The 55,333-nt window shown below is 72.3% G+C and carries 55 protein-coding genes and 1 tRNA gene (1 of these 56 cut by a window edge); 23 read left to right on the top strand and 33 right to left on the bottom strand.

Translation table 11 applies throughout. From position 1 onward, the window contains the following. Positions 1-437, bottom strand: the 5' portion of a protein-coding gene (locus TR42_RS12580; RefSeq protein ID WP_042216419.1) for a TetR/AcrR family transcriptional regulator. The gene continues 154 nt to the left of window position 1, outside the view; only the first 437 of its 591 coding nucleotides appear in the window; it begins with the start codon at positions 435-437; its stop codon lies beyond the left edge, outside the window. Positions 438-497: 60 nt separating this feature from the next. Between TR42_RS12580 and TR42_RS12575 the strand changes: the two genes are divergently transcribed. Then, positions 498-926, top strand: coding sequence for a cupin domain-containing protein (locus tag TR42_RS12575; RefSeq protein WP_042216417.1), 429 nt, complete (start codon positions 498-500; stop codon positions 924-926). A gap of 334 nt (positions 927-1,260) precedes the next feature. On the opposite strand, the gene TR42_RS12570 is transcribed toward TR42_RS12575, so the two are convergent. Next, positions 1,261-2,691: a DHA2 family efflux MFS transporter permease subunit gene (locus tag TR42_RS12570; RefSeq protein ID WP_042216413.1), complete on the bottom strand. Its 1,431-nt coding sequence runs from the start codon at positions 2,689-2,691 to the stop codon at positions 1,261-1,263. Between the two features lie 90 nt (positions 2,692-2,781). Between TR42_RS12570 and TR42_RS12565 the strand changes: the two genes are divergently transcribed. Continuing rightward, positions 2,782-3,396: a TetR/AcrR family transcriptional regulator gene (locus TR42_RS12565; RefSeq protein WP_042216411.1), complete on the top strand. Its 615-nt coding sequence runs from the start codon at positions 2,782-2,784 to the stop codon at positions 3,394-3,396. Here TR42_RS12565 and TR42_RS12560 read toward each other — a convergent pair. Together TR42_RS12560 and TR42_RS12555 are read right to left on the bottom strand one after the other, a co-directional pair. Further along, entirely contained in the window at positions 3,382-4,800 is a 1,419-nt protein-coding gene (locus TR42_RS12560) for a sensor histidine kinase (protein WP_052406093.1), read from the bottom strand. The two genes, TR42_RS12565 and TR42_RS12560, sit on opposite strands and share 15 nt — an antisense overlap. Next, positions 4,797-5,480, bottom strand: a complete 684-nt coding sequence (locus tag TR42_RS12555) for a response regulator transcription factor (protein WP_042216409.1) — start codon at positions 5,478-5,480, stop codon at positions 4,797-4,799. The genes TR42_RS12560 and TR42_RS12555 overlap by 4 nt, the downstream gene beginning before the upstream one ends. 179 nt (positions 5,481-5,659) lie before the next feature. On the opposite strand from TR42_RS12555, the gene TR42_RS12550 reads away from it, so the two are divergent. From TR42_RS12550 to TR42_RS12540, 3 genes are read left to right on the top strand one after another with little or no spacing between them, the layout of a single operon-like run. After that, positions 5,660-6,268: a DUF4956 domain-containing protein gene (locus TR42_RS12550; protein ID WP_042216407.1), complete on the top strand. Its 609-nt coding sequence runs from the start codon at positions 5,660-5,662 to the stop codon at positions 6,266-6,268. Further along, positions 6,265-7,029 (top strand): polyphosphate polymerase domain-containing protein, encoded by a 765-nt coding sequence (locus TR42_RS12545; RefSeq protein WP_042216406.1) that lies wholly within the window; start codon positions 6,265-6,267, stop codon positions 7,027-7,029. Before TR42_RS12550 ends, TR42_RS12545 begins: the two co-directional genes overlap by 4 nt. Before the next feature lie 14 nt (positions 7,030-7,043). After that, entirely contained in the window at positions 7,044-8,870 is a 1,827-nt protein-coding gene (locus tag TR42_RS12540; protein WP_042216404.1) for a carbohydrate-binding domain-containing protein, read from the top strand. A gap of 432 nt (positions 8,871-9,302) precedes the next feature. Here the strand turns inward: TR42_RS12540 and TR42_RS14895 are convergent, their stop codons facing one another. Then, the gene (locus tag TR42_RS14895) at positions 9,303-10,181 is read right to left on the bottom strand and encodes a LysR family transcriptional regulator (protein ID WP_161786648.1); all 879 of its coding nucleotides are present in this window, start codon (positions 10,179-10,181) and stop codon (positions 9,303-9,305) included. A 78-nt stretch (positions 10,182-10,259) separates the two neighbouring features. Between TR42_RS14895 and TR42_RS14890 the strand changes: the two genes are divergently transcribed. Together TR42_RS14890 and TR42_RS12525 are read left to right on the top strand one after the other, a co-directional pair. Further along, a complete protein-coding gene (locus TR42_RS14890) occupies positions 10,260-11,291 on the top strand; it encodes an aminotransferase class V-fold PLP-dependent enzyme (RefSeq protein WP_042216401.1) in 1,032 nt (343 codons plus the stop codon). Between the two features lie 88 nt (positions 11,292-11,379). Beyond that, positions 11,380-13,152 (top strand): glycoside hydrolase family 6 protein, encoded by a 1,773-nt coding sequence (locus TR42_RS12525; RefSeq protein ID WP_052406092.1) that lies wholly within the window; start codon positions 11,380-11,382, stop codon positions 13,150-13,152. Between the two features lie 36 nt (positions 13,153-13,188). Here TR42_RS12525 and TR42_RS12520 read toward each other — a convergent pair whose 3' ends face one another. Continuing rightward, the gene (locus tag TR42_RS12520) at positions 13,189-13,863 is read right to left on the bottom strand and encodes a TetR/AcrR family transcriptional regulator (RefSeq protein WP_042216399.1); all 675 of its coding nucleotides are present in this window, start codon (positions 13,861-13,863) and stop codon (positions 13,189-13,191) included. Between the two features lie 76 nt (positions 13,864-13,939). On the opposite strand from TR42_RS12520, the gene TR42_RS12515 reads away from it, so the two are divergent. Then, positions 13,940-14,401, top strand: a complete 462-nt coding sequence (locus TR42_RS12515) for a DUF6326 family protein (protein ID WP_052406089.1) — start codon at positions 13,940-13,942, stop codon at positions 14,399-14,401. Between the two features lie 81 nt (positions 14,402-14,482). On the opposite strand, the gene proC is transcribed toward TR42_RS12515, so the two are convergent. From proC to TR42_RS12500, 3 genes are read right to left on the bottom strand one after another with little or no spacing between them, the layout of a single operon-like run. After that, on the bottom strand, positions 14,483-15,328 hold the full coding sequence (gene proC / locus TR42_RS12510) for a pyrroline-5-carboxylate reductase (RefSeq protein ID WP_042216397.1): 846 nt from the start codon (positions 15,326-15,328) through the stop codon (positions 14,483-14,485). A gap of 9 nt (positions 15,329-15,337) precedes the next feature. Beyond that, on the bottom strand, positions 15,338-15,976 hold the full coding sequence (locus tag TR42_RS12505) for a TetR/AcrR family transcriptional regulator (RefSeq protein WP_042216395.1): 639 nt from the start codon (positions 15,974-15,976) through the stop codon (positions 15,338-15,340). Beyond that, positions 15,973-17,184 carry a hypothetical protein gene (locus TR42_RS12500; protein WP_042216393.1) on the bottom strand — a complete coding sequence of 404 codons (1,212 nt, stop codon included), beginning with the start codon at positions 17,182-17,184 and terminating at the stop codon, positions 15,973-15,975. The genes TR42_RS12505 and TR42_RS12500 overlap by 4 nt, the downstream gene beginning before the upstream one ends. 119 nt (positions 17,185-17,303) lie before the next feature. On the opposite strand from TR42_RS12500, the gene radA reads away from it, so the two are divergent. After that, complete coding sequence (radA, locus tag TR42_RS12495) at positions 17,304-18,677, top strand: DNA repair protein RadA (RefSeq protein ID WP_042216391.1); 1,374 nt, start codon at positions 17,304-17,306, stop codon at positions 18,675-18,677. Positions 18,678-18,694: 17 nt separating this feature from the next. Here the strand turns inward: radA and TR42_RS12490 are convergent, their stop codons facing one another. Further along, the gene (locus TR42_RS12490; RefSeq protein WP_143058895.1) at positions 18,695-19,426 is read right to left on the bottom strand and encodes a hypothetical protein; all 732 of its coding nucleotides are present in this window, start codon (positions 19,424-19,426) and stop codon (positions 18,695-18,697) included. A gap of 87 nt (positions 19,427-19,513) precedes the next feature. Between TR42_RS12490 and TR42_RS12485 the strand changes: the two genes are divergently transcribed. After that, positions 19,514-20,404 carry an HhH-GPD family protein gene (locus TR42_RS12485; RefSeq protein ID WP_042216387.1) on the top strand — a complete coding sequence of 297 codons (891 nt, stop codon included), beginning with the start codon at positions 19,514-19,516 and terminating at the stop codon, positions 20,402-20,404. Positions 20,405-20,440: 36 nt separating this feature from the next. Here the strand turns inward: TR42_RS12485 and TR42_RS12480 are convergent, their stop codons facing one another. The 11 genes from TR42_RS12480 to TR42_RS15075 form a co-directional block, all read right to left on the bottom strand. Further along, positions 20,441-21,454: an aldo/keto reductase gene (locus TR42_RS12480; protein WP_042216385.1), complete on the bottom strand. Its 1,014-nt coding sequence runs from the start codon at positions 21,452-21,454 to the stop codon at positions 20,441-20,443. A gap of 77 nt (positions 21,455-21,531) precedes the next feature. Then, positions 21,532-22,476 (bottom strand): DUF559 domain-containing protein, encoded by a 945-nt coding sequence (locus TR42_RS12475; protein WP_042216382.1) that lies wholly within the window; start codon positions 22,474-22,476, stop codon positions 21,532-21,534. A gap of 327 nt (positions 22,477-22,803) precedes the next feature. Further along, a complete protein-coding gene (locus tag TR42_RS12470; RefSeq protein ID WP_042216380.1) occupies positions 22,804-25,320 on the bottom strand; it encodes an ATP-dependent Clp protease ATP-binding subunit in 2,517 nt (838 codons plus the stop codon). A gap of 250 nt (positions 25,321-25,570) precedes the next feature. Next, a complete protein-coding gene (gene dtd / locus TR42_RS12465) occupies positions 25,571-25,996 on the bottom strand; it encodes a D-aminoacyl-tRNA deacylase (protein ID WP_042216378.1) in 426 nt (141 codons plus the stop codon). Between the two features lie 7 nt (positions 25,997-26,003). Then, the gene (locus TR42_RS12460; RefSeq protein WP_052406087.1) at positions 26,004-26,366 is read right to left on the bottom strand and encodes a DUF2516 family protein; all 363 of its coding nucleotides are present in this window, start codon (positions 26,364-26,366) and stop codon (positions 26,004-26,006) included. 90 nt (positions 26,367-26,456) lie between these two features. Further along, the gene (gene ygfZ, locus TR42_RS12455) at positions 26,457-27,593 is read right to left on the bottom strand and encodes a CAF17-like 4Fe-4S cluster assembly/insertion protein YgfZ (protein ID WP_042216376.1); all 1,137 of its coding nucleotides are present in this window, start codon (positions 27,591-27,593) and stop codon (positions 26,457-26,459) included. A 25-nt stretch (positions 27,594-27,618) separates the two neighbouring features. Beyond that, positions 27,619-28,200, bottom strand: coding sequence for a heme-binding beta-barrel domain-containing protein (locus TR42_RS12450; RefSeq protein ID WP_042216374.1), 582 nt, complete (start codon positions 28,198-28,200; stop codon positions 27,619-27,621). A 170-nt stretch (positions 28,201-28,370) separates the two neighbouring features. Next, complete coding sequence (locus tag TR42_RS12445) at positions 28,371-28,727, bottom strand: DsrE family protein (protein ID WP_042216372.1); 357 nt, start codon at positions 28,725-28,727, stop codon at positions 28,371-28,373. Position 28,728: 1 nt separating this feature from the next. Beyond that, positions 28,729-29,169, bottom strand: coding sequence for a DUF4395 domain-containing protein (locus TR42_RS12440; protein ID WP_042216370.1), 441 nt, complete (start codon positions 29,167-29,169; stop codon positions 28,729-28,731). Positions 29,170-29,209: 40 nt separating this feature from the next. Then, positions 29,210-29,644, bottom strand: coding sequence for a thioredoxin family protein (locus tag TR42_RS12435; protein ID WP_042216368.1), 435 nt, complete (start codon positions 29,642-29,644; stop codon positions 29,210-29,212). An 18-nt stretch (positions 29,645-29,662) separates the two neighbouring features. Next, positions 29,663-30,397 (bottom strand): hypothetical protein, encoded by a 735-nt coding sequence (locus TR42_RS15075; RefSeq protein WP_052406085.1) that lies wholly within the window; start codon positions 30,395-30,397, stop codon positions 29,663-29,665. A 57-nt stretch (positions 30,398-30,454) separates the two neighbouring features. Here TR42_RS15075 and TR42_RS12420 point away from each other — a divergent pair, with 57 nt between their 5' ends. After that, entirely contained in the window at positions 30,455-31,159 is a 705-nt protein-coding gene (locus tag TR42_RS12420) for a response regulator transcription factor (protein WP_042216366.1), read from the top strand. Positions 31,160-31,210: 51 nt separating this feature from the next. Further along, a complete protein-coding gene (gene nhaA, locus TR42_RS12415; RefSeq protein ID WP_074789161.1) occupies positions 31,211-32,563 on the top strand; it encodes a Na+/H+ antiporter NhaA in 1,353 nt (450 codons plus the stop codon). A gap of 24 nt (positions 32,564-32,587) precedes the next feature. Here the strand turns inward: nhaA and nth are convergent, their stop codons facing one another. Further along, a complete protein-coding gene (gene nth / locus TR42_RS12410) occupies positions 32,588-33,289 on the bottom strand; it encodes an endonuclease III (protein WP_042216364.1) in 702 nt (233 codons plus the stop codon). A gap of 94 nt (positions 33,290-33,383) precedes the next feature. Between nth and TR42_RS12405 the strand changes: the two genes are divergently transcribed. Together TR42_RS12405 and TR42_RS12400 are read left to right on the top strand one after the other, a co-directional pair. After that, on the top strand, positions 33,384-33,788 hold the full coding sequence (locus tag TR42_RS12405) for a hypothetical protein (protein WP_052406084.1): 405 nt from the start codon (positions 33,384-33,386) through the stop codon (positions 33,786-33,788). Between the two features lies 1 nt (position 33,789). Beyond that, the gene (locus TR42_RS12400) at positions 33,790-34,482 is read left to right on the top strand and encodes a Crp/Fnr family transcriptional regulator (protein ID WP_042216362.1); all 693 of its coding nucleotides are present in this window, start codon (positions 33,790-33,792) and stop codon (positions 34,480-34,482) included. A 174-nt stretch (positions 34,483-34,656) separates the two neighbouring features. Here the strand turns inward: TR42_RS12400 and TR42_RS12395 are convergent, their stop codons facing one another. Continuing rightward, positions 34,657-35,130, bottom strand: a complete 474-nt coding sequence (locus tag TR42_RS12395) for a RidA family protein (protein WP_042216360.1) — start codon at positions 35,128-35,130, stop codon at positions 34,657-34,659. A gap of 2 nt (positions 35,131-35,132) precedes the next feature. Then, positions 35,133-35,291 (bottom strand): Sp36 family protein, encoded by a 159-nt coding sequence (gene sp36, locus TR42_RS14875; RefSeq protein WP_074789164.1) that lies wholly within the window; start codon positions 35,289-35,291, stop codon positions 35,133-35,135. 74 nt (positions 35,292-35,365) lie between these two features. On the opposite strand from sp36, the gene TR42_RS12390 reads away from it, so the two are divergent. From TR42_RS12390 to TR42_RS12380, 3 genes are all read left to right on the top strand, one after another. After that, a complete protein-coding gene (locus TR42_RS12390; RefSeq protein ID WP_052406082.1) occupies positions 35,366-37,975 on the top strand; it encodes a penicillin-binding protein in 2,610 nt (869 codons plus the stop codon). A gap of 4 nt (positions 37,976-37,979) precedes the next feature. After that, positions 37,980-38,879 (top strand): metallophosphoesterase, encoded by a 900-nt coding sequence (locus tag TR42_RS12385; protein WP_042216358.1) that lies wholly within the window; start codon positions 37,980-37,982, stop codon positions 38,877-38,879. Positions 38,880-38,935: 56 nt separating this feature from the next. After that, positions 38,936-39,009, top strand: a tRNA-Pro gene (locus tag TR42_RS12380). Between the two features lie 72 nt (positions 39,010-39,081). Here TR42_RS12380 and TR42_RS12375 read toward each other — a convergent pair. The 3 genes from TR42_RS12375 to TR42_RS12365 form a co-directional block, all read right to left on the bottom strand. Next, the gene (locus TR42_RS12375) at positions 39,082-40,359 is read right to left on the bottom strand and encodes a sugar ABC transporter permease (RefSeq protein ID WP_236623441.1); all 1,278 of its coding nucleotides are present in this window, start codon (positions 40,357-40,359) and stop codon (positions 39,082-39,084) included. Next, entirely contained in the window at positions 40,356-41,108 is a 753-nt protein-coding gene (locus TR42_RS12370; RefSeq protein ID WP_042216356.1) for an ATP-binding cassette domain-containing protein, read from the bottom strand. The genes TR42_RS12375 and TR42_RS12370 overlap by 4 nt, the downstream gene beginning before the upstream one ends. A gap of 93 nt (positions 41,109-41,201) precedes the next feature. Continuing rightward, positions 41,202-42,311, bottom strand: a complete 1,110-nt coding sequence (locus TR42_RS12365) for a sugar ABC transporter substrate-binding protein (RefSeq protein ID WP_042216355.1) — start codon at positions 42,309-42,311, stop codon at positions 41,202-41,204. Between the two features lie 326 nt (positions 42,312-42,637). On the opposite strand from TR42_RS12365, the gene TR42_RS12355 reads away from it, so the two are divergent. The 3 genes from TR42_RS12355 to TR42_RS12345 all read left to right on the top strand — a co-directional run bounded on the left by TR42_RS12355 (position 42,638) and on the right by TR42_RS12345 (position 45,996). Further along, positions 42,638-44,206, top strand: a complete 1,569-nt coding sequence (locus tag TR42_RS12355) for an L-lactate permease (protein ID WP_042216350.1) — start codon at positions 42,638-42,640, stop codon at positions 44,204-44,206. A gap of 291 nt (positions 44,207-44,497) precedes the next feature. Beyond that, complete coding sequence (locus TR42_RS12350) at positions 44,498-45,136, top strand: hypothetical protein (RefSeq protein WP_042216349.1); 639 nt, start codon at positions 44,498-44,500, stop codon at positions 45,134-45,136. 209 nt (positions 45,137-45,345) lie between these two features. Continuing rightward, entirely contained in the window at positions 45,346-45,996 is a 651-nt protein-coding gene (locus tag TR42_RS12345; protein WP_042216347.1) for a hypothetical protein, read from the top strand. Positions 45,997-46,069: 73 nt separating this feature from the next. Here the strand turns inward: TR42_RS12345 and TR42_RS12340 are convergent, their stop codons facing one another. Further along, on the bottom strand, positions 46,070-47,113 hold the full coding sequence (locus TR42_RS12340; protein WP_042216345.1) for an aspartate-semialdehyde dehydrogenase: 1,044 nt from the start codon (positions 47,111-47,113) through the stop codon (positions 46,070-46,072). Then, a complete protein-coding gene (locus TR42_RS12335) occupies positions 47,110-48,381 on the bottom strand; it encodes an aspartate kinase (RefSeq protein ID WP_074789171.1) in 1,272 nt (423 codons plus the stop codon). The genes TR42_RS12340 and TR42_RS12335 overlap by 4 nt, the downstream gene beginning before the upstream one ends. 161 nt (positions 48,382-48,542) lie before the next feature. Here TR42_RS12335 and TR42_RS12330 point away from each other — a divergent pair, with 161 nt between their 5' ends. Further along, positions 48,543-50,066: a carboxylesterase/lipase family protein gene (locus tag TR42_RS12330; protein WP_042216343.1), complete on the top strand. Its 1,524-nt coding sequence runs from the start codon at positions 48,543-48,545 to the stop codon at positions 50,064-50,066. Here the strand turns inward: TR42_RS12330 and TR42_RS12325 are convergent. Together TR42_RS12325 and TR42_RS12320 are read right to left on the bottom strand one after the other, a co-directional pair. Then, complete coding sequence (locus TR42_RS12325) at positions 49,997-51,094, bottom strand: NAD-dependent epimerase/dehydratase family protein (RefSeq protein WP_042216341.1); 1,098 nt, start codon at positions 51,092-51,094, stop codon at positions 49,997-49,999. The two genes, TR42_RS12330 and TR42_RS12325, sit on opposite strands and share 70 nt — an antisense overlap. 43 nt (positions 51,095-51,137) lie before the next feature. Then, the gene (locus TR42_RS12320; RefSeq protein WP_042216339.1) at positions 51,138-51,713 is read right to left on the bottom strand and encodes a TetR/AcrR family transcriptional regulator; all 576 of its coding nucleotides are present in this window, start codon (positions 51,711-51,713) and stop codon (positions 51,138-51,140) included. 243 nt (positions 51,714-51,956) lie between these two features. On the opposite strand from TR42_RS12320, the gene TR42_RS12315 reads away from it, so the two are divergent. Together TR42_RS12315 and TR42_RS12310 are read left to right on the top strand one after the other, a co-directional pair. Then, entirely contained in the window at positions 51,957-52,895 is a 939-nt protein-coding gene (locus TR42_RS12315) for an ABC transporter ATP-binding protein (RefSeq protein ID WP_042216337.1), read from the top strand. Further along, positions 52,892-54,196 (top strand): ABC transporter permease, encoded by a 1,305-nt coding sequence (locus TR42_RS12310; RefSeq protein ID WP_042216334.1) that lies wholly within the window; start codon positions 52,892-52,894, stop codon positions 54,194-54,196. Before TR42_RS12315 ends, TR42_RS12310 begins: the two co-directional genes overlap by 4 nt. Positions 54,197-54,332: 136 nt before the next feature. On the opposite strand, the gene recR is transcribed toward TR42_RS12310, so the two are convergent. Beyond that, complete coding sequence (gene recR, locus TR42_RS12305) at positions 54,333-54,929, bottom strand: recombination mediator RecR (RefSeq protein WP_042216331.1); 597 nt, start codon at positions 54,927-54,929, stop codon at positions 54,333-54,335. Positions 54,930-55,062: 133 nt separating this feature from the next. Continuing rightward, positions 55,063-55,333 (bottom strand): hypothetical protein (locus tag TR42_RS15365; protein ID WP_042216329.1); only part of this gene is annotated, 271 nt, incomplete at its 5' end.

Raw genomic sequence — 55,333 nt, 5'->3', positions numbered from 1 at the left:
GCGGCGGCGATGCGCATCTCGCCCTCGCCTCCCGGCGCGGCTGCGGCCTCGACGATGGCCCGCTCGGTCGCCGCGGTGTTGGCGGCCATGCCGGCCTGGAGGTCGGGCTCGCCCGCGGCGATCGCGATCGCGCGGCGGGTGGACTCGGTGGGCTCCTGGTCGAGCAGCGGCACGAGCGCCAGCAGCCCGCGCGCGATCCGCTCGACGGCGGGCAGGTCCGTCGGCTGCGCGGCGACGGCCGCGGCGATGACGGGGTCGAACGGGTCGTCGAGCAGCACCCGCTCCTTGGTGGGGAAGTGGCGGAAGAACGTCATGTGGCTGACGCCGGCCGCGGTCGCGATCTCCTCGACGGTGACCGCGCGGTAGCCGCGCTCCTCGAACAGGTCGAGGGCGGCGGCCTGAAGGCGGGCCCTGGTGGCCTCGGCGCGGGTTGTCATGCCACAAGTGTTAGTCACTAACATCTATCGCGCAACCGGTGGCGCGGATAGCGTCGCGGCATGAGCGACTACCAGGTGCTGGAGATGGGAGCCCTCGAGGGCTGGCGGGACCACCACGGCGGCTTCCAGCCGCACACGCAGCGCGACGGGCGCCGAGTCGTGGACCACGAGCTGACGATGCAGTACATCGGCATGACCGCGAACGCCTTCGTCCCCGGCGAGGAGGCCGGCTACTGGCACACGCATGCCGAGATCGAGGAGCTCTACGTCTTCCTCGCCGGGCATGGGCAGATGGCGCTCGACGAGGACATCGTGGACGTGGGCCCCGGCACCGCGGTGCGCGTGGGCCAGGGCGTGTGGCGCACGTGGCGATGCGTGCCCGACAGCCCGGAGCCGATGCGCTGGTTCTGCATCCGCGCCGGCGGCGGCGTGTTGCCGCACCTGCCGGACGATGCGACGCGGGACGAGGCGCGCCCCTCGCCCTGGTGAACCGTGGGGTGGGGCCGCGCGCGGTGACCGCAGGGTCGGCATGTGCGATGCGCGGTCCTCGCACCTTTCACGCACGAACGCACGAACGCACGGCGGGGGTCGGGAGGCGCTGCGCGGCTGTCGGTTCGCGGGGGCGGGCATTCGCGTGGCGGTCGGCTCGCGCGGCTGCGCGCTCGAGCGTGAAAGGTGCGAGTGCGCGACATCGTGCATGGTCGTCCTCCGCCGGGGTCGACCGCGCGACGCTGACGTTGTGACGCTCGGCCGCCCCTCGCCGTGGTGACGAGGGGCGGCCGGGTCGGCCGCGCGGCGCGGGTCGGGCCGGGTCGAGAGCGGATCAGGCCGGGACGAGCGCGGGGTCGGCGTTCACGGCCGCCGGCGCGCCACCGAGCTCCGCTCGGCGCGAGGGGAGCAGCATCGCGACCGCGGTGGTGACCGCGAGGATCCCCGCGCCCCACAGCACGGCGGTCTGCGCCGCATCGGTGTAGCCGGTCGGGGTGAGCTCGCCGCCCACGCCCGTGAACACCGCGGTCAGCACGGCGATGCCGAGCGCGACCCCGATCTCGCGGACGGTGGCGTTGGTGCCCGAGGCCTTCGCGTGGTCCTCGTCGCGCATGTGCGCGAGCACCGCGGTGGCGAGCGGTGCGAACACCAGCCCCATGCCCACGCCGCAGAGCACGAAGCCCGGCACCAGGGTCCAGTAGTCGACCGCCGGGTCGAGCGCGACCCCGATCCACGCGAGGCCCGCCGCCTGCGAAGCGACCCCCGCGGTCACCAGCACCCGCGTCCCCACCCGCGGCGCGATGATCCCCGTGAGCGGTGCGACGAACAGCGGCGCCATGGTCCACGGCATGGTCATCGCCCCGGCCTCGAGCGGGCTCTTGCCCTGCACCACCTGGAGGAACTGGATGAGGATGAAGACCGCGCCGAAGATCCCGACGGAGAACATCAGGCCCACCGCGTTCGCGACGGAGAAGGAGCGGTCGCGGAACAGGCCGAGGGGGAGCAGGGGGTCCCGGACCCGGTTCTCCCAGGCGAGGAACGCGAACAGCAGCACGCCGCCGCCGATGAGCCCGGCGAGCACCTGCGCGGACGTCCAGCCCGCATCGTTCCCGCGCACGATGCCGAACACGAGCCCGAAGACCGCGGCCATGCCGAGGCCGAGCCCGACCAGGTCGAGCCGCACCGCGTCCCCGCGAGACTCGGTGAGGAACGCGCGGATGAGGACGATCGCTACGACGCCGACGGGCACGTTGAGCCAGAAGATCGCGTGCCAGGTGAGGCCCTCGACCACCGCGCCGCCGATGAGCGGGCCGACGGCGACGCCGAGGCCGGCCACGCCGCCCCAGATGCCGATGGCGAGCGGGCGCATCTTGGCGGAGACGTTGGTCGACAGGATCGCGAGCGACAGCGGCATGAGCGCCGCGCCGCCGATGCCCTGGAGCACGCGCGCCGCGATGAGGGCCTCGGCGGTCGGGGCGAGCGCGCAGAGGATCGAGGCGAAGGTGAAGAGCACGATGCCGCCCTGGAACGTGCGGCGACGGCCGAAGCGGTCGCCGAGGGCGACCGCCATGAGGATCATGCTCGCGAAGGCGAGCGAGTAGCCGTTGATGAACCACTGGAGCTGCTCGAGCGTGGCGTCGAGGTCCGTGGCGAGCACCGGCAGCGCGTTGGTGACGACGAGGTTGTCGAGGCTCGCCATGAAGGCCGGGATCGACGCCGCGAGGATCACGAGTGCCAGCGGCGACCGGCGTGTGGTGGTGGTCATGTCCCCTCCCGGAACAGTCCAGTCATGGAGTGAGTAATCAATTGATTACTACGCTTCGACACGCTAGTAATCGCTTGATAACATGTCAACATGAGCACGACAGAAGGCCGCCTGACCAGCGACGACAGGCGCGAGCAGATCCTCGCCGCCGCCACCGTGGTGTTCGGCGACAAGGGCTACGCGGGAGGCACCACCGACGCGATCGCGCGTCAGGCAGGGATCTCCCAGGCCTACGTGGTCCGCATGTTCGGCTCGAAGGAGAACCTGTTCCTCGAGGTCGCGCGCCGCGCCACCGGCCGCCTGCGCGTCGCCTTCCGCGACGTCATCGCCGGCTTCACGGGCGACGAGACCAACCTCGAGCGTCAGGTCGCGCTCGGCCGCGCGTACGGCGAGCTGGTCGCGGACCGCGGCATCCTGCTGAGCCTGCTCCACCTCTTCGGTCTCGGTCAGGACCCCGTGTTCGGGCCTGAGGCGCGCGAATGCTTCCTCGACGTCTACCGCATCGTCCGCGACGAGGCCGGATTCTCCGCGACCGAGGCAAGCGAGTTCTTCGCGCGCGGCATGCTCAACACGATCCTGCTGGCGATGGGCATGCCCGAGCGGCGCGACGACCCCCGCGCCTTCGAGCTCATGTCGACCTCGATGGGCGCCGAGTGCGAGACGATCCTCGCGAGCGTCGAGGCCCAGGCCTCACTGCGCGCCTGACGCCTCCGCCGGCGCCGCCGGCAGCGTGATCGCGACCGTGGTGCCGTCGCCCTCGGTCGAGTCGACCGTGAGCGTGCCGCCGTGCACCGCGACGATCGCGGCCGTGATCGCAAGCCCCAGGCCCGAGCCGCCCGTGGCGCGGGTGCGCGAGTGGTCGCCGCGCACGAAGCGCTCGGTCGCGCGAGCGGCGACATCCGGCGACATCCCCGGGCCGTCGTCCACGACCTCGACGCGTGCCTGGGCATCGTCCTGCCGGACGCGCACCGTGACGTGCTCGCCACCGTGGACGGCGGCGTTGGTCACCACGTTGATGACGGCCTGACGCAGCCGGTCGGGGTCGCCCTCGATGGCCACCGGCTCCGGCGCGTCGAGCGCGAACTCGACGCCCTCGCGCGCGGCGGTCGCATCGCGGACCACCTCCTCGCACACGCGGGACAGGTCGATCCTGATGGGGTTGAGCTGCGGCTCGGCGTCGTACTTCGCGAGCGTGAGCATGTCCTCGACCAGCCGCTTCATGCGCTTGGCCTCGGCCTCGGTGCGGCTCCAGGCGTCGGCCACGTCCTCGTCGCGCGCGATCGCGCCGCGCCGGTAGAGCTCGGCGTAGCCGAGCACCGTGGTGAGCGGCGTGCGCAGCTCGTGCGAGGCGTCGGCGACGAACTCGCGCAGGCGCGCCTCGGACCGCTCGCGCTCCTCGAGCGAGGCGGTGAGCGTGTCGACCATGGTGTTGAGCGAGGACGCGAGCGCGCCGGACTCGCTGCCCTGGCCTGCGCCCTCGAGGCGCACGTCGAGGTCGCCCTGGGCGATCTGCGCCGAGGCGTCGACCATGCGGCGCATCGGCATGATGCCGAGGTTGATGACCCACCAGCCGACCACGCCGAGCCCGCCGAGGATCGCGATGAGCCCCAGGCCCTCGATGGCGATGAGACGCTGCGTCGCGGCCTCGACATCGTCCATGGGCAGCGCGGTGATGTCCGCGCCGAGGTTCGCCGCGCGCGCAAGCACGCGGTACTCGCCCTCGCCGTCCGTGGCGGGCACCGTCAGGTACACGGAGCCGCTCGTGGGCATCTCCACGCCCTCGAAGTCCGGCGCCGAGTCGTCGGCGTCCATGGTGTTGGGCGTGAAGAACACGTAGCAGGTGCCCTGGAGGTCGACGAAGCCGCGGAACACGTCGGAGGGCCGATCGCTGTCCGACTCCGTGTCGCCCGTGCCGCAGATCCGCGCGAGGCGCGGCTCGCGGGAGCCGAGCTCCGCCGAGGACGAGGCGAGGCGGTCGTCGAGCTGGCCGACGAGGAACGTGTGCGTCACGCCGGTGACGATGATGGAGATCGCGACGGCGATCGCCGCGATGACCCCCAGGCCGATGAGGACTCGAGAACGCAGCGTCAGCCCGGAACGGGCGGTCACGACACCCTCAGCGTGTAGCCCACCCCACGCACGGTGTGGATGAGCTTGGGCTCGTGCGCGTCGACCTTGCGGCGCACGTAGCCGATGTAGGTCTCGACCACGCCCGGGTCGTCGTCGCGCGAGTAGCCCCACACACCCTCGAGCAGCTGGCCGCGCGACAGCACGCGGCCGGTGTTCTGCATGAGGTGGCGCAGCAGGTTGTACTCGGTGGGCGAGAGCTGGATCTCCTCGCCGGCGCGGGTGACGCGGTGAGCGACGTCGTCGAGCTCGAGGTCCGCGACGCGGTAGATGTCCGAGGCGCTCGGCGCGTGCTCGACGCGGCGCGACACCGCCTCGACGCGCGCGACCAGCTCGTCGAGGTTGAACGGCTTCTGCAGGTAGTCGTCGCCGCCGATCGTGAGGCCCTCGACCTTGTCCTCCGAGCTGTCGCGCGCGGTGAGGAAGATGATCGGGGTGCGATCCCCGGACTCGCGCAGGCGGCGCGTCACCGCGAAGCCGTCGAGCCCCGGCATCATCACGTCGAGCACGATGAGGTCGGGGCGCTGCTCGCGCACGGCCTTGAGGCCGGCCTGGCCGTCGGCGGCGTCGGTGACGTCGTAGCCGGCGTAGCGGAGCGCCGCGCAGAGCATCGTGCGGAGGTTGTCCTCGTCGTCGACCACGAGGATGCGTCGTTCAGGCATGCGTTCAGTATCCCGGGCGAACCTAGGGATTCGCTGGGAGGCGGCTGGGCGTGGGCGGGGACGAGCGTCCCAGGGGACTCCCGCGCCGCTCTCAGGGTTCTCCCAGGTCCCATCGGTTAACTGATGGTTAACAACGACACCGGGTGCAGAACCCGGGCGCCCCGAATCGAGAGGTCACCATGCCGTACTACGCCTTCATCGCCGCGGATCTCATCGCGATCTGCCTCATGGTCTTCGGCCTGTACTACCCCCGCCACCGCCGCCGTGACCTCATCGTGGCGTTCCTCTCCATCAACGTGGGCGTCATGGGTGTCACGTACGCGATGACCAACGCCGACATCTCGCTCGGCTTCGGCATGGGCATCTTCGCGGTCCTCTCGATCATCCGCCTCCGCTCGACCGAGATGGACCACGCGGAGATCGCGTACTACTTCACCGCGATCGCGCTGGGCCTCCTCGGCGGCTTCCCGGCCCTGTCGCCCACGCTCAGCTTCACGCTCATGGCGGTCCTGCTCGGCGTCATCTTCGTCGGCGACCACCCGGCGCTGTTCCGCCGCACGCGCCAGCAGACCATGGTGCTCGACCAGGCCTTCACCACCGAGGAGGGCGCCACCGAGTACCTCGAGGCGCTGCTCGGTGCGAAGGTCCACCACGCCACCATCCGCAAGGTCGACCTGCTCAACGAGTCGACCGTGGTGGACGTCCGCTACACGCTTCACGAGGGCGCCGAGCGCCCGGTCGCGGACCGCATGGCCTCCGTCGCCCTCTCGCCCGAGGTGGCGCGATGACCGCCTGGGAGGAGCGCCTCGCGCAGCTGCCGACGGTCACGCTGGCCGAGCTCGAGACCGAGTACGCGCTGCTCACCCGCGTCGACCGCAAGTACATCGTCTCGCCCGACGTCTGGGCCGAGGTCATGGCGGAGGTCCCCGGGATGCGCGCCCTCGAGATCGACGGCGCCCGGTCGTTCGGCTATGCCTCGGTCTACTTCGACACCCCCGAGCTCGACTCGTACCGCGACGCCGCACGCCGCCGCCCGCTGCGCTACAAGGTCCGCACCCGCGAGTACCTCGACACGGGCGGCCGCGCGATCGAGGTCAAGCTGCGCTCCGCCAAGGGCGAGACGGTCAAGCACCGCGAATGGCTCGCGGACGATGCGGCGGGCGAGTCCCGCCTCGAGGGCTCGGCTCGCGACTTCGTCGCCTCGTTCCCCGAGGTCGGCGCCGCGGTCGACGAGCTCGCACCGGTCCTCACCACGCGCTACGAGCGCTCGACCCTCGTCTCGCACGGCGCCCGCGTGACGGTCGACTCCGACGTCACCGGCATCTCCGCCGAGGGCCCGAGCATCGGCTTCGGCGGCGCGCTCATCGTCGAGACCAAGTCCTCGATGCGGGCCGGCGACGTCGACCGCGCGCTGTGGGCGCGCGGCATCCGTCCCGCCCGCGTCTCCAAGTACTGCACCACCCTCGCCGCGCTGCAGCCCGAGCTCCCGTCCAACCGGTGGGCCCGGACGCTGCGCCGGCACCTCTACCCCGCCGCGCTCGCGGCCTGAGAAAGGCGCTCCCCATGAACAAGCCCACCCTGGCCTTCGCCGGCATCGTCACCGGCGCCCTCATGCTCGCCGGCTGCTCGACCACCACGGCCGACACCGCGACCGAGGACTCGACTTCGTCCTCGTCCTCGGGCACCACCGCCACCGGCACCTCCGACAGCACCGAGACCACCTCGACCGCCGCGACCGGCGACTTCACCGAGGTCGCTTACGCGGACCTCGACGTCAAGGACGAGGACCTCGCGGTCGACGAGTCCTCCGCGGTGGACGTGGTCCTCGCCGACGGCGCGACCGAGGCGGTCGACGGCGTCACCGTCGACGGCGACACCGTCACCATCACCGACGGCGGCGTCTACCGCCTCAGCGGCACCCTCACCGCGGGACAGGTGGTGGTCGCCACCGACGACAAGGACGTCACGCTCATCCTCGACGGCGTGGACATCACCGCCGCGGACACCGGCGCGCTCGACATCGAGGACGCCGACGAGGTGATCATCCTGCTCGCGGACGGCTCGACCAACAGCATCTCCGACGCCGCGGACGCGACCGCCAGCACCGACGAGGAGTACGACGGCCCCAACGCCGCGCTGTTCTCCCGCTCCGACCTGTGGATCACGGGCGAGGGCTCGCTCACCGTCAACGGCGTCGCGAACGACGGCATCACCTCGAAGGACGGCCTGGTCATCGACTCCGGCACCATCTCGGTCACCGCGACGGACGACGGCATCCGCGGCAAGGACTACCTGGTGGTCACCGGCGGCGACATCACCGTCGACGCCGGCGGCGACGGGCTCAAGGCCGACAACGAGAACATGACCGACGACGAGGGCGTCACCGTGGGCGTCGCGTGGATCTCGGGCGGCGCGCTCGACATCACCGCGGGCGTCGACGGCATCGACGCGTACTACCAGGCGACCATCGAGGGCGGCGAGCTCTCGATCGCGGCCGACGACGACGGCATCACCACCAGCGGAGTGCTGCACATCCTCGACGGCACGGTCGACATCACGCAGTCCTACGAGGGCCTCGAGGGCCGGGTCATCCGCCTGAGCGGCGGCTCCGGCACCATCGTGTCGAGCGACGACGGCTTCAACGTGAGCTCCGGCTCGGGCTCGACCGGGGGCGACGGCACGGCCGACGTCGGCGGCGGCATGGGCGGCATGGGTGGCGACCGCGGCGACCGCTCCGGCGGACCGGGCGCGGCCCCGAGCGCGACCGACGCGGAGGACACCGCGACCACCGCCACGACCGCGGCGTACACGACCACGGCATCGTCCACGGACGGCGCGACCGACGCGACGACGGTCGCGGGCGGCGGTGGCGGCATGGGCGGCTTCGACCAGGCCGAGGAGGGCCTTGAGCTCGAGATCACCGGCGGCACCTGGTACATCGACGCCGAGGGCGACGGGCTCGACTCCAACGGCGACGCGGTCATGACCGGCGGCACCGTGGTGATCGACGGCCCGACCAACAACGGCAACGGCGCGGTCGACACCAACGGCGAGTTCACCATCAGCGGCGGCACCCTGGTCGCGTCGGGCTCCTCCGGCATGCTCGAGGCGCCCGAGGCCGACGGCCAGGGAGTGCTCACCATCGCCTTCGCCTCCGCGATCGAGGCCGGCACCACCATCACGGTGTCGGACTCCGACGGGAACCAGGTGGCCACCTACACGACCGGCAAGGTCTCGCAGTCGGTGGTGCTCTCCGCCGACGGCATCGTGTCGGGCGAGAGCTACACCGTCTCGACGGGCGGCACGGTGAGCGGGGACGCCTTCCACGGGCTGCTGCTCGGTGACGGCGCGTCCGGCGCCTCCGAGCTCGGCACGGTGACCGCGGGCTGACGCCCTCCGCCAGCCGCTCCGCACGCGCCGGCGCATCGTCCCCGATGAGGGACGATGCGCCGGCGTCGTGCCTCCCCGGCCCGCCGGGGCGCGGCACTCCAGGGAATCTCGCGACCGGCTCCCAGCGTTCTCCCAGGCGGCGTCGGTTGTATGGATCCCAGGGACCCCACCACCCACCCCCCAGGGGTCCTGAGCCGAGAGGCGTCCATGGTCGCCGGCAGGCTCGTCCCACGGATGCGGTCCTTCTCCTCCTCCCGGAGGGGCCGCATCGGGACGAGCGGCCGGCGCGCTCCGGATCTGATGACCGGCATCGCCGGGCCGGAGAGAGGCCGTGGACGCCTCTCGGCTCAACCCGGGAGGCGGCTGCCAACGCCGACCCGGTCGATCGCACGAGGCCCCTGGAGACTGCCAGCTCCGGGGGCCTCGCGGCGTCTACAGGCCCGTGACCAGCAGCTCCGCGAAGGCGCGGGCCGCGGGAGCGGGCGAGCCGGGCAGCGCGAGGAAGATGTCGCGGTACGTCGCCGCGCGGGTGGGGATGGCGACGATGCCCGGGATCGCCGGGCTCGCATCCAGGGCCATGCGCGGGAGCAGCGCGACGCCGAGACCCTCCGCGATGAGGCGCTGCGCCGCGATGTAGTCCTCGGTGATGAACGCGATGTGCGGGTCGAAGCCGGCCTCGCCCGCCGCGGCGAACAGATGCGTGCGGCAGCGGACGCAGCCAGAGATCCAGCGCTCCTCGGCGAGCGCTCCCATCTCGACCACGGGCCGCGATGCGAGGGGATGGGACTCGGGAAGGATCGCGAGGTACTCGTCGCGGCCCAGCGGGGTGGTGGGAACGTCGACGGGCGGGGGCGTGGCGGCGTCGGAGAATCCGACCGCGATGTCGGCGGCTCCCGAGCGCAGCAGGTCGAGCGCCGGATCCGTCTCCGTCTCTTCGAGGCCGATCTCGATGCCCGGGTAGGTGCGCGCGAACTGCGCCAGCGGCCGGGGCAGGACGGTCGCGCAGAACGAGGTGAAGGCGGCGATCCGCAGCGTGCCCACCTTGAGGTCCGAGTGGTGATGGAGCGCGCGCTCGGCGTCCTCGAGGCTCGCGGCGATCGCGTCGGCGTGGGCGACCAGCGCATCGCCCGTGGGCGTGAGACGCGTGACGCGGCCGGCGCGCACGGTCAGCGGGACGCCCGCGCGCCGCTCGAGCGCGCGCAGATGGTGGGCCACGGTGGGCTCGCTCAGCTGCAGGGCGCGGGCGGCGGCGGCCTTGGAGCCGTGGCGCGCGACCTCGCGCAGGATGAGGAGTCGCTCGACGTCGATCACCGGACCATGATGACATCGAGGTCTAGGTGCGGTCGACAGCATCTTGTCGCGGTGTTGCCCACGCCCGAACATGGGCTCATGCTCGACATCGCCTCCGCCTTCCGCCCCGCGCCCGGGTATCTCGACACGCCCTCGTACGGCCGGCCCGCGCGGGCGACGGCCACGGCGCTGCGCCGCGCGGTGCGCGCCTGGGAGCACGGCACGCTCGACCCGGTCGCGCTCGACGGGTCGGTCGCGCGCATGCGGGCCGCCTACGCGACCCTCGTGGGCGCGCAGGCGGAGGACGTCGCGCTCGCGGGCTCCACGTCGCAGGTGGTCGGGATGGTCGCGGCGTCGCTCCCCGACGGCGCGCGCGTCGTCGTCGCGGACGGCGACTTCTCGTCGGTGTGCCTGCCCTTCCTCGCGGACCCGCGTCTCGAGGTTGTCGTGGTGCCGCTTGCGCGCATCGTCGCCGAGACCCGCCGGGGCGCCGACCTGGTCGCGGTGAGCGCGGTCCAGTCCGCCGACGGCGCGGTGCTCGACCTCGACGCCCTCGCGGCGGCCGCGAGCGCCTCGGGCACGCGCACGCTCGTCGACGCGAGCCACTCCGCCGGCTGGATGCCGATGCGCGCGCGCGACTTCGACGTCACGGTGACGAGCACGTACAAGTGGCTCGGGACCCCGCGCGGCATCGCGCTCGCGGCGGTGCGGCCGGAGGCGGACTGGGTGCGCCCGGTCGGCGCGAGCTGGTACGGGTCCGATGCGCCGTGGGACTCGCTCTACGGCCCGGACGTCGCGCTCAGCGCCACCGCGCGGCGTCTCGACACGTCCCCGCCGTGGCAGCTGGTCGAGGCGGGCGCCGTCGCGCTCGAGCTGCTGGTGCGCCAGGGCGTCGAGGAGATCGGCCGCCACAGCGTCGGCCTGGCGAACGACTTCCGCGCGCTCGTGGGCCTTCCCGCCGGGGACTCGCCGATCGTCTCGGTCGCCGGAGTCGACCCGCGCGCTCTCTCGCGGGCCGGGATCAGGGCCGCCGCACGCGGAGGCCGGGCGCGTCTGGGCTTCTACGTCTACAACGACGCGAAGGACGTCGAGACCGCCGCCTCGGCCATCCGCGTGGCCCAAGCCGCCTGACGCCGCCGCTTCGCCGCATCGGCCCTTCCCGATGGCCGGCGACGGCCCCACTGCGGATACGCTGGGCGCGTCGACGGGAGGGAGCGGCATGCGCGTCACGCCGGGAATCGCAGGAGCTGTCATCGCGGTGCTCGCGCTCGCCGGATGCACCGGCGGGGACGACGATCCGAGCCCGACGCCCACGGCCTCCGCCTCCGACGGATCCGACGCGACCATGGTGATCGGCGGCGACGACCACGTCGACAACCCGTACGACGGCGCGGTCATGTACGTCAACGAGGACTGGTCCACGAACGTGCGCGAGACCGCCGGGGAGTCCACCGACGCCGTGCTCGCGGCGAGCATGAAGGCGGTCGCGAACCAGCCGACCGCGGTCTGGCTCGACCGCATCGCGGCGATCGAAGGCACCTCGGACGCGCGGGGGCTCGAGGCGCATCTCGACGCCGCGCTCCGGCAGGCGGAGTCGGCGGAGGACGGCGCGCCGGTGGTCGTGACGCTGGTGATCTACGACCTGCCCGGGCGCGACTGCTACGCGCTCGCGTCGAGCGGCGAGCTGTCCGCGACCGACGCGGACATGGCGCGCTACCGCGAGGACTACATCGACGTCATCGCGGAGATCCTCGCGCGGGAGGAGTACGCCGACCTGCGCATCGTGGCCGTTGTCGAGCCCGACTCGCTCCCCAACCTCGTCACCAACGCCACCGACTCGCGCTGCGAGGACGCGGCTCCCTACTACCGCGAGGGCGTCGTGTACGCGCTCGACTCCTTCGCGCGGCTCGGGCACGTGTACTCGTACCTCGACGCGGCGCACTCGGGATGGCTCGGCTGGCCCGACAACGCGGGTGGCGCGGTCGCGCTGTTCGCCGAGATCGCGCAGGAGACGCAGGCGGGCTTCGGCTCGATCGACGGCTTCGTCACCGACACCGCGAACACCACGCCGCTCGAGGAGCCCTTCCTCGATGCGACCGACACGGTGGGCGGTCAGGAGGTGCGCAACGCGTCCTTCTACGAGACCAACCCCGACATCGACGAGGTCTCGTGGGCCGCGGACCTGTGGTCGCGCGCGACCGCCGCGGGCTTCGCCGAGTCCACCGGGATCGTGATCGACACGAGCCGCAACGGCTGGGGCGGCACCGCCCGCCCGACCGCGGCATCGTCCTCGACCGATCTGGAGACCTACGTCGACGAGTCGCGCGTGGACCGTCGCGTCCATCGCGGCGCGTGGTGCAACCCCGCGGGGGCCGGGCTGGGCATGAGGCCCGAGGCCTCGCCCGAGGGCTACCCGGACGCGCACCTCGACGCCTTCATGTGGGTGAAGCCGCCGGGCGAGTCCGACGGCTCGTCGCGGCTGATCGCGAACGACCAGGGCAAGGCCTTCGATCAGATGTGCGATCCGGCGTACGAGAGCGACCGCCTGGGCGGGCAGCTCACGGGCGCGCTGCCCGATGCGCCGATCTCCGGCGCGTGGTTCCCGGCGCAGTTCGCGGAGCTGGTCGCGAACGCGTACCCGCCGGTGGGCACCGACGTCACCACGGACGGCGCGCTCGGCACCCCGACCCCCACGCTCGGCTCGGGGGCGTGCACGGCGATGCTGACGGTCCGCGACAGCTGGGAAGGCGGCTACGTCGCCGATGTCACGGTGACCGCCAACGTGGACGTCTCGAACTGGTCGGTCGAGCTGCCGGCGGGCACCGTCGTGAGGGACGGGGCCGCCGACATCTGGGGCGTGGTCGAGTCGGGCGGATCGGTGAGCCCCACGGGCTGGAGCGCGACGCTCGCGGCCGGCGCGTCCGCGACCTTCGGCTGGGTCGGTGTGGGCGACGATCCCGCGGCCGGCCCGCTGGTCTGCAACGCCTCCTGAGGCGCGTGCGTCCCGCCGCGGGCCCTGCCGCGCGCCTCAGGCGAGCGCGGCCCGTCGCGCCTCGAGGCCGTCGAGCACCAGCCCCAGGGTGAACTCGAACTCCGCCTGGGTGTCGCACATGCTGAGCGCACCCTCGGCGGCGTGCAGCTCCATGTCGGCCATCTCGAGCAGATGCGGGAAGGTCGCGGCCATAGCGCGCATCGCCTCCTCGTCCGGCTCGACGTCCCCGCCGGGGGCGGGGTCGAACAGCTCGTTCGAGAACCCGAGCACCAGCGACCCGAGCGCGTGGATCGCACGATGCGCGAGGGCGTGGTCGAAGCCGGCCTCGAGCACCGTGCCCACGAGGTCGTCGTAGAGGGCGAACGCGGACGCGGGAGACTCCTCCTGCTGCGCGATGACGCTGGGCGCCCAGGGGTGCGTGAGCATGATGCGGCGCGCCTCGAGGCAGCGGTCGCGCACGGTCGACCGCCAGTCGCCGCGGTGGATCGCGTGCCCTGACTCCGCGACCTCGGCCACCACGGTGTCGACCATCCCGGCGATCAGCGCCTTCTTGTCGGCGACGTGGTGATAGAGCGACATCGCCTCGCGGTCGAGCTCGTCGCCGATCGCCCGCATCGTCACCGCGCGCATGCCGGAGGCGTCGGCGAGCCTGACGGCGGCGTCGAGGATGCGGGCGCGGGTCAGCGGTTCCTTGGCCTGCTCGACGGACACGCGACCTCCTGTTGCCTTCCCGAATCTTACGGCGTATGGTCGCCTTACGGTGTAAGAACAGATCCGGGGGGATGCCATGAACTCGACCACCGCCACCACCGACGTCCCGTCAGCGACCGCCTCGGCGGCCTCCGCGAGGACCGCCCCGCATCGGCAGCCGCGCACGCTGCTGTCCGCGCTGTGGCTCTTCGCGATCCTCAACTACCTCTACTGCGACGTCATCGGCTTCTTCGACAAGGACGTGATCCGCGACACGCTCGACGGCACCGGGGCGATGGGCGACTACGGCCAGGGCTTCCTGCTCGGCGCGTCCGTGCTCATGACGATCCCGATCTCCAACGTCCTGATCGCGCGCATCGGCTCGCGCGGGCTCGCGCGCTGGGCCTCGATCGTGGGCGGCTCCGTGATGACGCTCGTGCAGGTCGCGACGCTCTTCGTCGGCTCCTTCACCGCCTACTACGGCTACTTCTCGGCGCTCGAGATCGCCTCCACCGTCGCGATCGTCGTCATCGCGTGGCGCTGGCGCGCGGAGGCGTGAGGCGCGTCCGCATCGGACCCGCCGCATGACGCGGAACGCCGGCCGGGACGTCCCGGCCGGCGTTCCGTGCGTCGCGGGCTCTCAGCCCGCGAGCTGGGCGCTCATCTCCTTGGTGCGCGCGACCGCGGCGTTCGCGCCCGCGGAGATCACGCCCTGGAGGCCGGCGTTGGTCATGGCCTCGAGCGCCGCGAGCGTGACGCCGCCGGGCGAGCTCACGCGGCGGCGCAGCTCCTGCGGGGTCTCGCCGGACTCCGCGAGCAGCTGGGCCGCGCCGGTGAAGGTCTGCTGCGCGAGCAGCGAGGACAGCTCGCGGTCGAGGCCGTGCATCACGCCCGCCTCGGTGATCGCCTCGGTGATCGCGTAGAAGTACGCGGGGGCGGAGCCCGCGACCACGGTGACCGCCTCGATGAGGTCCTCGGGGACGCGGACGACGAGCCCGGTGGCGCGGAGCATGGCCTCCGCGAGCAGCAGGTGCTCCTCTGTCGCGTGAGCGCCGGGGGAGATCGACGTCGCGCCGCGGCCCACCAGGGACGGCGTGTTGGGCATCGCGCGGATCACCGCGGTGCCGGCGGCAAGGCGCTCCTCGTAGAACGAGGCGGGGAGCGCGGCCGCGACCGTGAGCACGAGCGCTCCGGCGGGGATCGCCTCCGCGATGTCGGCGAGCACGTCGGCCATCTGCTGCGGCTTGACCGCGAGCACGACGATGCCCGCGCCCTCCACCGCCTCCTTGGCGTCCGCCGTCGCGCGGATCCCGTGGGCCTCGACCAGCGCGGCCCGCTTCTCCTCGCCGCGGTTCGCGACCGTGATGGAGCCGCCCGGCCAGCCGGCGACCTTCATCGCCGTGATGAGGGTGCTGCCCATGACTCCGCCGCCGATGACGGCGACCGCGGGCAGGTGCGAGGGGGACGTGGTCGTGGAGGTGCTCATGCGTCCAACCTATCGCGGCACGTCCGCCTCGCCTCCGGGGAGGGGAGCGTCGAGATCGCCGTCCAGGTAGCGCTGGAGGGTCGGCGCGTAGATCGCCGACAGCTCGTCGACCGAGGCCTCCGCGAGCGTGGGGATCGCGAGGACGTAGCGTCCGAACGCGAGCCCCGTGAGCTGGGTCGCGCACGCCGCGGCGCGTTCGAGCGCGCGGTCCTCGCGGACCAGCTGGAGCAGGAGGTCGCGCAGCATCATCGACGCCATCGTCGGCCCGACCTCCGCCGCGGACACCGCCGAGGCGAGCACCGCGCGCAGCCGGACGCTCGCGACCGGGTCCTCCCACAGCGACAGCGCGAGGCGGAGCAGCGCGTCGCCGCGCCGCTCCGGCGGGAGCGAGGCGAGCGCGGCCACCCGCGCATCGTCCCTCTCGAGCGGGCGCATCACCTCGATGAAGAGCTCCTGCTTGGTGCCGAAGTAGTGGCGCACGAGCGCGGGGTCGACCCCGGCGTCGCGCGCGATCGCGCGCAGGGACGATGCGGCGTAGCCCTTGTCGCCGAAGATCCGGGCCGCCGCCGCGAGGATGTCGCCGCGCGTGTCCGCGTCTCCGCCGCGCGGCCCGCGGCCGCGCGACGCCGAGGCCGCGGATCCCGTCATAGCCCGAGCGTGCTCAGCAGGTCGTCGATGTCGGAGCGGTCGCCGACGGCGACGAAGTAGGCGCTGCCGTTGGTCCACAGCACCTGGTCGTCCTGCTCGCGGCTGCGCTCGGTGCGCAGCCCCACCACGGTGCCCGCGACGGTCGCGTCGTCGATGGCCGCTCCCTCACCCGCGGCCTTGGTGAGCGCCTTGGCCGCGTCGTCCTCGGAGTAGAGCTGACGCGCGCGCACCACGACCGTCGCGGTGCCGTCGGAGTAGGTGAGGCTGTAGCCCTCGGCCACGCGGTCCGGGAGCGCCTTGTCCTCGTCGACGTCGATGGGCGTCGCGTCCGTGAGCGTCCAGTCGCCCGCGACGGTGGGCATCGCCGCGAGGAACGGGGTCGGGTCCTCGGCGACGAACGGCTCCAGCGTGCTCGCGGCAGGCTCGGACGGCGCGGTGAGGACGCTCTGCTCGGGCAGGGTGACGGCCTCGGGGCGGAGCAGGAGCAGCCACGCCGCGGCGAAGGCGGCGCCCAGCAGGATCAGGCCGATGAGGATGAGCGGCCAGGCCCGGCCGGGCCGCCGCTCGGGTCCGCCGACCGGCGTTCCGCCGCCCGCGGCGGCGCCTGCGCCACCCTCGCCGGGAAGCGGCGCATCGTCCGGGGACGGGGCGGGACCCGTCGATGCCGAGGACGTCGCGGCGACGCGCGGGCGATAGAGGGCGGGCGCCTGCTCCTCCGGCCCGCGCGGCGACGGCGCGGGCGACTCGGCGACCGCGTGCCAGGCAGGAGCGGCGCCCGCGGTCTCCGCCCCGGCGAAGATCGGGACGAAGCCGGGTGCGTCCGAGACGGGAGCGTGGTCGTGATCATGCGCGAGGCCGCTCACCACGGGGACCCCCGCGAGCGGGGTGTGCGCGGCTCCGGAGGCGTGCAGTGCGGCGTTCGCGGCCGCGGCGGCGCCGAGCGCCTCGTACGAGCTGCGGCGGGGTGTGTCCGTCGCAGCGGCGGGGGCGCGGTCGCCGTCGAGAGGCGACCACGGCTCCGGCAGGATCTCCTCCGCGGCCGGGCCGGGGAGGGGAGCGGTCACCTGGTCGATGTCGGGGTCCACCGGGACCGGCACCGGGGACGGGTCGGCGACGGGCGCGCGAGGCGCGGCGGGCTTGGACGGGGCCACGTCCGACGGGCCCCGGGTCTCGTGGACCGGCTCCCAGCCCCATGCGTCGCGTGTCATGCGCCCCAGCCTAGGGGCGGCCGCCCACGCCGCCGCCCGCAGGCCAGGCGTGTCCGCCCGCTGCGGACGGCCCGCACCGCCCGGTCCGGGCTGTCGGAGCCCGCCGGTAGCGTGAGCGCATGGCCACCTCGACACGTCGCACGCTCCCCGGATACCGCTGCACCGAATGCGGCTGGACCGCCGTGAAGTGGGTCGGCCGGTGCGGCGAGTGCCAGGCGTGGGGCACGGTGCTCGAGGCGGGCGCGGCCCCCGCGGGACCGGCGACCAAGGCCACCGTCGTCTCGGCCCCTGCGCTCCCGCTGCCCGAGGTCTCGGCCGCCGCGGCCGCGCGTTCGGCGACCGGGGTCGGGGAGTTCGACCGTGTCCTCGGCGGGGGTCTCGTCCCGGGCGCCGTGATCCTCCTCGCGGGCGAGCCGGGGGTCGGCAAGTCCACGCTGCTGCTCGATGTCGCGGCGCGCACGGCGCGCAGCGGCGGGCGGGTCCTCTACGTCACGGGCGAGGAGAGCGCCGGCCAGGTCCGGCTCCGCGCCGAGCGCATCGGCGCGCTCGAGCAGGACGTCCTGCTCGCGGCGGAGACCGACCTCGGGGCGGTGCTCGCGCACCTCGACGCGGCGGAGCCCTCGCTCGTGATGATCGACTCGATCCAGACCATCGCCTCCGCGCAGGTCGAGGGCGCCCCCGGAGGCGTCGGGCAGGTGCGCGAGGTCTCCTCCGCTCTCATCCAGGCCGCCAAGACCCGCGGGCTGCCCATGGTGCTCGTCGGGCACGTCACCAAGGACGGCTCGGTCGCGGGGCCGCGCATCGTCGAGCACCTGGTCGACGTGGTCTGCCAGTTCGAGGGCGACCAGCACAGCCAGCTGAGGCTGCTGCGCGCGCTGAAGAACCGCTTCGGGTCCGTCGACGAGGTCGGGTGCTTCCAGCTGGTCGACGCCGGCATCGAGTCGGTCTCGGACCCCTCGGGCCTGTTCCTCTCTCATGATGCGCAGGCCGTCCCGGGCACCTGCCCGACCATCACCATCGACGGCAAGCGCCCGCTGCCCGCGGAGATCCAGGCGCTCGTCGCGCCCAGCGCGCTGTCCAACCCGCGCCGCGCGACGTCGGGCGTGGACGGCTCGCGCGTCGCGATGCTGCTCGCCGTCCTGCATCGCCGGGTGGGGCTGCCGGTGGCCGCCGACGACATCTACGTGTCGACGGTCGGCGGCGCCCGCGTGACCGAGCCCGCCGCGGACGTCGCGCTCGCGCTCGCGCTCGCCTCTGCCCGCGCGGACCGTCCGGTCCGCTCGGGATGGGCCGCGGTCGGCGAGGTGGCGCTCTCGGGCGCGGTGCGTCCGGCGTCCGCGATCTCTCAGCGCGTCGCCGAGGCGGCGCGGCTCGGGTTCACCGATCTCATCGTGCCGGCGTCGACGGACGTCTCACGCCTGCCGCGCAGCGTGCGAGTCCACGCGGTCGCGTCGGTGGCCGAGGTGGTCGACCTCGCCCTGCCGCGCGACTGATCGCGGAGCGCGGCGGTTCAGGACAGCACGAACGGGATGGCGTCCGGCGTCTGACCCTGGAACGTGAGCTCGGCCCAGTAGGTGCCCGGCTGGGGCTCCCGGGTGCTGGGCACCCCGCAGCCCTCGGAGCTCCACGCGCGGGGCCACGAGACCTGGAAGGTCTTGCTCTTGCCCGAGGCGAGCAGCCACTCCTTGCCCGCGAGCGTCGCGGTCGCCTCGCAGTCCGCCGAGCTCCAGATGCGGGTGCTGCCGGAGGTGACGAGCAGCGCGCTCGCTCCCTCGGCGGCGTCGAGCAGGCACGGCTCGTCGCCGGTCTGCGTGACGGTGACGTCGAAGGTGACGGCCTCGGCCGCGATGGACGCCTTGCTGCCGAGCGCCACAGCGATGTCGTCCTTCCCGCAGGCGCCGATGACCGGCGTGGTCTCGCTCGGCTCGGGGCTCGGCTCCGGCTCGCTCGAGACCTCCTCGATGGCGGCCTCGTCGGCCTGGGCCTCGGCCTCGTCGGTGGTCTCCGGCTCGGCCTCGGGGTCGTCCCGGGGCGTCGCCTCCGCATCGGACTCCGCCGAGGCGGTGACCGTGGGCTCGGGCGAGCTGCTCGCCGAGCTCTCGGGCTCGACGCCCGAGGCGACCGCGCTCCAGACGAGCTTGCCGATGAGCACCAGCACCACGAGCGCGACCGCGAGCACGATGCGCCGGCGCCAGTACACCTCTGCAGGATGCTCGCCTACCGGCTCGCGGAAACCCTTCACGGCTACCTCCTCCGATCCGCGTCCACGGTAGGCGCGTCACGCGCTGGGATGATGGAAGGCGTGCCGACCGTCTCCCGAAACGCCCCGATGCCAGCGACGACCGAGGACGCCTCGCGCGTCGACGCGGTGAGGAAGTGGTTCCACGAGGCCGGCAGAGAGCTGCCGTGGCGCGACGGCGGCACCTCGCCGTGGGGCGTCCTGGTGTCCGAGATCATGCTCCAGCAGACTCCGGTGGTCCGCGTCGAACCCGTGTGGCACGCATGGATGGAGCGGTGGCCCACCCCCGCCGCGCTCGCCGCCTCGACCCAGGCCGACGCGATCCGGGCGTGGGGGCGTCTCGGGTACCCGCGGCGCGCGAAGCGGCTGTGGGAGTGCGCGGTCGCGCTCGTCGAGCGGCACGACGGGGAGGTCCCCTCGACCCTCGAGGAGCTGCGCACGCTCCCCGGCATCGGCGACTACACCGCGGCAGCGGTGGTGTCCTTCGCCTTCCGCGGTCGCGCGACCGTGCTCGACACCAACGTCCGGCGCGTCATCGGCCGGGCGTGGCGCGGCGAAGCGCTCCCCGCGGCGCACCAGACGGTCGCGGAGCGCGCGCTCGCGGCGTCGCTGGTGCCCCAGGACGATGAGGGCGCCGCGGACTGGGCCGCCGCCTCGATGGAGCTCGGAGCGCTGGTGTGCACGGCGCGCGTCGCGCGGTGCGACGAGTGTCCGCTCGCCTCGTCATGCGCGTGGCTCGCCGCGGGCCGCCCCGGGCTCGCCGAGGCGCCGCGGCGCACCCAGCCGTGGCACGGCACGGACCGCCAGGTGCGGGGGCGGATCATGGCGGTCCTGCGCGCCGCATCGTCGCCCGTCAACGTCACGGGCCACGCGACGCTCGAGGACGTCGAGCCCGGGCAGCTCGACCGCTGCCTCGAGGGGCTCGTCGAGGACGGGCTGGTGACCGTGGTGTCCGCGGACCGCGGCACCTACGCCCTGTAGGCGCGCCCGCGCCGTGAAGACGCGCCCGGAAGGCGGTCAGCCGAGGTAGGTGCCGTGCACCGCGTGGGCGTCGATCGCCTCGATCTCCTGATCCGTGAGGTCGGGGAAGGACAGCGCCGCGACGTTCGCCTCGAGCTGCGCCACCGAGCTCGCCCCGACCAGCGCCGAGGTCACGCGCCCGCGCCGCAGCACCCATTGGAGCGCGAGCTGCGCGAGGGTCTGCCCGCGACCGAGCGCGATCTCGTTGAGCGCGCGGGTGCGCTCGAGGTAGGTCTCGGTGAGCTGCTTCTCCGACAGGAACTGCGAGTGCGTGACGCGCGAGCCCTCGGGGACTCCGGAGAGGTACTTGTCCGAGAGCATCCCCTGCGCGAGCGGGGAGAACACGATCGACCCGACCCCCGCGTCGTCCAGCGCGTCGAGCAGGCCCTCCTCGGGGGTGCGCTCGTACATCGAGTACTTGAACTGGTGGATGAGCATCGGCGTGCCGAGATCCTCGAGGATCGCCGCGGCCTCGCGCGTGGCCTCGGGCCCGTAGTTCGAGACGCCGGCGTACAGCGCCTTGCCGGAGCGCACGGCCTGGTCGAGCGCCATCATCGACTCCTCGATGGGCGTGTCCGGGTCGGGACGGTGGTGGTAGAAGACGTCGACGTAGTCGAGCCCCATGCGCCGCAGCGAGGCGTCGAGGCTGCTGAGCAGGTACTTCCGCGAGCCCCACTCGCCGTACGGGCCCGGGTGCATGTAGTAGCCGGCCTTGGTGCTGATGATGATCTCGTCGCGGTACGGCATGAGGTCGCGGGCCAGGAAGCCGCCGAAGTTCTCCTCGGCGCTGCCGGGCGGCGGGCCGTAGTTGTTCGCGAGGTCGTAGTGCGCGATGCCCATGTCGAACGCCGCGAGCAGGATCTCGCGCTGGGTGTCGAGGGCGTGGAGGCCGCCGAAGTTGTGCCACAGCCCCAGGCTGATCGCCGGGAGGCGCAGCCCCGAGCGGCCGGAGCGGCGGTACTGCATGGAGTCGTAGCGGGCATCGTCGGCCACATACGGATCGTGAGTCATGCTCGCCAGCCTACGTCCCCTCCCAAGCAAGCGTTTACCTCCACCTTCGATGCACGATGCGCGTCAGAAACGTGCACCTATCGTCGAGATTGAGAGGAGGGCGCGTGGGCCAGCCGGTGCGCGATGATCCCCGTGATGGTCTCGCGGCACCACCGCGGCCGGTCGCGGAGGTCGCGGAACCCGAGGCGGACGGTCTGCCATCCCGCATGGGCGAGGTCCGCGTCGCGCTCGCGATCGGCTTCTCGTTGCTCGCGGGTCGAGTGATACGCGTCCCCGTCCAGCTCGATCACCACACGAGCGGCACGATGCAGCGCGTCCGCGTGGCGCCGCCTTCCCCTCACGTCGAGATCGACCTGCCATTCCAGGTCGGCGAAGGCCGCGCCGCGGAACACGTCGCGTTTCGCCATCACCTCGGTCGGCGAGGTGGCTCCCGCACGGAAGTCGCGGAGGATGCGGGCGAGGACCTGACGTTGGGCGACCCGGTGCCGAGCGGCTGCGGCGCGGTCGATTGCGTCCGTGGTGCAGATCCCCCGCCACAGGGCCTCGTAGAGTACGCCCGCACGGGCTCCGGTCTGCGCGCGGCACCACGCGTCGACCACCGCGTCCGCGGGCGCCATCACAGGGATGCGTCTGACCATGCGTCGGCGATCGGGCATACGCGTGAGCGTGACCTCGGCCCACGGCATGGCGAACGGCCGATGCGTCGTCGGTGCGCTGGCTGCCACGACCCGAGGCGCGGGGAACCGCGCATCGAGCAGGTGCAGCGCCGACTCACCCGCGATCACGGCTGCACCGCGGGCCCAGACGACCACGGCACGGCAGCGCGCCTCATGGTCGTCGAGGTGCCCGCGATGCACATAGATCCCCGCGAGCAGGCGGGCCACCCGTCCGTCGCGGAGCAGCCGATCGAGGCCGCGACGACCGATGAGCGCGATGGCGACGTCGCGTCGGACCACCCCGCCGCTCCGGGACAGCGCTCCGAGGAACTCGTCGAGCGCTGCCGCGCGTGCACCGTCTGCCATGCGAGCACGGTGCGCGCCGACGCGGGGCGCTGCGGGGCCGGTCGATCGCGTCGGTGGACGGATCCGAGCGTCACGGGTCCGTGCGCATCGCTGTTGACAGTGCGTGACTCGGCGGCCCGGGCACGCGCCGCTGGCAGGCCGCGACCCGCCGACGCGGCCGACCCCGCCGACCCCCTCGATATCGACGTTCGGTGCCCGTTCTGGCCGCGCATCGTGCACGGGACGTCGATGTCAACGCTTGCATGCCCGAGGGGGACAGGCAGAAGGCCCGGCCCCCGCGAACGGGAGCCGGGCCTTCGCCTCAGCGCTGCCTGGGAGGGGCGAGCGCTAGTCCTTCTGCGTGTTCGAGGCGACCTCGGGGTCCTCGACCGGCTCGCCCACGAGCTCGTCGCGGTCGATGCCCTCGAACGTGAACTCGCCGAGGATGCCCTCGCCCTCCGCGTCCACGCGGATGATCTGGCCCGAGGTGACCTCGCCGAAGAGGATCTTCTCCGACAGCGGGTCCTCGATCTCGCGCTGCAGCGCACGGCGCAGCGGTCGAGCGCCCAGGACCGGGTCGTAGCCCTTCTCCGCGAGCAGCTGCTTGGCCGCCGTGGTGAGCTCGATGCCCATGTCCTTGTCCTTCATGCGCTCGTCGAGACGGTCGACCATGAGGTCCACGATCTGGATGATCTCGTTCTGCGTGAGCTGCGGGAAGACCACCACGTTGTCGACGCGGTTGAGGAACTCCGGCTTGAAGTGCTCCTTGAGCTTGCCGTTGACCAGCTTCACCATGTCGTCGTACGTCTGGCCGCCCTCGACGATCGCCGAGAAGCCCGTCGCCTGACGACGCGAGATCGCGTCCGCACCGAGGTTGGTGGTCATGATGATGATGGTGTTCTTGAAGTTGACCTCGCGACCCTGCGCATCCGTCAGCTTGCCGTCCTCCAGGATCTGGAGCAGCGAGTTGAAGATGTCGGGGTGGGCCTTCTCGACCTCGTCGAACAGCACCACGGAGAACGGCTTGCGGCGCACCTTCTCGGTGAGCTGGCCGCCCTCCTCGAAGCCGACGTAGCCGGGGGGCGCACCGAAGAGGCGGGCCACCGTGTGCTTCTCGCCGTACTCGGACATGTCGAGCGAGATGAGCGAGTCCTCGTCGCCGAACAGGAACTCGGCGAGCGCCTTGGCGAGCTCGGTCTTACCCACACCGGTCGGGCCGGCGAAGATGAACGAGCCGCCGGGACGCTTGGGGTCCTTGAGGCCGGCACGCGTACGGCGGATCGACTGCGACAGGACCTTGATGGCCTGCTCCTGGCCGATGATGCGCTTGTGGAGCTCGGCCTCCATGTGGAGCAGACGCGAGGACTCGTCCGAGGACACGCGCGTGACGGGCACGCCGGTCGACATCGAGAGCACCTCGGCGATCAGGTCCTCGTCCACCACCGCGGCGACGTCGAGGTCGCCGGACTTCCAGGCCTCCTCCTTGCGCGAGCGCTCCTCGCTCAGGCGGCGCTCGACGTCGCGGAGCGACGCGGCCTTCTCGAAGTCCTGCTCGTCGATCGCGGACTCCTTGTCGCGGCGCACGCCCGCGATCTTGTCGTCCAGCTCCTTGAGCTCGGGCGGCGACGTCATGCGACGGATGCGCAGGCGCGCGCCCGCCTCGTCGATGAGGTCGATCGCCTTGTCCGGCAGGAAGCGGTCGGAGATGTAGCGGTCCGCCATGGTCGCGGCGGCCACGATCGCATCGTCCGTGATGGTGACGCGGTGGAACGCCTCGTAGCGGTCGCGGAGGCCCTTGAGGATCTCGATGGCGTGCGACAGCTCCGGCTCCGGCACCTGGATGGGCTGGAAGCGGCGCTCGAGCGCGGGGTCCTTCTCGACGTGCTTGCGGTACTCGTCGAGCGTGGTCGCGCCGATGGTCTGCAGCTCGCCGCGCGCGAGCATCGGCTTGAGGATCGAGGCCGCGTCGATCGCGCCCTCGGCCGCGCCGGCACCCACGAGCGTGTGGATCTCGTCGATGAACAGGATGATGTCGCCGCGGGTGCGGATCTCCTTGAGCACCTTCTTGAGGCGTTCCTCGAAGTCACCGCGGTAGCGGGAGCCCGCGACCAGCGAGCCGAGGTCGAGCGTGTAGAGGTGCTTGTCCTTGAGCGTCTCGGGCACGTCGCCGCGCACGATCGCCTGGGCGAGGCCCTCGACCACGGCGGTCTTGCCGACGCCGGGCTCGCCGATCAGCACCGGGTTGTTCTTGGTGCGGCGGCTCAGGACCTGCATCACGCGCTCCTGGATGAGCTCGCGGCCCACCACGGGGTCGAGCTTGCCCTCGCGCGCGGCCTGCGTGAAGTTGCGGCCGAACTGGTCGAGCACGGTGGAGCCGGCCGGGGTGCCCTCCTGGGGGCCGCCGCCGGAGGTGACGGGCTCCTTGCCCTCGTAGCCCGAGAGCAGCTGGATGACCTGCTGGCGCACGCCGCCGAGGTCCGCGCCCAGCTTGCCGAGCACCTGCGCGGCCACGCCCTCGCCCTCGCGGATGAGGCCCAGCAGGATGTGCTCGGTGCCGATGTAGTTGTGGCCCAGCTGCAGCGCCTCGCGCAGCGACAGCTCGAGGACCTTCTTCGCGCGCGGCGTGAAGGGGATGTGTCCCGACGGGGCGTGCGAGCCCTCGCCGATGATCTCCTGCACCTGCTCGCGGACGCCGTTGAGGGAGATGTCCATCGCCTCGAGGGCCTTCGCGGCCACGCCTTCGCCCTCGCGCACCAGGCCGAGCAGGATGTGCTCGGTGCCGATGTAGTTGTGGTTGAGCATGCGCGCCTCTTCCTGCGCGAGCACCACCACTCGACGGGCTCGATCGGTGAACCGTTCGAACATGTCTGCCTCCCTTGATTCGTCCGGCCGGGGCCGGGGTCGCGACGGTCGCCCACCGCGGGTGCTTCCAGGCTAACGGCGGGCCCCCGCGGGGCATGCCCGTGTTCGCCAGGGGCGTGAAGGGATTGCCAGGGGACGATGCGACGGTCGCCGAGGACGGCAGGCGCGGGCATGCCCGGATCGCGGAGGCGGCGACGGCGCGCCTCTCCGGGCGCGGGACCGTCGACCGCCCGGCATCGTCCCTCGTCTGGGGCTACGCCTCGAGCAGGATCGTGATGGGGCCGTCGTTGACCAGCTCGACGTCCATGTGCGCGCCGAAGACGCCGGTGCCCACGGTCAGCCCGCGCTCCCGGAGCGCCGCGACCACGGACTCGACCAGCGGCTCCGCGACGGGACCGGGGGCGGCGCCGTTCCACGACGGCCGGCGTCCCTTCCGGACGTCGGCGTAGAGGGTGAACTGCGACACGACGATCACGGGCGCGTCGACGTCCGACACGCTCTTCTCGTCGTCGAGGATCCGCAGCTCCGCGATCTTGCGTGCGATGGTCTGCACCTGCTCGGGCCCGTCGCCGTGGGTCACGCCCACGAGCGCGACGATGCCCTGGCGATCGAAGGACGCGGTGATGGCGCCGTCGACGGTCACCGACGCGCGCGAGGCGCGCTGGAGGACTGCCTTCACCCGCGGGTCACCAGCCGCCGCTGGAGCGGCCGCGCGACCCGCCCGACGAGCCGAAGCCTCCCGAGCCGAGCTTGGGCCGGACGTCCGCGAAGTAGATGGCCGCGGCGACGATCGCGGCGAGGCCGCCGAACCACAGCACCCCTCCGCCGTTCGCGCCGAGGATGTTGAGGAACGGCAGCGCCGGCATCGAGATGAAGGCGAGGGCCGTCGCGACGCCGAGGATGATGAGCCAGATGGTCTTCGACCACTTGCCCGCGGACGTGAAGGCGGCCTCGGGGCGGCGCGCCGCGTCGATGAGGCCCCACGCGCACGCGGCGAGCGTGGCGGCGGAGAGCGCCCACACCAGCAGGGACTGAAGCACGCCGAACATGGGGACCTCCGGAACAGGTGACGGGACGGGCACCTACGCTAACGCAGCCGGGGGTGGCACCAGTAGTCCCCGGCGCGCTCGCCGCATGGGTCAGCCGGGGAGGTCGCCGCCGTCGGCCGCGCAGCCCTTGCCCATGAGCAGCCCCTTCATGGTGGGGCCGGGCTTCGGCGGGCGGTCGGCCGAGAAGCCGTCCGCGTTGACGATGAGCTCCTGCGATGCGGCGACAGGTCCGCCGTCCGTGGGTACGGTGAGCGTGGCCGCCGGGTCGACGGAGCGCTTGAGCATCGCGAGCGCGATCGGACCGAGCTCGTGGTGGCGGGCGACGGAGGTGACGCGCCCGGCGACGGAGCCGTCGGGCATGTGCACCTCGGCGCCGGTCTCCGGGATGGAGTGGCCGGAGCCGTCGAGGTGGAGCATCGTGAGGCGTCGCGGCGGCCGACCCACGTTGTGGACCTTCGCGACCGTCTCCTGTCCGCGGTAGCAGCCCTTGTGGAGGTGCACCGCGGTGCGCAGCCAGTCGAGCTCGTGGGGCAGCGTCTTCTCGTCGACGTCGAGCGCCGCGCGGGGACGATGCGCCGCGATCCTCAGAGCCTCGGTCGCCCAGGTGCCCGCGAGGGTCCAGCCGGATGCGAGCCGCGCGTCGATCTCCGCGTCGAGCGAGGCGCGGGGCACGAGCACGAGGCGCCAGGCCCGCGGCGCCTCCGACGGCGCGGAGGGATCCGCGGCGTAGGTGGTGCCGCCCGCCGCGATGCCGGGCCACGGGTCCACCCAGGTGACCGGCTCGCCGTCCGCGGCGGGGGCCGCGATGGCCTCGCCGAGCGCGGCCCAGTCCTCGGACGCATCGTGCACCTCGACCCGGAGCATGAAGCGCATGCGGTCGAGGAACGCGGCGAGCGCGGGCGCGGTCTCGGAGATGAGCCACGCGGTCGCGCCGTCGTCGACCAGGCCCGCGACGTGCTCGATGCGGCCCTGCGGCGAGAGGATCATCAGCTCGGCCGACTCGCCGGGGGCGAGGCCGGCGACCTGCTGCGTGCACAGCGAGTCGAGCCAGGTGAGGCGGTCGGGTCCGGTGACGGTGACGATGCCCAGGTGGGACTGGTCGGAGACCGCGCGGCCCTGCTCGAGGGCGCGCTGCTCGGCGGTGGGGTCGCCGTAGTGCCAGGCGACGCCCGCATCGGGGCCGAGGCCCGCGACGGCGCCGTGACGGGTGAGGACGGGAGAGCTCATGGTCGGGGAACGCGCGGCGGGCGGTTCAGGATTCCGCGTCCGGGGCGACGGTCTCCGCGCCCTCGGGGACCCCGGGCCCGTCCACGCGGCTCAGACGCGCGCTTGCGTAGGACTGGAGCTCCTGGCCGAAGGCCGCGAGGTCCCACGCCCACATGAGCTCGCCGCTCACGTTGCCGTACATGCGGGTCGCGCCGCGCACGTCGGGCCCGGACTCGGTGGCCGCCGCGAAGCGGGTCGCCAGGTCGATGCGGCCGTTGCCGACCGCGCCGAAGTAGGCGGTGAGCAGGCCGGAGGCGTCCGCCAGGACCACCTCGAGCGGGTGCTGGAAGTCCTCGAGCTGCACGCCCTCCGGCGCGTTCGGCGCGACGCGCCAGAAGCCGGACTCCGTCGACCAGACCTGGCCCTCCTCCCCGTCGGGGCCCATGAGGGTGATGGTCGACGTGTAGGAGAGGTACGGGCCGCCGTCGTGGTCGAAGACGATGCGCTGGCGGAAGTCCGCGGCGTCGATGCCGGGGTAGTCCACGACGCCGTGGCCCTCCCAGGTGCCGACCACCCATGCGAGCGGGTACACCTCGGGAGCGAGGTCGGACGGGATGACGAAGGTCACCGCTTCGGTCCCTTGATGAGGCGGAAGGCGACGATGCCCGCGATCCACGCGGTGGCGGCGAACGCCGCGATGGCCAAGGCGATGAAGGTGACCTCGAGTGCAGTCATGCGCCGAGTCTATGACGGGACCGAGGTCCCGTTCCACGGCGCGCGGGCGGCGCCGCGCGGACCTCAGTAGACGAGCGCGGTGGCGTCCGGCGCGGTGGCCTCGGCGACGAAGGCCGCGGCGCCGGCGATGCGCGCGCCCTCGACCAGGTCGTCCTCGTCGATCTCGCGGCGGCGCGCGCACTGCGCGCACACCGTCACGGTCCCGGCGGCGAGCACCGCGTCGCGCAGCTGCGACAGGGGCGGCGAATGGGGGATCACCACGTCGTCGGTGCCCGGGAGGGCGTGGAACGTGGCGTCGCCGGTGAGCCACACGCTGACCTCGAGGCCCGACGCGGCCGCGGTCGCCGCGACGGTGAAGGCCTGCATGAGGGTCTCGGTGCGCTCGGTGCCGCACGTGACCTTGACGACGAGCGCGGGCATGTCAGACCGTCGCGCGGGTGGTGACGCGCTTGAACAGGAGGTAGATCTCGCAGCCCAGGCACAGGTCGAAGACGCTGTTGAGGAAGGATGCGAAGGTCACGAAGCCGGTGAAGAGGAAGAAGCCGGGGTCCCAGCCGAGCAGGCCCGAGGCCACCGCCAGCGTCGAGAAGGTCAGGCCCATCTGCTGCGCGAAGCGCGGGGGCCGGAAGGACTCGGTCTCGGCAGGCGGGGCGAGGCGCGGACGCACCGCCGTGCGGAAGATCCAGCCCTGGACGGTCGCCTGGGGGCCGATGATCGCACCGGGGATGAAGAGCGCGAGCAGCACCGCCATGATGACGACGCCGCCGACGTTGGCGCCGACGAGCAGCGCGGAGACGGAGAACGCGAGCTGGAAGAACGCGCTGAAGCGCGGTCCGCGCGGGTCGATCTGGATGTCGTTCATGTTGTCCCTCCTGGGGCGGAGTCTAGGCGTGGGGGCCGCGTCAGATCGAGTAGTCGGTGCCGGTCCGCGGCACGCCGGCGAGCGCCTCGCGGGCCTGCTGCTCGGACGGGGCGCCGGAGATGCGCGACACCACCACGCCGTCGCCGTCGAGCACGAGGATGGTGGGGGTGCGCATGATCTCGAGCTCGCGCGCGAGGTCGAGCCGCTCCGCCGCATCGATCTCGATGTGCGCGACGCGCGGGTCCTCGGCGGCGATGCGGCCCAGGAGCGCCGCGGTGGGAGGGCACTTCGCGCACATCGGCGTCGAGAACTGCACGAAGGTCGCGTGGTACCCGCGCTGCGCGCCGAGCGTCGTGGAGGACAGGGCGCCCGCCCGCTCGACCTCGCGCACCATGCCCTGGCGACGCTTCCACCAGAGCGCGGCGACGGTGGCGACCGCGAGGATCGCGGCGACGATGAGGACTCGGGTGAGCATGTTCTCCCTTGCGTGGGTTCAGCCGACGAGCAGGCGCCCGCCGACGTAGACGAGCACTCCGGCGGACAGAACGGGCGCGAGGGCCGAGGACATTCCCGGCAGCCAGCCTTTGGCGCGCGGCTCGCGCCGCATGAGCTCCTGAAGGAGCGTGACGATGACTCCGCACAGGAGGCCGATGCCGGCGCCCGCGTACCAGGGCAGCTCGGGCAGCACCATCCCGACGGCGAAGCCCGACGCGGTCGCGAGCACGAGAGCGAGGATCGAGTTCACCTGCGGGCTCCTCGTCACGACGTTCGTGATGGCGGCCACCGCCAGAGCGGTGCCGCCGGCGACCACGAGGTCCTCGGCGCCGTGGGTCCGCGAGGCGGCGACCCAGGCCGCGCCCGAGCCGACGACGATCGCGCCGGCGCAGGTCGCCGCGACCGACGTGACGGCGCGGCCGCGCGAGCTCGGCAGGAACACCTCGGCCACGAGCGCCGCGATCACCATGAGGGCCACCGCGATCACCATGTGCCGCAGGTGAGGGGCGGAGCGCCCGAGCACCACCGCGACCACGGCGAGCCCGCCGCCGACCGCGAGGATCACGGAGGCGGAGCGGCGGCGCGAGGCGCGCAGCAGCGCCGGCCACCCGAGCGCGAGGACCACGATCATCACCAGCACCGTCACCGCCAGATACCTGGTGCCCAGGAATCCGCCCGCGGCGATGAACGCCGCGGCAGCGGCGCTGATGGTCGCCCTGGTGGTGGGAAGCATGGGCGTTAGTGTCTCAGACACTTGCGCCGCTAGAGTGAACCGCAATCGGAGGTGGCGATGGCAGACCTGCTCGTGCTCACACCGTCAGGAGACGGTGCGGCGGACGTGTTGCCTGCGCTCGCGCTCCTGTCGCATCGGACCCGGGTGGTGGCCCCTGAGCCGTCGGCCATGCTCGACGCCATGGACGCCGACGTCCTCGTGGTCGACGCCCGCACGGACCTGGTGGAGGCGCGCAACAACTGCAACCTCATCCAGGTGACGGGCGTGGCCGTGCCGCTGCTGCTGGTCCTGCGCGAGGGCGGCATGTCGATCGTCAACGCCGACTGGGGCGCCGCGGACGTGGTCCTCGCGGAGGCGTCGCCCGCCGAGGTCGAGGCGCGGATCCGCCTGCTCATCGGTCGCGCGAACGCCGCCGACCCGCTCGACCGCGTCGCCGAGTTCTCCTCGGGAGACCTCACGGTCGACGTGGGCGGCTACACGGCACGGCTCAAGGGCGTGCCGCTCGACCTCACCTACAAGGAGTTCGAGCTCCTCAAGTACCTCATGCAGCACCCGGGCCGCGTCTACACACGCGACCAGCTGCTCCAGGAGGTCTGGGGCTTCGACTACTACGGCGGCACGCGCACGGTCGACGTCCACGTCCGGCGCCTGCGCGCGAAGCTGGGCGCCGAGCACGAGCAGCTCATCGGCACCGTCCGCAACGTCGGCTACCGCTTCGACCCGCCGCAGCCGCAGCGCACGGGAGCGTCCGAGACCGTCTAGGGCGCGCCGATAGGATTGTCGCGTTCCCGACGATCCACCCACAGGAGCACCATGACGTCCCGCACGCCCGCCCGACTCTTCTCGCGCCTCACGCCGTCGACCGAGCGCACGCTCGCCGATGTGCTGCGCACGGAGCGGGCCGGCGGCATCCTGCTGCTCATCGGCACGGCCGCCGCTCTCATCTTCGCGAACTCCCCGCTGAGCGACGCGTACACGCACCTCAGCGAGATCACGATCGGGCCGCACGCGCTGCACCTCGATCTCACCGTCGCGGACTGGGCGAAGGACGGGCTCCTCGCGATCTTCTTCTTCGTCATCGGGCTCGAGCTCAAGCGTGAGATCGTCGCGGGCGAGCTGCGCAAGCCGGCCACCGCGGTGGTGCCCATCGTCGCCGCCATCGGCGGCATGGCGGTGCCCGCGCTGCTGTACGTGGGCGTCAACACGTTCTTCGACGGCGGCTCGCTGGACGGCTGGGCCGTCCCCACCGCCACCGACATCGCGTTCGCTATCGCCGTGCTCGCCGTCGTGGGCAAGTGGCTGCCGAACGCGCTGCGCGCGTTCCTCCTCACGCTCGCGGTGGTCGACGACCTGCTCGCGATCATCATCATCGCCGTCTTCTTCTCGAACGACCTCCACTTCGAGTGGCTCGGCGCCTCGCTCGCCTGCATCGTGATCTTCGGCCTGCTGCTGCGCAAGGGCTGGAACAGCCCGTGGCTGCTCTTCCCGATCGCGTTCGCGTCGTGGGCCCTCATGCACGCCTCGGGCGTCCACGCCACGATCGCCGGCGTCGCGCTCGGCCTCATGGTCCCCGCGGTCGCACGCAAGGGCGAGCGCACCTCGCTCGCCGAGCACTGGGAGCACGTGTGGCGCCCCGTCTCGGCCGCCGTGGCGGTGCCGGTCTTCGCGTTCTTCGCGGCGGGTGTGGCGATCGACGCGGAGGCCCTCTCCACGGTCGCGGGCGACCCGGTCGCGCACGGCGTCATCGCGGGTCTGGTGATCGGCAAGCCGCTGGGCATCGTGCTCGCGACGTGGCTGGTCGCGACCTTCACCAACGCGAAGCTCGACCGCGGGCTGTCGTGGCTCGACGTCACCGGCATGGGCATGCTCGCGGGCATCGGCTTCACCGTGTCCCTGCTCATCGGAGAGCTCGCGTTCACCGACCCGGACCGGGTCGAGGCGGTCAAGCTCGCGGTGCTCTTCGCCTCGGTGCTGTCCGCGGTGCTCGGCGCGGCGCTGCTGTTCTTCCGCGACCGCTTCTACCGCAAGCTCTACGAGCGCCGCTCGACCCCCGTGCCGCTGCCGTCCAACCGCATGGCGAAGCCGCACGACCTCGCGAAGTCCGTGGGCGTCGACCCCGACGAGGTCGGCGTCGAGGAGGGCGGCGAGGAGACGAGCCCCCACTAGGCCCGGCGAGCGCCCGGCTCGCGCTCAGGCGGAGGGACGCACCTTCGCGCCTGGCGCGGTCGGGCACAGCGCCGCGATCTCGCAGTTGCCGCAGTCGGGCTTGCGCGCCATGCAGCGGCGCCGGCCGTGGAAGATCACGCGGTGCGACCACAAGGTCCACTCGCGTCGCTCGATGAGCGCCATGAGGTCGCGCTCGACCACCACGGGGTCCTCGTTCACGGTGAGGCCCAGGCGGCGCGCGAGCCTGCCCATGTGCGTGTCGACCGTGATCCCCGGGACGTCGAAGGCGTTGCCGAGCACCACGTTCGCCGTCTTGCGCCCCACGCCGCGCAGGGTCACGAGGTCGCGCTGGCGTCCCGGCACCTCTCCGCCGAAGCGCTCGACGAGGTCGCGGCTGAGCCCGAGCAGCGACTCGGCCTTGGCGCGGTAGAAGCCCGTGGGGCGGATGAGCTCCTCGAGCTCGACGCGGTCGGCGGAGGCCAACGAGGCGGCGTCGGGATAGCGCGCGAACAGCGCGGGGGTGACCTGGTTGACGCGCACGTCGGTGCACTGCGCGCTCAGCACGGTGGCGACCAGGAGCTCGAAGGCGTCGCGATGATCGAGCTCGCAGTGCGCGTCCGGATAGACCTCGGCGAGGGCCCGGTTGACGGCCCGCGCGCGCCGCACCAGGGCGACCGGCGGGGTCTCCTGGGCGGACGATGCGACGGTCAGCGGGGTGCGGGACATGCGGCCAGGGTAGACCGCTCAAGCCCGCTCCCCGGTGCGCCGATAGACCGGTGTACGGCCGCGTGCGGCGCATCACAGGACGACGGAGGTGGGAGTGGCCACAACGATCCTCGCGACCGAGATCGCCGATCTCCGTCAGCAGCGCCGTGACACCCGCAGGGAGCTCGCGCGGGTCCGATGGTGGCGCCGCCTCGTGCGCGCGCGCCGGGACCTGGCGGTCGCCTTCATCGCGGATCCCATCGGGGCAGGCTCGGCGGGTCTCGACCTCTCGTGGGAGGCGCTCGCGGCCGGTGCGCCGACGTCCTCCGAGCTCGCGGACGCGGTCTGGCCCGAGGCCGAGGCATCGTCCGTCGCGGCCCTCGAATCGCTCGACGATCTCGACACGCGGCTCGCGGCATATGAGGCTCGGGTGGTCGCCACCCTTGATAGTGTGACGGGCCAGATGGTGCGCGCGATGGCTCGCGCGCATACCGTCGAGACGGAGGAAGAGGAGGCCTGACATGCCCGATGCGGCACGCGAGGAGCAGCTGCTCCGGTCGTCGCCGCTTTTCGGTGGCATGGACGGGTCCACGGCGCGCTCGCTGATCGGCCAGATGGACCGCAAGGAGCTCTCCCGAGGCGACACGATCTTCGCCGAGGGCGACGACGGTCACGCGCTGTACATCGTGGTCAAGGGCAAGGTGAAGCTCGCCCGCACGGCCCGCGACGGCCGCGAGAACCTGCTCGCGCTGCTCGGCGCGGGGGACATGCTCGGCGAGCTGTCGGTCTTCGACCCGGGCCCGCGCATGTCGCGCGCCCACGCGGTCGAGGACACGGTGGTCTACGAGCTTCCCAAGCACGTGCTCGACACCTGGCTCGACGACCACCTCGAGATGTCCCGGCACATGCTGCGCGCCCTCGCGCAGCGCGTGCGCCGGCAGTCGAACACCATGGCCGACCTGGTGTTCTCGGACGTGCCCGGCCGTGTCGCCAAGGCGATCCTCGACCTGGGCCACCGCTTCGGCCGCATGGAGCGCGGCCACGTCACCGTCCGCCACGGCCTCACCCAGGAGGAGCTCGCGCAGCTCGTGGGCGCGTCGCGCGAGACCGTGAACAAGGCGCTCGCCGACTTCGCGTCGCGCGGCTGGATCGACGTCCACATCGGCGCCGTCGAGGTCTACGAGCCCGAGCGCCTGCGCGCACGCTCCCGCTGACCCGGTCCCGCCCCGTCCCCTCCCGTCCTGACGGTAAGGACGGATCTCGCGGCGGCGCGCCGTGCTCGCCCGCCGATTCGCGACGACACGCCCGCGAACCGGGACAAGGTCCGTTCGGAGTGTCACGGGTGGGGGGACGATGCGCACCCGGGTCGGGCACGCATCGTCCGCCGGTCAGAGGGTGCGCAGGGCGACCGTGATCTCCACCTCGACGGGCGCGCCGAGCGGCAGCGCGGCCACGCCCACGGCGGAGCGGGCGTGGCGGCCGGCCTCGCCGAAGACCTCGACCATGAGGCTCGACGCGCCGTTGATGACGGCCGGCTGCGCGGTGAAGCCCGGAGCCGAGGCGACGAAGCCGGTGATCTTCACCACGGACTCGATGTTGTCGAGGCCGCCGGCCGCCTGAGCGACCGCGGCGAGGGCGTTGAGCGCGCACTGGCGCGCGCACTCGGTGGCGCGCTCCGGCGTGACGTCGCCCGCGCGCTGCCCGACGAGCCCGACCGCGAGCAGATCGCCGTCGACCAGCGGCAGCTGACCCGAGGTGTGCACGAGGTCGCCGTGCCGACAGGCAGGCACGTAGGTGCCCACGGGCGTCGCGACCTCGGGCAGGCTGAGCCCGAGCGCCTCGAGGCGCTGCGTGGCCGACACCTCTACTTCTCCCCGGTGGGGCGCTTGAGGTAGGCGACGAGGCCACCCGTCGGGCCTGTCACGACCTGCACGAGCTCCCAGCCGTCCTCGCCCCACTGGTCGAGGATCTGCTTGGTCACGTGGTCGATGAGCGGAACGGTGGCGTACTCCCAGGTGGTCATGGTCCCGAGCCTAGCCCCGCGCCGCAGGAGGGGGCTGACCCGACCTCTCAGAACCCTCGCTTACCCTTGTACCCATGTCTCGGTCCCATCCGCGCCCCCGCACCAAGGTGACGTTCGTCCAGCTGCTCACCGCGCTGTCGCTGTTCGTCGCCCTGTCGATCATGGGCGGATTCCTCGTCGCAGGGCTCGCACTGCCTGCGGTGACGGTCGCGGGCAACGCCGCGAGCGGGTCGGCCGAGCTGTTCGAGGAGCTCCCCGAGGAGCTCGCCGCGGTGAGCCTCCCGCAGCAGTCGAACATCTACGACCGCACGGGCAAGCACCTGCTCGCGACGTTCTACGAGCAGAACCGCGTGGTGGTGCCGCTCGAGGAGATCTCGCCGTGGCTCCAGAACGCGGTGGTCTCGATCGAGGACAAGCGCTTCTGGCTCCACCACGGCGTCGACGGCGAGGGCCTGCTCCGCGCGGCCTACGTCAACCTCACCTCCCCGGACTCTCCCGGCGCGTCGACGCTGACGCAGCAGCTGGTGAAGAACACGCTGCTCCAGAAGGCGATCCTCTCCGAGGACGACGACGCTCTGGCCGCGGCGACCGAGGTCTCGATGACCCGCAAGATCCGTGAGTGGCGCCTCGCGCTCGCGCTCGAGGAGAACCTCGACCGCGAGTACGGCACCGAGTGCGACCCGGACGACCCGAAGGTGGACTGCGGCAAGGAGCAGGTGCTCGAGCAGTACCTCAACATCGCGCAGTTCGGTGCGAACACCTACGGCGTCGAGGCCGCCGCGCAGCTCTACTTCTCGAAGTCCGCCGCGGACCTCAACGCGATCGAGGCGGCGACCATCGCGGGCATCACGCAGAACCCCTCGAAGTGGGACCCGATCCGCTACCCCGAGAACGCCAAGGCCCGCCGCGACACGGTGCTCTACCAGATGTACCTGCAGGACTGGCTGACGGAGGCGGAGTACGACGAGTACTCGACCATCCCGGTCGAGCAGACGCTCGACGTCTCGAACCCGAAGTTCTCGTGCGTCGCGGCCCAGGACGCCCCGTTCTTCTGCGACTACGTCACCAAGATCATCCGCAAGGACGACGTCTTCAACCAGGAGGGCGCCGAGCTCACGGGCGCGGAGCTGCTCAGCCTCGGTGGCCTCGACGTGGTGACCACGCTCGACCTCGACAAGCAGAAGGCCGCGAACGCCGCGCTCGAGGAGGCGCTGCCGGCGGACGACCCGTCGGGCTGGGCCATGGCGCTCGTGTCGCTCGACCCGGACAGCGGCGAGATCCTCGCGATGTCGCAGAACCGCGAGTTCGACCCCTCCGAGGAGGGCGGGGTGGGCACCACCGCCATCAACTACGCGGTCGACTACGAGTGGGGAGGATCGTCCGGGTTCTCGCCTGGATCGACCTTCAAGCCGGTGATCCTCACCAACTGGCTCCAGAGCGGGCACTCCCTCAACGAGACCGTGGACGGCTCCAAGCAGAAGTACGACCCGTACTCGTGGAACGCCTCGTGCCTCGACGGCCCGGCGACCCTGCAGTGGTGGGAGCCCGGCAACGTCGAGGGCGCTCGCCAGTACCAGCAGACCGTGCTGTTCGCGACTGCGAACTCCGTCAACACCGCGTACGTCAACATGACCAACAAGCTCGACCTGTGCGAGATCCGCGACACCGCCGAGCTCCTGGGCTTCCACCGCGCGGACGGCAAGGACTTCGAGGTCAACCCGACCATCGCGCTCGGCACGCAGAACGCCTCGCCGCTCACCATGGCGCAGGTGGCGCAGGTCTTCGCGAACGAGGGCGTGCGCTGCGACCCGATCGCGATCCTCTCGGTGACCGACGCGAACGGCAAGTCGCTCGCGGTCCCGCCGCAGAGCTGCGAGCGCGTGATCGACAAGGAGATCGCCGACGGCGTCGCGTACGCGATGCAGGAGGTCATGAAGAACGGCTCCGGTCGTTACGTCAACCTCGCCGACGGCCGCCCGGCCGCCGGAAAGACCGGTACCGCGCAGAAGAACGCCCACACCTGGTTCATGGGCTACACGCCCAACCTGGTGGCGACGGTGTGGCTGGGCAACCCGGACTACGACGAGTCGGGTCAGGGCATCGTCCTCAACGGCGTGCCGTGGGCGAACCTCTACGGCTCCTCCGTGGCCGCGCCGACGTGGAAGGCGTACATGGACCAGGCGGTCGTGGACCTGCCGGTCGAGAGCTTCGACGACCCGACCAGCGACATCCTGTACGGCAAGCCCGTCCCGGTGCCGTCGATCATCGGCAGGACCGAGGAGGAGGCCGCGTCGATCGTGTCGGCGGCGGGCTTCAAGCTCGCGAGCAGCGGCTCGACCATCTACTCGACGCAGTACGCGCCGGGCACGATCGTCGCGCAGTCGCCGAGCGCGTACTACAAGTCGCTCCCCGGCACCACGGTGAGCTACTCGATCGCGACCGACCAGCTGCCCTCGTGGTACACCAAGTGGCCCAAGAACTGGGACCCGACCGTCGCCCCCGACGACTGGTGGGGCAGCTCGTGGCCGCCGGCCGAGTTCTCGACCAACCCGCCCGCGGGCTGGCCCGCCGCGGACACCGCCGACGACTCCACGGACGCGAACACCGACAACAACGGCAGCAACAACAACGACGGCAACAACAGCAACAACAACAACCGCAACAACGGCCGGAACGGGGGCTGACCCGGTGAGGCGCATCGTCGGGGGTCTCGCGGCCGTGGCCGCGGCGGGTCTCGCGTGGGGCCTCGCCGAGGCGCAGGCCTTCACCGTGCGCCGCCACGAGGTGCCGGTGCTGCCGGCGGGCAGCCGGCCGGTGCGCGTGCTGCACCTGTCGGACCTGCACCTCACGCCGGGCCAGCGGCGCAAGGTGGCCTGGGTGCGAGCCCTCGCCTCCGAGCAGATCGACGCCGTCGTCACCACGGGCGACAACCTCGCCCACCCCGACGCGGTGCCGACCGCGCTCGAGGCGCTCGAGCCGTTCCTGGGCCTGCCGGGCGCGTTCGTCTTCGGGTCGAACGACTATCACGGCCCGCTGCCCAAGAACCCGCTCGACTACTTCGGCGGGCCGTCGCGGCTGCGCCCGAAGCAGGAGGAGCTGCCGACGGAGGACCTGCGCGCGGGTCTGACCGCCGGCGGCTGGGTCGACCTCAACAACGCGCGCGGCTCGCTCGCGGCCGCGGGGGCCGTCCTCGACCTCGTCGGGGTCGACGACCCGCACATCGGCCTCGACCGGATGCCGGAGCCCGCGCCGCTCGTCGACGGCGCGTCCCTGCGCATCGGCGTCGCGCATGCCCCGTACCGGCGCGTGCTCGACGAGATGGCGGCCGACGGCGCGGAGCTCATCCTCGCCGGGCACACGCACGGCGGACAGGTCTGCGTGCCGTTCTACGGCGCGCTGGTCACCAACTGCGACCTCGACACGAGCCGCGCGAGCGGGCTCCACGGGTGGCCGGGCGTGCGTCCCGACTCCGGCGGCAAGGGCGCGTACGTCCACGTCTCGGCCGGTCTCGGGACGTCGCCCTACGCGCCGTACCGCATCGCATGCCGACCCGAGGCGACCATCCTCACGCTCGTGCCGGAGGCGTGACGGGGCCGATTTCGTGTTTCGGTGCCGAGTCCGATATTCTTAGCGGGCTCAAAAAACGGGGTGTGGCGCAGCTTGGTAGCGCGCGTCGTTCGGGACGACGAGGTCGCAGGTTCAAATCCTGTCACCCCGACGCTTGAGAGAAGGGCCGGATCCGCATGGATCCGGCCCTTCCTGCTTCCCCCGGCGGGGACGATGCCCCGCGTCAGACGCCTATGGCGCCGGACCTCTTGCGCGCCAGCGCGTCCACGGTCGCCGCGAGCACCAGCACGCCGCCGGAGACGGCGAGGTTGGCGCCGGCGGAGAAGCCCAGCAGGCCCAGGCCGTTGGTGATGACCGCGATCACGGTTGCGCCGATCATCGCGTGCACCAGCCGCCCGCGGCCGCCGAAGAGACTCACGCCTCCGACCACGGCCGCCGCGACGCCGGAGAGCACGATCTCCCTTCCGGTCGACGCATCGGCTGAGCCGACGCGGGACACGAAGAAGAAGCCCGCGACCACCGCGAGCATCGAGCACACGACGAACGCGGACCACTTCACCAGCGGCACGTTCACGCCCGCGCGTCGCGCCGCCTCGGCGTTGCCGCCGATCGCGTAGATGTAGCGGCCGAAGCGCGTGCGGTCGAGCACGAAGGTGCCCACCATGAGGATCGCGAGCACGACGGGCACCACGATGGGCACGCCCTCGAGCGTCCGCACCGCCGTGCCGCGGTTCTGGTTGAGGTAGAACACGAGCGCGGCGCCGAGCACCGCGACGACCCCGAGCTTCGCGAGCACGATGCTGAGGGGCGCGTTCGGGGCGCCGGACGATGCGCGGCGCAGCCGGTCCGTGAGCGCGACCGCGAGGAGGATCCCGAGCACCACCGCGAGCATCGTCCATCCCGCCCAGGGCGGCAGGTTCCGGTTCTGCACGGCCTTGATCGGCTCGGGGATGAGCCGGTACGTCCCGCCCGCGCCGATGATGACGAGCATGACGCCCTGGAGCCCGAGGAAGAGCCCCAGCGACACCACGAAGGACGGGACGCCGATCTTGGCGACGAAGAAGCCGATGGTCCCGCCCACCGCGACGCCGATGCCGAGCGCGACGAGCACCGCGAGCGGCCATGGCATCCCGCCCGGCTGCGTGATCTTGACGAACACCCCCATCGCGACGCCGAAGGTCACGCCGGCGGACAGGTCGATCTCCCCGAGCAGAAGCACGAACACGAGCGCCATGCCCAGCGTGACGAGCGGCGCGGCCTGGGTGAAGAGGTTCGCGATGTTGCGCTCGGTGAGGAACAGCGGGTTCGCGGCCGCGAAGATCGCGACGAGGACCACGAGGCCCGCGACCGCGGGCAGCGGCCCCATGTCGCCGCCGCGGACGCGGCGCAGGTACGCCGAGACGGCCTCGCGGACTCCGCCGTGCTCGCCCTTGCCCAGCAGGCTGGGAGCGTCGGCGTCGACCTCGAGCGCGGGCTCGTCCTGCTCGATCTCGGTGCTCACGCCTCGACCTCCGTCATGGTCTTGGTGCCGGTGATGTAGCCGACGACGTCGTCGCGGCTCGTGTCCTTCGCCTCGAGCCGGGCGGTCATGGTCCCGAGGTAGAGCACGCTGATGTCGTCCGCGACCGCGAAGACGTCCTGGAGGTTGTGGGAGATGATGATGACCGCGACCCCCGAGTCCGCGAGGCGCCTCACCAGCTCGAGCACCTGCGCGGTCTGCGCGACGCCCAGCGCCGCGGTCGGCTCGTCGAGGATCACCACCTTGGCCTTCTTCACCACCGACCTCGCGATCGCGACCGTCTGACGCTGGCCTCCCGAGAGCGACGCCACCTTCTGGCGCAGCGACTTCACGGTCCTCACGGAGAGCGTCTGCAGGGCACGGGCGGCCTCGGCCTCCATCTGCCCCTCGTCGAACGTCCCCAGCGCGAGCTCCTCGCGTCCGAGGAACATGTTCTGGACGATGTCGAGGTTGTCGCACAGCGCGAGGTCCTGGTACACGACCTCGATCCCGAGCCGGGACGCCTCGCGCGGATGGTGGAGGGACACGGGCTCGCCCTCGAACAGCACCGTGCCGCCGTCGTACGGCTGGACCCCGGCGAGGCCCTTGATCAGCGTGGACTTGCCCGCGCCGTTGTCGCCCACGAGCGCGGTGACGCGGCCCGCGTGGGCGACGAGGTCGACGCCCTTGAGGACCTCGACCGGTCCGAAGCTCTTGGTGACTCCCTGCAGCTCGACGATCGGCTGTGTCATCGGTTCCTCCCGGGTCCGGATGCTGGTGAAGGATGCGAGCGGGGGAGGGTCCCGCATCGTGCGATGCGGAACCCTCCCTCGCGTCGGCGGCGCCTAGGAGGCGGGCTGGAGCCCCACCTCGTCGCAGGCCGCCAGGACGTCGCCCGTGCAGATCTCGTCGTACGAGGCGTTCCCGTCGTCGATCACCTGCTGGACGTCCTCGGGTCCCACGAGGATGGGCGTCTCGGCGAAGAACGGCGTGCCGTCGTCGAGGGACGTCGGAGCCTCCGGCGCCTCGCCGCCCAGCAGCGCGACCGCCAGCTCCGCCGCGGTGGCGGCCTCGAGCTGGTAGGGCTTGTAGACCGTCGCGGCCTGCTTGCCCAGCAGCACGTTCTGGAGACCCGCCACGGAGGCGTCCTGGCCCGACACCGGCACGGTGAGCCCGTTCTTGTCGAGCACCGTGATGACGCCGGCGGCGTTGGTGTCGTTCGCGGCCCAGACCGCGTCGACCTTGCCGCCGAGGTCGGTGAGCGCCTGCTCGAACTGCGTGGCCGAGTACTCGCCGTCCCACTTGCCTGCGGGCTCGGCGGCCGGCTCGATGCCCGCGGCCTCCATCACCGAGACCGCGCCGTCGTGGAACATCGCGGCGTTGCCGTCCGCGGGGTCGCCGCCGATGTAGACGACGACCGCCTCGGCCGGGTCGACCCCGTTGGCCTCGAGCCCGTCGACCACGGACTGGCCCTCGAGCTCGCCGACCTGGAAGTTGTCGAAGGACACGTAGTAGTCGGCGCCCGCGATCGGGCGGTCGTATGCGATGACGGGGATGCCCTGCGCCTGCGCGTTCTCGGTGATGGTCACGGCGGCGCCGTTGTAGTCGACCAGGATCATCACGCCGCAGCCCTGGGTGAGCATCTGGTCCGCGATGGTCGAGTACTTGGCCGTGTCGCCCTGGGCGTTCTGGATGTCCGCCTCGAAGCCGGCGGCGGTGATCGCCTCGTCGAGCGCGGGGCGGTCGCCGTTCTCCCATCGGGGGGACGATGCCGCGTCGGGCAGGATGATGCAGGCGCGGCCGCCTTCCGCCATCATCGCGCCGTCGTCGCTCGAGCCGGCGCTGGAGCCGCCGCTCGAGCCGTCGTCGGAGCCGGAGTCGCTGGAGCAACCGGCGAGGACGAGCGCCGAGGCGGCGAGCAGCGCCCCGGTCGAGATCAGAGAGGACTTCTTCACGTCGTTTCCCTTCCCCTGGAGGGGCCTCATCGCCCCTGCCGACGCCCTCGACGTTGAGATGGCGCCTCGCTCACCATAGGTCCGACATATCGGCATGAAACAGACGCTCCGGTCACGTTTCGATAACGTTGTCGTACCTGGTCAGGTGGCAAATAGGGGCGGGCGCGGCGAGTGCATCGATGTAGAACGCACGGCCCTCGTGGCGCGTCTCTTCGCCGCCCTCGGCGGGCTTCCCCGCATCGTCCCCGGCGGTGCCCGCGCCGCGCCCGGCGGAGCGACTCGCGCTAGCGTGAACCAGGGATGTCACCGCTCCGGGGAGGACCGTGATGGACACGCTGCTGGCCGCGCTGCCGATCGTCGTGGTGCTGGTGCTCATGATCGGCCTCAAGTGGTCGGCGATCTGGGCGGGGGTGACCGCGGCGGCCGTCGCCGTGGTGATCGCTCTCGCCACCTTCGACTTCGGCACCGGCGAGGCCTTCGGGCGCTTCGAGGGCGTCACCGGCGTGGTGGCGAGCGCCGCGTGGACCGCGCTCACCGTGATGCTCATCATCGGCCCGGCGCTGGGGATCCATCACCTGCAGCAGCGCACCGGCGCGACCGCGGCGATCGAGGCGGGCCTCGCGCGCATCACGCCCGACCCGCGCGTCGCGGCGCTGCTCATCGCGTGGTTCTTCACGCTGCTGATCGAGGGCGCCGCCGGCTTCGGCACGCCGGTCGCGCTGTCCGCGCCGTTCCTGGTGGCGGCGGGCTTCAAGCCGGTCACCGCGGTCGTGGCGGCGATGGCGGGAAACGTCGCCGCGGTGCCGTTCGGCGCCGTCGGCACCCCGACCCTCGCACAGGCGCAGATCGTCGACTTCGAGGCGGTCGACCTGTCATGGGCGGTCTCGCCGTACATGGTGGTCTCGGGTGCGGTGCTCGCCTTCGTGGTGGCGAGGCTGGTCGGGACGCTCATCCCGACCTCCGGCCCTCCGTGGAAGTGGATGGCTGTCGCGTACGTCGCCTTCTTCGCGCCGTACCTGCTCATCGCGCGCTTCGTCGGGCCGGAGCTGCCGTCGCTGCTCGGGTCCATCGTGGGCGCCGGAGCCTTCATCGCGATCGTGCGGGCGGTGGTGATGCGGCGTGCCCGTGCGCACGCGCTGCTGAACGCCTCCGAGGAGGCCGCCGAGCGCGAGGTCGAGCATGCCGCCGACGAGGTCGAGCGCACCGAGGCGCACCACATGGGGCTGCTCGCCGCCACCGCGCCCTACGCGATCCTGGTCGCCCTGGTCCTGCTCACCCGGCTGGTGCCGCCCGTCAAGGAGGCGTCGCAGTCCTGGAACATCACCTGGAGCCTGTTCGACGGGAGCTTCGGCGACGGCATCCAGCCGCTCTACCACCCGGGCCCGCTGCTGCTCGTATCCTTCCTGGGCGGTGCGCTCTGGCAGCGGGCGTCCCGCGCCGAGGTGGGCGGCGCGTTCTCGATCGCCACGCGGCAGGTGATCCCGGTCTTCGCGGCGCTCGTCGCGATGGTGACGGTCGCCTACACGATGTCCGACTCCGGCATGACGACCCAGCTCGCGGTCGCCGCCGCCGGCACCGGCGTGGTGTGGCCGGTGCTGTCGCCGTTCGTCGGCGCGCTCGGCACCTTCATGACCGGCTCCGCGACCTCGTCCAACATCCTCTTCACGGACTTCCAGGACCTCACCGCCACCGAGGCGGGCCTCGAGCCGCTGCCGCTCATCGGCGCGCAGGGCGCGGGCGCCGCGATCGGCAACATGATCTGCCCGCACAACATCATCGCGGCGGCCGCGACCGTGGGGCTCGCGGGCCGTGAGGGCGAGCTGCTCAAGGGCACGCTGCCGCCCGCGATGATCACGCTGGTCATCACCGGCGGGATGGCGCTGCTGCTGGCGTAGGCGACGGCGCTCGGGCGACCCGGCGCATCGTCCCCGTGACCGTGCTCCACACATCCCCCACCGTGTGAACGTCACCTCGATGCAGCTCGCGGCATCCGCGTCGCGGAACCCGACGCGAGTTGGAGAATCCGTGTGGAGGGCGGTCGCGGAAGGCGGCGGCGGCACAACCTCGCCGCGCGCGGGCCTGTTCTCAGGGCACGGCCTCCCGGGTGACCGCGCTGAACGCGATCCGCGGGCGTCGCCACAGGGGGAGGCATCCGCCGGTACCTCGAGGGGTCGGGGGAGAGGATCATGACCCGCATCACCAAGGCGCGTGCGGCGTTGGCCGCGACGAGCGCGCTCGCTCTCGCAGCGGCGCTCGCGGCGCCGGCCAGCGCCGACTCGGATCGACGCGCCTACACGACCGACTACCCGGTCGAGCTCTTCTACGACAACCAGGTCACGGGAGGAGTCGAGGACTACGTGGCGTTCGTCGGATGGACGGCGGCGGACTTCTGCGAGTATCCGGACAACGACAGCCCGGTGGCCTCCATGCGCGTGAAGCCCACGGGTGAGTCGGGCGACCGCTACGCGCTCACCACGCGGGTCCATGCGGAGGTCTACGAGTACACCGGCGGCGGGGTCTTCGACTTCCAGGAGGAGTTCTGCGAGACCGGGCTGCCCGAGCCGTACGCCACCGGCACGGGTGTGCTCCGCGTGCGCGGCACCTCGGCGTACGAGCCGGGCTTCACGGTCGGGCCCGAGGACTGGTTCATCGACGCCTTCGACGCTCCGCCGCCGGGACAGGTCGACAGGTCCGAGCGGAACTGGTTCCGCGGGTCCCTCAGGGCGGCGGACGGCACGCGGGTCCAGGTCGCGACGTATGCGGAGGTGCCCACCTTCTACGGCATGCCCGCCGAGGTCTCCATCGACGTCTGGGGCGGCAGGTAGGCCGACGCCCGCGGCATCGTCCCCGCGTCCTGGCGGGACATGGAGGCCGGATCCTGCGCTCATGTCCCGCTGGGACGCGGCACAACCTTTCGCGCCGCCCGCCCGTACTCAGGGCGAGGTCCCCTACGGTGGCCGCGCTTGCTGCGACTCGTGGGCCCGTCCGCAGGGGAGGGCGCCCGCCGGCGCACCGGGGACCGGGGGAGAGGATCATGACAGGATCCACGCTCAAGGCCGCCCTGCTCGCCGCCGCCGCGGCGATGGGGCTCGCCGTGGCCATGGCCGCGCCCGCGTCGGCCCGCACCGACGTCGACAGGTACGAGTTCCCGATCGGGCGCTTCTACGACAACCTCATCGCGCCGACCGCAGGGATCACGCCGTTCGAGCAGGAGCTGGTCGCGGTGGTGGGGATGAGCGCGTCGCAGTACTGCGCGGGCGAGTCGCCCGAGCTCTCGGACGAGCTGGACCGGATCAGCGCGGACGGCGCCCTGGTCCACGAGCGGTTCGTCACGCAGCGCGCGACCATGGAGGTCTACGACGGCGGCGGGCTCGGCATCCTCGACTACCTCGACACGGTCCACTGTCCGGCGCTCGCGGCTGGTGTCGCGCCGGACCCCGTGGGCGTCGGCACGGCGAACCTCAAGGACAAGGCGACCGTCGACTTCAGCGCCTTCCCGGTGGTCACCATCGAGGCCGTCAACGGCGCCAACGGAACGGTGGTGACCCCGACCGGGGAGCGTCTGGCGGTCGCCACGCACTCCGAGGTCGAGGTCTACATCGAGCTCGACCCCGCCACGGGTGAACCCGTCGTGGTCGAGGAGGTCCCGCTCGCGATGTCGGTGAGCGTGCTCAACCGCCGCTGACCGTCGCCGCACGCGACGCGGCCCGGGTCCCCGTGAGGGAGACCCGGGCCGTGCCGGACGATGCGGCGGTCGCCTAGGCGGCGGCCTTGAGTCGCGCCGCGACCAGCTCCGCGATCTGCACCGCGTTGAGCGCCGCGCCCTTGCGCAGGTTGTCGCCCGAGACGAACAGCACGAGGCCGCGCGTGCCCTCGAGGGACATGTCCTGGCGGATGCGGCCCACGAGGGACACGTCGCCGCCGGCGGCCGCGAGCGGCGTCGGCACCTCCTCGACCTTCACGCCGGGGGCGGCGGACAGGATCTCGTAGGCGTCGGCGGGCGTGATGCCGCGCTCGAACTCGGCGTTGATCGACAGCGAGTGGCCGGTGAAGACCGGCACGCGCACGCAGGTGCCGGACACCATGAGCTCGGGCAGGCCCAGAATCTTGCGCGACTCGTTGCGGAGCTTCTGCTCCTCGTCGGTCTCGTTCGAGCCGTCGTCGACCACGGAGCCTGCCATCGGGAGGACGTTGAAGGCGATCGGGGCGACGTACTTCACCGGCGCGGGGAAGTCGACCGCGGAGCCGTCGTGCGCGAGGGCCTTGGCGTCCTCGAGGACCGCCGCGGCCTGCGAGTGCAGCTCCTCGACGCCCGCGAGGCCCGAGCCCGACACGGCCTGGTACGAGCACACGACCAGGCGCTCGAGGCCCGCAGCCTCGTGCAGCGGTTTGAGCACCGGCATCGCGGCCATCGTGGTGCAGTTGGGGTTGGCGACGATGCCCTTGGGGATGTCGTCGAGCGCCTCGGGGTTGACCTCCGAGACCACGAGCGGCACCTCGGGGTCCTTGCGCCACGCCGACGAGTTGTCGATCACGATCGCCCCGGCGGCCGCGAACTGGGGCGCGTACTCCTTCGAGGCAGCGCCGCCCGCGGAGAACAGCGCGATGTCGATGCCGGAGTAGTCGCCCGAGGCGACGTCCTCGACCACGACATCGCCGCCGAGGTGCGGCAGCACCTTGCCGGCCGAGCGCGCGGACGCGAAGAAGCGCACGGTCGCCTCGGGGAAGCGCTCCGCGACCAGCTCGCGCATGACGGCGCCCACCTGCCCGGTGGCGCCCACGACTGCAACGGTCAGAGTCATCGTCCGGTCCCTCCGTAGACCACGGCCTCGCCCTCGATCGAGTCGAGCTCGAACGCGGTGTGCACCGCGCGGACGGCCTTCTCCAGCTGCTCCGCGCGGGTGACGACGGAGATGCGGATGTCGGACGTGGTGATCATCTCGATGTTGACGCCCGCGTCGCGCAGGGCGGCGAAGAACTTGGCGGACACTCCCGAGGAGGAGCGCATGCCGGCGCCGATGAGCGAGATCTTGCCGATCGTGTCATCGGTGGTGAGCGCCTCGAAGCCGATGACGCCCGAGTCCGCCTCGATCGCCGCGATCGCGTCCGGGATCTGCGCCGACGGAAGCGTGAAGGAGATGTCCGTGACGCCCGTGTTCGTCGCGGAGACGTTCTGGACGATCATGTCGATGTTGACGTCGGCGCGCGCGACGGCCTCGAAGAGGCGCGCGGCGGAGCCGGGCACGTCGGGCACGCCCGTGACCGTGATCTTGGCCTCGGACTTGTCGTGCGCGACTCCCGCGATGATCGGGTCTTCCATCTCGTCTCCTTCTTCAGTCTCCCCCACGACCCACGTTCCCTCCAGGCCGGAGAACGACGAGCGCACATGGATGGGCACGGTGAACCGGCGCGCGTACTCGACGCAGCGCGGCATGAGGACCTTCGCGCCGGACGCGGCCATGTCGAGCATCTCCTCGTAGGTGATGCGGTCGAGCTTGCGGGCGGCGGGGACGATGCGCGGGTCGGCGGAGAACACGCCGTCCACGTCCGTGTAGATCTCGCATACGTCTGCGCCGAGCGCGGCGGCGAGCGCCACCGCGGTGGTGTCGGAGCCGCCGCGACCCAAGGTCGTGACGTCCTGCGTCTCCTGGTTGAGGCCTTGGAAGCCGGCGACGATCGCGACCTTGCCGTCGGCCAGGGCCTTCTGGAGGCGGCCGGGCGCGACGTCGATGATGCGCGCGCGGCCGTGGTGCTCGGTGGTGATGACGCCGGCCTGCGGGCCCGTGAAGGCCTGCGCGGGGATGCCCTCGGAGCCGATCGCCATGGCGAGCAGCGCCATCGAGATGCGCTCGCCGGCGGTGAGGAGGATGTCCATCTCGCGCGGGTCGGGGGAGTCGCTGACCTCCTGCGCGAGGTCGATGAGCTCGTCCGTGGTGTCGCCCATGGCGGAGACCGTGACGACGACGTCGTTGCCCTCCCGCACCGTGTCGGCGACGCGACGCGCGACGCGCTTGAGCGCCTCGGCGTCGGAGACCGACGATCCGCCGTACTTCTGCACCACAAGGGACATGCAAGACTCCAGGAGGAATGGGGGTCAGTATCCGCAGGGCGGACACGGTGTCTCATTCTAGGGGGAACCGCGCGGGTGCCGAGGTGCCGTGGTCCCGGGTGGCCGGAGGCACGCGCGGCTTGGCGCGCGGCCAGCGCATCGTTCCTCCTAGAGTGAGGCATATGAGCAGCCCTGCGCCTGTGGTGTGGACCTCGTCGGGCGCCGTCGCGGGAGCGTGGCGCGAGCACCGCTCCTCGGACGGCGACGTCAGCCGTGCGGCGATCTTCCTGGGGATCCCGTACGCGGAGCCCCCGGTCGGGCCCCGGCGCTTCCTCGCGCCGACGCCGCGTGCGCCCTGGGAGGGCGTCCGGCCTGCGCTGCTCCACGGCCCGACGCCGCAGCGACGCTCGCCCTACGGCCCGGACCCGTACGTCCCCGAGCCCTCGATCCCGGGGGACGACCTCCTCACTCTCGACGTCGGGACGCCGGACCCCTCCCCCGACGCGGGGCTGCCGGTGCTCGTCTACATCCACGGCGGCGGCTTCATCGGCGGCTCGCATGCGAGCCCGTGGTACGGCGGCCAGGCGTTCCACCGCGACGGGGTGGTGACGGTCGCGGCGACCTATCGCCTGGGCTTCGACGGTTTCGGCTGGATCGACGGCGCACCGCTCAACCGCGGCGTGCTCGACTGGATCGCGGCGCTCGACTGGGTGCAGCAGAACATCCGCGCTTTCGGCGGCGACCCCGCGCGCGTCACCATCGCGGGTCAGTCGGCCGGCGGTGCGGCGGTGATGCGGCTGCTCACCATGCCCGCGGCGCGCGGGCTGTTCTCGGGCGTGCTGGCGCTCTCGCCGGCGGACATGCCGGTGACGGTGGACGATGCGCGCCGCCTGACCGAGGAGGCCGCCGCGCGGCTCGGGGTCGCCCCGGACCTCGAGGGGCTGCGCTCGCTGACGGAGGCGCAGATCCTCGCCGAGCAGGAGCGCGCCGGTGAGGAGCCCGACGACCCGCTGCCGACGATGCTCGAGCGCTCGGGTCTGGTGCTCGGGCCGGTGATCGACGGCGAGCTGGTGCCGGGCACGGTCGCCGAGGGGATCGCCGCGGGCATCGGCGATGACGTCCCGCTGCTCATCGGCGCCACCGCGCATGAGTTCGACCTGGCGGTCGGCGACGCCGCGGCGCGGCTCGACGGCGTCTCTGCGGAGGCGGCGCTCGCGCGCATGCGCATCGAGGACGACCTCGCGACCGCGCTGATCACGCGCTCGCCTCGCCAGGACGCCTTCGGCGTCGTGGGTCACGCCGTCACCGACATCACGTTCCGGCGCTTCGTCGCGCTGTGGGCGGGCCAACGGGCCACGGCGGGCGGGTCGCCGCGCACCTGGGCGTACGACTTCCGGTGGACCGGCGGGGCGGACGGGCTCGCGGTGCACTGCCTCGACCTGCCCTTCGGCTTCGACATCCTGCGCGAGCCCACCGCGATGCGGCGCGCGGGCGCCGAGGCCCCGCAGGAGCTCGCCGACGCGGTGCACGGCGACTGGCTCGCCTTCATCCGCGACGGACGGGTCGTGGCCCCCGTGCACGCCGATGCGCGGTCGACCATCGTCTACGGCGAGCCCCTGCGCGAGATCCGTCCGGGCTACGCCGCGGAGGAGGCCTTCGCGCTCGGCACCGGCGCCGCGCCGGTGCCGGCTCCCGCGACGACCTGACCCGGCGCGGGCTGCGCGAGGCGCGGCCACGGGAAGCCCAGCGCCCTCCGCTCCTCGATGCCGGCGCGCGCGGCGTCCCGCCAGTCGACCTGGGGCTCGTAGCCGAGGAGCTCGCGCGCGCGGGTGCTCTCGACGTGCCAGTCGAGCCCGACGTGCACGAGCGGGCGGGTGAGGAAGGGCGCGGGGCCCGGCGACAGGCGCTCGAGGCGTTCCGCGAGGCCGGCGAAGCGGAAGGCCGCGTTGCGCGGTGCCGAGAAGCGCGGGCGCGGGGTGCCGGCGTGGGCGGCGATGAAGGAGAACACCTCCCGTGCTGTCGGCTGCTCCCCGCCGATGGCGATGATCGGGGTGAAGCCCTCGAGGTCCTCCGCCGTCGCGGCGAGCGCGAAGGCGCGCCCGAGGTCCTCGCCGGCGGTGAGCGGCAGGTGGGCGCGACCGCCGTCCACCCACGGCACCATGCCGGTCTTGAGGCGCGGGATCAGCGCGGGGACCAGCCCGGCCGCGAGCCCGGGCCCCACGAAGTGGCCGGCGCGCAGCGCGACGAAGGAGGTGCGCGGCTGGGCCGTGCCGAGCTCCGCCATCCGCCGCTCCACCTCGACCATGGCGGTGAGGTGCGGCCAGTACGCGCGGGGCACCGGGGCATCGTCATCGGACACGCGCCGATCTGAGCCGGCGGGCTCGCCGATCGCGACGGTCGAGATGCCGACGAAGCGGCTGACGCCGGCCTCGACCGCCCGGTCCATGAGGTCGAGCGCGGGTGCGAGGTAGAGCGTGCGCTCGGCCTCCGGGTGGCCCCACAGGCTCGACCAGGTGCCCGCGTGGATCACGGCGTCGACGTCGCGGACGACGGCGCGTCTGTAGGCGGGGTCGGCGAGGTCGCCGAGGCGCGTCGGGCCGGTGAACCAGGAGGGCAGGCGGGAGCCGTCGCGCGCGGCGGCGACGGTGGTGACGCCCGGGGCGTCGCGGAGGGCGGCCAGGATGTGGCCGCCGAGCCAGCCGGTCGCGCCGGTGACGAGGACGGTGGTGCTCATGTGCTTCTCCTGACGGGAGGAGGTGCAGGTGCCGGGGGACCGCCTACGCGGCCTGCGACTGGTGGATCCAGCGCGTGAGATGAGCGGCCTCGTTCACGAGGGCCTCGCGGTCGCCGAGCGCATTGGCGAGCGATGCGGCGCCCTGGAGCCCGGTGACCAGGTGAAGGGCGCGGGCCCGGGAGGCCTGCGGGGCGAACCCCATCGCCTCGAACTGCTCCGATGCCCATGCGATGGTGAGCTCGAGGATCGCGGCGGCGTCGTCCGCGAGGGGATGCGCCGACTTGCGCAGGTCCAGGCAGAGCGACCCGATCGGGCAGCCGTGCTGGGCGACGGCCTCCGCATCCCGGGCGTACATGTCGACGTAGGACGCGAGGCGCGTGCGCGGATCGGGCTCGGCGTCCCAGCCGGACATGAGGTCGCGGTAGCGGGTGAGCAGCGAGTCGACCACCGCCCGGCCCACGTCGTCCCGGGTCTTGAAGTAGTAGTAGACGCTGCCCTGAGGGACGTCCGCCTCCTCGGCGATCGCGCCGAGCGTGGTGCGGTCGAGCCCGTGGGTATAGGCGAGGGTGGCCGCAGCCGCGGTGAGCCGTGCGCGCTTGTCGCTTGCCGGTCGGGCCATCGTCCCCTCCTTCGAATGATAGTAAGCACGCTAACTAGGAATGAAGACGCGGTCAAGGGTGGGAGGGCGCTCGTGCGGGGGCAGGCGTGCGCAGGCCCGGGATTCGCGCCCGTCGGGTCGGGCGAGGCGGTGACCGCTGCCCCCAGAAATAGGGGGATGTCCCTCATAGCCGCGAGGCCGTGCGCGTGCCAAGGTGTGTCGAGGACGCGGCCGCTCGGCCGCGCCGGTTAGCAGGGGGAACACATGGTGGCGACATCCACGGCCGCGCTCGCGACCGCGGCGGTGAGCGCGCGGGGCGTCGCGCGGGCCTTCGGCTCGGTGCAGGCGGTGGCCGATGCGACGCTCGAGGTCCAGCCCGGCACCGTCACGGCGCTCATCGGGCCGAACGGCTGCGGCAAGACCACGCTCATGCTCATGCTCGCGGGACTGCTGCGGCCCGACGCGGGGGAGATCCGCGTCGCCGGGGCGGACCCGAGGCACGACGCGGCGGCGGTGCGGGATGCGATCGGGTGGATGCCCGATCAGCTGGGCTCGTGGGACAACCTCACCTGCCTCCAGACGCTCACCCTCGTCGGGCGCGCCTTCCGCCTCTCGCGGCACGAGGCGCGCGAGCGTGGCGCGGGGCTCCTCGAGATGGTCCACCTGAGCGAGTTCGCCGACAGGCCTACGCGGGTGCTCTCGCGCGGGCAGAAGCAGCGGCTGTCCATCGCGCGAGCGCTCATGAACGATCCGACCGTGCTGCTCATGGACGAGCCCGCCAACGGCCTCGACCCGCGCTCCCGCATCGAGCTGCGCACGCTGGTGCGCGAGCTCGCGGCGGAGGGCAAGGCGGTGCTGATCTCGAGCCACGTGCTCGCGGAGCTCGACGAGATGGTCGACGACGCCGTCTTCATGTCGAAGGGCCGCACCCTGGGCGACGAGATCGCGGACAAGGTCGCGGACGCCAAGCGCCGCTACCGCGTCGCGACGCTCGACGACGCGCTGCTGCGCGAGGTGCTCGCCGGGGGCCGGGTGCCGTTCGACGAGGAGCCGTCCGGCGTGATCATCCGGGTGGGCTCCGAGGCGGAGGCCGCCCAGGCGCTCGCCTGGCTGATGTCCAAGGGCGTGCCCGTCCACCGCTTCGGCCCGGCCGGCAGCGCGCTCGAACAGACCTACATGACCATGGAGGAGGAGCGGCGATGACGGTTCTCGACGACACCCCGGCCGCCGCCCCGGCGCCCGAGCCCGCACCCGCATCGTCCCGCGGGGAGGTCCGCGGGAATCCGTGGTTCCCGACCCTGCGGGGCACGCTGCTCGTGACGCAGATCGAGCTCATGCGTCGCCGCCCGACCGCCAAGGGCTGGATCTTCTACGGGCTCGTGCTCACGGCGATCATCGGGGTCGGCGTGCTGCTCATGGTCTTCGCGCCGGAGGAGAAGAACTCCATCCCGATGGAGCTCATCCTCGTGATGGTGCTCGGCACCGGCATGCTGATCGCGCCGTCGCTGTCCGCGACGTCGATCAACGGCGACTCGTCCGAGGGCGTGCTCGCTCCTCTGCAGATGACGCGGCTGCGCGCCGGCGACCTCGCGATGGGCAAGCTCCTCGCCTCGTGGTGCATCGCGCTGGTGGTGCTGCTCACCGCCACGCCGTTCCTGGTCTACGCCTTCTCGCGGTCGGGCTGGCACTGGGACGAGCTGCTCATCGTCCTCGGCGGGATCCTGCTCGTCGTGCTGACCTCGACGGCCATCGGTCTCGCGTGGTCGTCGATCGCGGCGCGTGCCGTCGCCTCGGTGTCGCTCGCGCACCTCACCACCGGCGCGCTGCTGCTCGGGACGCTGCTCGTCTTCCTCTTCACCCAGCCGCTCATCTCCGAGACCGTGACGAGCAGCAACCGGTACATCGATTGGGGGCTGCTGACCGACGAGCAGGCGCAGGCGCTCGACCAGGCCTACATGACCGGCGACTTCACCGCGCTCGACCTCGAGTCCCTCACCTGCATCGACAACACGTACGAGTACGGCATCGCGCACACCGAGCGGACCGCCTGGCTGCTGCTCGCCAACCCCGTGGTGATGATCGGTGAGATGTCGCCGATCATCCTGCCGAGCGAGGAGAACTGGGGCGACGGCGGGACCGTCGCCGAGGAGCCCGTCGAACCGGCCGAGGACGACGGTCGTGCCGAGCCCGGCATGTTCGCGACGATGCACGCCGGCGTGAGCGACGCCCGCATCGGCCCGTCGGAGGCGGAGCTCACCGGAGACTCGTACGACGAGTGTGCCGACCTGGCCGTCATGGCCGCGGGCGAGGACCCGTACGCGGGCGTCGACGATCAGTGGCAGTCCGACTGGGAGGCCGAGCGGCAGGAGAACGCCGCGTACGACCGTGCCCCGTGGATCGGGCTGGGCGTCCAGGCGGTGCTGCTTCTCGGCTCGCTGTGGATCGTCATCGCGCGCCTGCGGGTGCCGTACAAGAAGCTCCGCCAGGGCACGCGAGTGGCCTGACCCTCCCCTCCCTTGGACAGTCCCAACGGAGTTCAGATCGACGCGCGGGTGCGCCGACCCGATTCGGGCCCGGACGCCCGCGTGTCGCCGCGGATTCCGTCGGGACTGTCGGGAGGGGCGGGACGGGCGGGGCGCGTCAGCTGACGGTGCGGCGGCCCTCGAAGGCGCGGCCGAGGGTGACCTCGTCGGCGTACTCGAGGTCGCCGCCGACGGGCAGGCCGGAGGCGAGGCGGGACACCGTCACGCCCATGGGGACCAGCATGCGGGTGAGGTACGTCGCCGTCGCCTCTCCCTCGATGTTCGGGTCCGTCGCGATGATGACCTCCTGGACCTTGCCGTCGCCGAGGCGCGTGAGCAGCTCGCGGATGCGGAGGTCGTCAGGGCCGACGCCGTTCATCGGATCGATCGCGCCGCCGAGCACGTGGTAGCGGCCGCGGAACTCGCGCGTGCGCTCGATGACGACCACGTCCTTGGGCTCCTCGACCACGCAGAGCAGGTCCTCGGCGCGACGCGGGTCGGCGCAGATGCGGCACTGCTCGGACTCCGCGACGTTGCCGCACGTGGAGCAGAAGCGGACCTTCTCCTTCACCGTGGTGATCGCGTCCGCGAGGCGGCGGACGTCGACCGGGTCGGTGCTGAGGATATGGAAGGCGATGCGCTGCGCGCTCTTGGGGCCGATGCCCGGGAGATGACCGAGCTCGTCGATGAGGTCCTGAACCGCGCCGTCGTACATGGGGACAAGCGTAGAGGGGCGATGCGACCGTCAGTTCCCCACAGCGCGCACGGGTGGGCGGAAAGCGACCGTGAGCGCCCCATTCGGGGGGAGGGAGCGGCGGCCGGGAAGGTGGGCGGCCGGGGAGCGCAGGTCAGTCCTCGATGACGACCCCGCCGAGCTCCTTCGCGAGGATCTCGGCCGCGCTCAGCCCGGCGTCCTCGGCGCGGGCGTCGTCCTCGGAGATCTCCTCGTGGTCGTACGGAGGCTCGTCGTCCGGCGGCGGCACGTCCCACGGCGGCGGGGCGTCCGAGGAGGGCGCGGGTGCCGGTGCGGCTGCGGCGGGTGGCTGCGGCGCGGACGGAGCGCTCGCGGAGGAGGGCGGCGGAGAGGCGGGACGCTGCGGGGCGGGGGCCGCCGCGGCC

The organism is Demequina mangrovi (assembly GCF_000759715.1).
Lineage (GTDB): Bacteria > Actinomycetota > Actinomycetes > Actinomycetales > Demequinaceae > Demequina > Demequina mangrovi.
The sequence above is the reverse complement of the archived record's forward strand: the minus strand, read 5'-3'. Positions and strand labels throughout refer to the sequence as shown.

Bases quoted from the DNA above. Each gene is read 5' to 3' on its own strand.
- TR42_RS12470 (WP_042216380.1), bottom strand. From the start codon at position 25,320: ATGTTCGAACGGTTCACCGATCGAGCCCGTCGAGTGGTGGTGCTCGCG.
- TR42_RS12475 (WP_042216382.1), bottom strand. From the start codon at position 22,476: ATGGCAGACGGTGCACGCGCGGCAGCGCTCGACGAGTTCCTCGGAGCG.
- TR42_RS12575 (WP_042216417.1), top strand. From the start codon at position 498: ATGAGCGACTACCAGGTGCTGGAGATGGGAGCCCTCGAGGGCTGGCGG.
- TR42_RS12390 (WP_052406082.1), top strand. From the start codon at position 35,366: ATGTCTCGGTCCCATCCGCGCCCCCGCACCAAGGTGACGTTCGTCCAG.
- TR42_RS12505 (WP_042216395.1), bottom strand. From the start codon at position 15,976: ATGACGGGATCCGCGGCCTCGGCGTCGCGCGGCCGCGGGCCGCGCGGC.
- TR42_RS12340 (WP_042216345.1), bottom strand. From the start codon at position 47,113: ATGACTCTGACCGTTGCAGTCGTGGGCGCCACCGGGCAGGTGGGCGCC.
- TR42_RS12555 (WP_042216409.1), bottom strand. From the start codon at position 5,480: ATGCCTGAACGACGCATCCTCGTGGTCGACGACGAGGACAACCTCCGC.
- TR42_RS12515 (WP_052406089.1), top strand. From the start codon at position 13,940: ATGAACTCGACCACCGCCACCACCGACGTCCCGTCAGCGACCGCCTCG.
- TR42_RS12420 (WP_042216366.1), top strand. From the start codon at position 30,455: ATGGCAGACCTGCTCGTGCTCACACCGTCAGGAGACGGTGCGGCGGAC.
- proC (WP_042216397.1), bottom strand. From the start codon at position 15,328: ATGAGCACCTCCACGACCACGTCCCCCTCGCACCTGCCCGCGGTCGCC.
- TR42_RS12355 (WP_042216350.1), top strand. From the start codon at position 42,638: ATGGACACGCTGCTGGCCGCGCTGCCGATCGTCGTGGTGCTGGTGCTC.
- TR42_RS12500 (WP_042216393.1), bottom strand. From the start codon at position 17,184: ATGACACGCGACGCATGGGGCTGGGAGCCGGTCCACGAGACCCGGGGC.
- TR42_RS12435 (WP_042216368.1), bottom strand. From the start codon at position 29,644: ATGCTCACCCGAGTCCTCATCGTCGCCGCGATCCTCGCGGTCGCCACC.
- TR42_RS12320 (WP_042216339.1), bottom strand. From the start codon at position 51,713: ATGGCCCGACCGGCAAGCGACAAGCGCGCACGGCTCACCGCGGCTGCG.
- TR42_RS12325 (WP_042216341.1), bottom strand. From the start codon at position 51,094: ATGAGCACCACCGTCCTCGTCACCGGCGCGACCGGCTGGCTCGGCGGC.
- TR42_RS12335 (WP_074789171.1), bottom strand. From the start codon at position 48,381: ATGTCCCTTGTGGTGCAGAAGTACGGCGGATCGTCGGTCTCCGACGCC.
- ygfZ (WP_042216376.1), bottom strand. From the start codon at position 27,593: ATGAGCTCTCCCGTCCTCACCCGTCACGGCGCCGTCGCGGGCCTCGGC.
- TR42_RS12330 (WP_042216343.1), top strand. From the start codon at position 48,543: ATGAGCAGCCCTGCGCCTGTGGTGTGGACCTCGTCGGGCGCCGTCGCG.
- recR (WP_042216331.1), bottom strand. From the start codon at position 54,929: ATGTACGACGGCGCGGTTCAGGACCTCATCGACGAGCTCGGTCATCTC.
- TR42_RS12485 (WP_042216387.1), top strand. From the start codon at position 19,514: ATGCCAGCGACGACCGAGGACGCCTCGCGCGTCGACGCGGTGAGGAAG.
- sp36 (WP_074789164.1), bottom strand. From the start codon at position 35,291: ATGACCACCTGGGAGTACGCCACCGTTCCGCTCATCGACCACGTGACC.
- TR42_RS12565 (WP_042216411.1), top strand. From the start codon at position 2,782: ATGAGCACGACAGAAGGCCGCCTGACCAGCGACGACAGGCGCGAGCAG.
- TR42_RS12350 (WP_042216349.1), top strand. From the start codon at position 44,498: ATGACCCGCATCACCAAGGCGCGTGCGGCGTTGGCCGCGACGAGCGCG.
- radA (WP_042216391.1), top strand. From the start codon at position 17,304: ATGGCCACCTCGACACGTCGCACGCTCCCCGGATACCGCTGCACCGAA.
- TR42_RS12445 (WP_042216372.1), bottom strand. From the start codon at position 28,727: ATGCCCGCGCTCGTCGTCAAGGTCACGTGCGGCACCGAGCGCACCGAG.
- TR42_RS12480 (WP_042216385.1), bottom strand. From the start codon at position 21,454: ATGACTCACGATCCGTATGTGGCCGACGATGCCCGCTACGACTCCATG.
- TR42_RS12525 (WP_052406092.1), top strand. From the start codon at position 11,380: ATGCGCGTCACGCCGGGAATCGCAGGAGCTGTCATCGCGGTGCTCGCG.
- TR42_RS12310 (WP_042216334.1), top strand. From the start codon at position 52,892: ATGACGGTTCTCGACGACACCCCGGCCGCCGCCCCGGCGCCCGAGCCC.
- TR42_RS12440 (WP_042216370.1), bottom strand. From the start codon at position 29,169: ATGAACGACATCCAGATCGACCCGCGCGGACCGCGCTTCAGCGCGTTC.
- TR42_RS12345 (WP_042216347.1), top strand. From the start codon at position 45,346: ATGACAGGATCCACGCTCAAGGCCGCCCTGCTCGCCGCCGCCGCGGCG.
- TR42_RS12540 (WP_042216404.1), top strand. From the start codon at position 7,044: ATGAACAAGCCCACCCTGGCCTTCGCCGGCATCGTCACCGGCGCCCTC.
- TR42_RS12315 (WP_042216337.1), top strand. From the start codon at position 51,957: ATGGTGGCGACATCCACGGCCGCGCTCGCGACCGCGGCGGTGAGCGCG.
- TR42_RS15075 (WP_052406085.1), bottom strand. From the start codon at position 30,397: ATGCTTCCCACCACCAGGGCGACCATCAGCGCCGCTGCCGCGGCGTTC.
- TR42_RS12545 (WP_042216406.1), top strand. From the start codon at position 6,265: ATGACCGCCTGGGAGGAGCGCCTCGCGCAGCTGCCGACGGTCACGCTG.
- TR42_RS12550 (WP_042216407.1), top strand. From the start codon at position 5,660: ATGCCGTACTACGCCTTCATCGCCGCGGATCTCATCGCGATCTGCCTC.
- TR42_RS12570 (WP_042216413.1), bottom strand. From the start codon at position 2,691: ATGACCACCACCACACGCCGGTCGCCGCTGGCACTCGTGATCCTCGCG.
- TR42_RS14890 (WP_042216401.1), top strand. From the start codon at position 10,260: ATGCTCGACATCGCCTCCGCCTTCCGCCCCGCGCCCGGGTATCTCGAC.
- TR42_RS12370 (WP_042216356.1), bottom strand. From the start codon at position 41,108: ATGACACAGCCGATCGTCGAGCTGCAGGGAGTCACCAAGAGCTTCGGA.
- TR42_RS12460 (WP_052406087.1), bottom strand. From the start codon at position 26,366: ATGTTCGGCGTGCTTCAGTCCCTGCTGGTGTGGGCGCTCTCCGCCGCC.
- nhaA (WP_074789161.1), top strand. From the start codon at position 31,211: ATGACGTCCCGCACGCCCGCCCGACTCTTCTCGCGCCTCACGCCGTCG.
- TR42_RS12400 (WP_042216362.1), top strand. From the start codon at position 33,790: ATGCCCGATGCGGCACGCGAGGAGCAGCTGCTCCGGTCGTCGCCGCTT.
- nth (WP_042216364.1), bottom strand. From the start codon at position 33,289: ATGTCCCGCACCCCGCTGACCGTCGCATCGTCCGCCCAGGAGACCCCG.